The organism is Rhodococcus sp. NPDC079359, from assembly GCF_040702585.1.
In the GTDB taxonomy this organism is placed as follows: Bacteria; Actinomycetota; Actinomycetes; order Mycobacteriales; family Mycobacteriaceae; genus Rhodococcoides.
This window is the reverse complement of the sequence record NZ_JBFBLH010000008.1, coordinates 56229-112234: the sequence shown is the minus strand read 5'-3', so window position 1 is coordinate 112234 and position 56006 is coordinate 56229. Positions and strand designations below refer to the sequence as shown.

The following is a 56006-nucleotide window of genomic DNA, read 5'->3' as shown; positions in this document are numbered from 1 at the left end:
CGTCGATTCGGTGCCTTAATCGATCGTGTTGCGCTGTCGTCAGCAACGGGTTATCCCGCTTGAGGACGTCTGACGCGTCTGCAATCAACCCGGCGTCGATCAGCGCGGTAATCTTGTCAACGCGAGCTTGCTGGCGGTCAACCATGGCTCAGCGCACCGGCCGATTAAGCAACTCATCTGCACAGCCGTAACCGCGCGTAGCGCCTATCGCAACGCAGGACCAACGCGTCTGGTTTCCAAGCGAGGTTGCGATCTGCGGACCGAAGACTGTGGTCGACTCATGGCTGCTGCTGGGTAGAACCTGAAGCAAACCGAACTCCCTTCCAACTTTCTCGGTTCCCAACCTGTGTCCAGACTCGCACACGTAAACATCATTCCGCAGCCGGAAACGCACCGAGGCCGTTGCAGCACCCACTGCTTGCGCGATTGCACCTCCTCGCATGGTCGCAGTAGAAGCCTGCGCGGAATGTATTCTGCCCGTCGAGAATCGACTGGATCAACGCTCTGTTCGAGGTGCGCAGTTCTCCAAGGTTCGCGCGGTCTCCTCGCCCTCGGCCAGCACCGCGTCGAATATCTCCACTGACGCCTAAGCACCACATTGCTCACCCACTGCCCTTCCGTGCCGTCGAATCGTCGCGGTGAACCGATAACGACGATTGCACACGACACCGATGCCCGCAGCAGTTCGATTGGTAGTTCCCGTGCAGGTACCCGAGGACACGAACATCCGTCGAACTATGCGCACTGCCTGCGGGCGACAGGTCGCAGCTGGTAGAACCGAGGCATGGCCTCTGCTCAGGAATTACCTAACTCAATGTCCGAGGAGGCCCCTTGATCATCCCCCCGGATCCGATGCAGCTCTTCGACGGGCAGCGTGCGTTCATTGCATTCGGCGCTCCGTGGAAGGACGCCGTCATCGCCCTCATGGATCCGAGGTGCGGTTACGACCCGTGGAATTACGACGACGGGATGTCTCCGGGTGATGTGCTGATCACCGTGATAGACACACAGCCGCGGGTGTTCGGCTGCATCGAGCTCATCGGATGGGATTCTGCGACAGACCGGTTCACCGTCGCCGACACATGGAACCTCGTCACCCTGCCAGCGGTACCCGCGTGGCTGTCCCTGCCGACGCATCCGGGGCCCCTCGATCACGACACCGGCAGCTATCTCTTGGAGATTCTGGGGACTCAGCGATGGGGCGGACGGCTGTACGAAGCCGGAATCGAATCAGCCAACACATCCGAGGCCGCACGCATCATGATGAACAGCGGCGGACAATGCACGCACTGCGACGAAAACATCGGGCTGGCACGCAGCGACGCACGCGAACGCATTCACACCTACGTCTGTGAAGCCAATTCACATGTGGGCGATCACTATTCGGACTGGTCAGCGGCGCTGTGCACGAACTGCTACGTAAAGATGAGCGCCGGCGGATTCACAAACTATCTGGACTTCCGGTTCTCCGCGAACCCGCCGTGCCCACGGTGTTCGTTTCGCCGGTCGGTCGGCTACGTCTCGCGACCCTATGCCGATGATCTGCCGGCAACGGAATCACCATGGGAGTTCTACAGCGAACCTCATCGGCAGTGGGACAATCGTGGGTATTGGTTGTGCCACCACTGCCACTTCGTTTTCGGTGAATCGCCCGAGATCGGTGACAGATTCTTCTGACCGGCGTTCGCGTCGTAGCCCTCCGATACGGTGCATGTGTGACAAGAACGAGGATAGCTGCGTGACGGACATCAGCGGCGCGCAGTACTTCTACTACGCCTCGTACGACGGCGACCACACCGTGACGGTCGCTCGTGTGAGCGACGCCGACTTCGACACGTACCAACGCTACGACGTCGAGCGCTCGGCTTGGATCATCGACGACGAGATCAACATCGAAAACGAAGACGAAGACGAAGACTGGAATTCCGTGACGGTCGACGAAGCAGACTCGTTGACCGAACGGCGAGCGTTCGGGCTCGACGGCACTCCCCCTGGCGATCCTGGCTATACGGCGGCCGTCGACCTCGATCTGCCTGTCGCCGAGTTCGACGAATCCGCGCTCCAGTCAATACGCGCGAGCGCCCCCAATCTTGTTGACGCACGGGTGCGTTCAGGCAGCACCGGGCAAGCCCAGATCGTTGTAGACATCCCACACACCGGGTGGTTCGCCGCCGGGTCGGCCGGCGTCGCTGTCGCTCGCCACATCGAAGTGCACTGGCCGATCCTGGCGGTACAGATCTGCCGGACCGACCTGTGGAACGACGGCGAGCAAGTGGTCCATTGGTTGGCACCGGACTTTGCGGAGGTACTCGACAGCCGTGCCGACGACTGCGTCCTCACGCTCGAGGTCGTGCCCAACCCCTGGGCCGGTCGGGATTTGGATCGCTACTCGTTGCCCGGGGAGACCTCGTACCTGACGTCGACGGGAAGCGGCAGTGCTCAGCTGAACATTCCCAGGGTGAGCAGAAACTGCGTCGATGAGGCGGAGATGTCCTCCAAGACCGCGCACCTCCTGAGTAACGGGTTCTCCATTGCCCGCATCCGAGTGAGTCGCGCACGATTCTACCGCCACGAATATCCTGTAAGCGGATCGTTTCCGGCTACCGCACCTCCATCGGAAACAGTTTCCCCTGGTTGGCATTTCGGTTCATTCATGTCGTCCGAGCGATTCGTCGTCATCACTGACCTCGAACACGATTTCACCGGTTGGGCGATAGAGGTCACGCAGGACGACGACGTGAACATGGCACCGATCTCGGCAAAGATTCTGTATCGCAACGACAGCGAGGATCTCAACCTCCACCCCCAGGGAGAGATGCTCCACGGCTTTGCCGCATCCGTCGAGCCCGGCGCTCAACTGATTGCGTTCGTCACCGCGTCCGGAGCGCGCATCGAGGTCGATACATGGAACTACATGACCGAGTGGCTGACCGAGTCCCTCGCGGATCAACCGTGCGCACTGATCATCGACCTCGGGCCGAGTGACTACATCCCTAGCGAAGACGACGAGAACGACGTGGTGTGCGTCCAGTTGATCGTCATGGCCGACGACGTGTTCATGGTCCGGCGCTCGCGAGTGGAACTCGGACACCTGATGTTCGCCGACTACTCCACGGACTACGTCGAGCTCGATCGGTGGTACCTCGCCCCTCATTTCGACGACTGCACCGACGGATACCTGTTCACCAAAGATCGACGTCTGGCGGCGGAAACCTGCGTCACCTGGTTCCGAGACAACCAGGGAGCTATTGAGCCCAGCGCCATCGGCTGCGAGTACCGCTACCCCGACGAACTGCTTCCCAGTGATGATTCGACTGAGTCCTGAACCACAGACTTCGCGCGCTTGTCATCTCGCAGTCAACGAGAACCGTCAGTTCGCACCCGTCAGCTGACGAAAAACAGAATCAACCCCCCAGCATGAACAAGGCCTTGTCGACATCACGCGCGAGCCACGTAATGTTCTGCGCTGCAAGCTGAGTTCTGATGTCTTCCACGATCTGCATGTAGCGTCGATACTGCCCGCGACTCGCTGTTGTTCTCACGCCAAGACCCTTCAGCGCCGCAACGGCCCGCCTGTCGAAAACAGCCATGCGCTCCGGTGCCGCAGCGAGGATCAGAGCCGACGCCAACGCGTCGCCGGAGGAGAAGCCGGGCAAGTCACTCAGAGCGCTGCGAGCCTCACCCGCTGCAACCACGGTATCGTCCGCGTCGTTGTTTGCTGCGACGTACATTGCCCCAGTTGCTCGTCTAACCACGGTGTCCGGCGTTCTGTTCAATGCCATGACCCACGGGGTATCGGCCCGCAAACGCTTCCAGAACAGCAAAGCTCCGATGTCTGCTTTGCCCAGGCTCTTTGCGTCCTCAACCCGGGCCACCACGTCGAACAGGACCTCGTCGTAGGCTTCGGACGCCGCCGCGTCGTAGGCAACATGCGCGTCGACAAGGCGTCGAAGCCCGTTGGCTTCGAGAATCATTGCTGATGCACCGGTGCCAACTCCTGAACGAATCGACCTGAGTCTTCGTACATGCACCCGACCCCATGCTCCGTGAGCAGAGCGAGCAAATCATCGACCGGCTTGTCAGGAAGCAACATTGAGACCGCCGGTTTCGAATCGATGTGCCTTCGATAGTCGAGTAGCTGCCCCAACGCCATTCGGACAGCCTCTCGTGAGCTAGATGCCTTGGCCTCGTAAAGAACATTGTCCGTGTGGTCAAAAATGTCTGCAAGAAGCGAGCGCGCGCCATCATCGACCTTCATCTGATAGCTACTCACGTCCGAGTTCCGCTTGACCAGCGTGGCCGCGAATCTATGCATCATTTCGCTCTCGGCACGCCGCGCACGGTAAGAAGAGAAGCTCTCGACGTAATACTCCTTGATCCGGTTTTCCTCCAACGGAATACGTCTTGATGAGGGCTGGCCGGGAGCACTTCTGCGTCCGCCGAGCCAAGGGTTGTCGGTGGCGCGGCCCAAGTCTTCGATGTGCCTCGCCCACAGCTCGGCCAGTACGGACGCCGACGGCTCTTTGATCAGCCGACCTGAGTTCAATACTGGGAACTTGAAGTCGGTCAGAGCAGATTGCACTTCTTCGACTGGTAGGCGGTCTTCGTCGGCAAGCATCACGTCCCAGCTGACGTCGACGTACTTTGCTTCGCGGCCGCTGTCGCCCCAGTGCTCGCCAGGGAAAATGCCGTCCGAGATGAGCTCACCGGCCGCTACAACGCCACGATTTGCGCCTGTGCGCAGCATGAAAAGACGATCCCCTACCAGGGGATCGCCATAGCCTTGGCCGAAGCTCCAGAAATCCGGATAAGTGAGACCCGCAGCGGTTTCTTCGATCATCTCCTCGCGAACAGAAGGATCGAGGCCTTCGTCACTTCCGTTCCACAGTACGAAAAAGCTCTTGTTCATTTCCATACCATCTCCTTTGGTCGCATTCATTCACCGTTCAAGAGCACAGCAACCACTTCGCACAGGTGCCGCACTTCCGCCACCGTGGGTGCCAATTCGTACGCATGGTGGTGGCAGGCATTGCTCAGCCTGTTCCACGCCACCGACGCGGCGTCCGCGCGTTCCGTGGTGTCCAACGACCTCAAAATCACCAGCCGCGATCGCATGCTCGGTCGCTCGATGTCCACGCCCAACGCCACGCAACGCTCGATTACCAACTCCTCCAACGCCTGGCGGGCGAGGAACGCGGCTAGACGCGCGGATCCGCCTGCAGCACCATGATTTCCGTCGAGCAGCAGTTCGGCATTTCTCAACACAACCGCCGGCGACGTTGCAGCAGTCATTCGGCGAGAATCCCGTCGACCATCTTCTTCAGGTCGTTGACCACTTCCCAGGTGATCGGGCGATCCGAACCGTTGTGAGTGCCGGCATTCGCGATGTGGAGCGTTGGGAAGCGTTCGGTGCGGAACCCGAGCCACTGCGATAGGTCACGTTCGGAATCCTGGTGCACGGCCAGAGCAATCTTGTTGCGCGTCTTGTGCACTGCCGACCACCGCTTCTCGGTCACCATCCGAGACTCCCCCGCCCGGTGTTGCTTTGCGTAGAACACCTGCTGCGCGGCCGATTCCAGAGCCAATCGGAACAAGCCGGGTGCAACTCGCCGCTTGACGTCCTCGGGCACATTCTCGTCCAACACCAATGCCCGCACATCGTTGAAATAGCGGGTCGCTTGATTCTGAGTCTCGGAAACGCTGATGTTGGAACCTGGTTCGCGCATGACCTCGACGAGCCGAGCGTCGACCGCGAGTTGCCTGATCGCAGTGGCCAATCGGTCGTCGTGCGAGAACACGATGACCTGCCTGGTCTTCGCGAGCGTCGACAGCACCTTGATGAAGCCATCGATCTTCGCCGGATCCATCGCCTGGATCGGGTCGTCCAGCACGATGAATCGAAACGGACTGTTCGGCGTAGTCGCTCTCGGTATGAACAGCGCCAATGCCAACGCATGCAGCTCGCCCTGACTCATCACCGACAGTGCCTCGGACTCCACGCCGTCGACCGAGCCGGTCATCACCACTCGCCTGCTGGTGTTGTGGCCCACCAAGTTGATCGCACCGATGTCGACATTGCTTTCCTGGCGCAACTCCGCCCAGATATCGCGCGCCTGCTCGGCAATCGGAGCAAGCCGCTGATCCCTCAATTGCTTGGCATGCGAGGCAATCCACTTCTTGGCCGTGTCGACGTTCTTGACGGCCTCATCCGCCTCTCGCGCCGCGGATTCGAGAGTGGCCCACGCGGCCAGACGTCCAGCAATCGGTGCCCATGTGTCCTCACGCTGAGCCGCCGCTTCCGTGGCCTCGGTGCGCAGTGCCTCAGCAGACTCGATAACCGCGGGGATCGTCGTAGCCAAGTGATCCGCCACACCGGAAGAACTCGACGGTTGCTCTCGCACGACGGCGACGGACTTTCGATACTCGGACAAGGAAGGCAAGTCGACGCCCTCCACTGCGGTGGCGTCGGCGATTCCGTTCCCCAGTTCGACTGCGGCACGTTGTGCTTGGTCGAGTCGGCGGCGGCTGTGCTTGTAGGCGGCCAGTTTCTGGCTCTGCTCGGCAAGCTGCGCCCGCGAGTGCTCGGCCCACGCATCGTCGAGCGTCCCCGTCGCGCAGACCGGGCACTCGATAGTGCCCGTCTCACTGTGCAGTCGCAGGGCCGCATCGAGCAGATCGTTGCGCTGCTCCACCGCCGACAGTGCCTCATCAGCCGAATCCGCGGTATCGGCCGCAGCTGCCCGGAGCTCGGCCACCACCTCGTCGACACGCTGCTGCGTCGGGGCGCTCAGCGCTGTGAGCCGCTTCAAACCGATAAGCGCGGGCGATGCCGATGCGTTGGCTCCGGTGGCGAGCGCCAGCACCGCGTCGAGATCCGCAACCCGCTTCTTGACAAGGTCTGCAGCAGTTTTCGCACGATCGTCCGACGCATCCGACAACGAGGTCTTGAGCTGGCGCAGGCTTTCCGCTGCTCGTTGCCGGGGCCCCTTGATCTCCTTGAGTACCGCTACCAGTCGCTTCTCGGCATCGGTGATCTCGTCGAGTCCGAGGAGTTTGGCCAGGGCGTCGTGCAGGGTGGACGGCGTCGCGTCGAACAGTCCGCCGATTTCGTCGTAGGACAGGATCGGGCGATGTAATTCGACGGCAGACTTCCAGCCGAGTGCGTCGGTACCGTTGCTGCGCTTCTGCTTTCCCACCTGAGTCCAGGTGGAGCATCCCTTCAGCGCGGCATCTGAAGTCCAGTCGACACCGACGACCGTCGGTTCGGATCCTTCGATCGTGAGCCCAACCCGTACTTCACACGGGTCTCCCTGGTGCAGATTGCGCCATGTATCAGCCCACAGCTTGGCCTTGTTCTCCCAGCGGTAACTCGAACCGGTGATCGCGAATTCGAGGGCCTCGGCAAAGCTCGACTTGCCCGATCCGTTGCGGCCACTGACGATCGTGATGCCCGGCGCGGGGTGTAGCTCCAGCGCCGCTTTGGGCCCGATACCGCGGAATCCCGCGACAGTGATCGAGGTCAAAAACGCACCGACCGGCTCTTCGACGAGCTGGCTACCCGACGGCTCCGGAACGTGCGGGGTCGAGATGCCGTCGAGTAGCTCTTGCAGTGCTGTCGGCCCTTCCAGGGCTGCAAGAACGAAGTACTTTGCCTCGTCGGACAAGTCATTGTCCGCGTCGATGGCGTCGATCACCAAGTCGACGAGTGGCCTGTCGACAGCATTGTCGGCAACGGTCACCGGCACTCCCCTGTTCGTTCTGATGGCTAACCAGACCCCACAGTTCCATATGGGACCGACAGTTCGCAGGGACTTCGGAAACGCCACGGAGTGTGTCGGTACCCGATGCTTCGATGGCGGTATGTCACGACTCGACGAGGGGTTCCCGCCTCCCACGGCCTGTGTGCAGTGGTGTCAGCACCGCAGCTACGACCTGCATGTCCTCGACGACGGTGTGGAGGTGGACCTGGATTGGTGGAACGGCCACCTCGACCGGGCAGGTCATGACCTCCGGCTACGCGGCCGCAACCTCGACGGAGAAATCGTCGAGTACGGTGGCGCAACTGTGCAGCGCAACGATCTTCGGATCGGAACCGATCTGGCTGTAGGCGAACATGATTCGCTGGGACTGCTGTTTCTCTGCGCGGCCTGGCAGGGCAGTCACCGGCATCGCAGAGCGATGCGGCGATTCCCCGACGTCATGAATCCGCACCTCAGCCGTCCCGACGAGAACCCCGTCGCCAAGACTCTGGCTGTGCTCGACAGCTGCGTCCGCAACCGCGTAGTGCCCGAACATCCGAACTCGACCTGGTCCGGCTGGCCCGACGCACCGGGCGTCGGAATGTCCTTGATGGCCACGTTCCTGTGGGCGGTGAAGGCGTCGGTCTACGGCGGCCCGGCGCAGCTGATCGACCAATACGGAGTCTCGACACTTATCCACGAAGGGTGGCTCGAAGATCCGTCCGTCACCGGATTCACTCGTCGCCGCTACGACCGCTACGTCGAACTCATCACCCACTGGGCCACCGACATCGGCACCAGCCCCGAGCTCGTCGAAATGTGGCTCGTGCAGCGCTGGAGCGCCCGACTGAACGAAGCACGGAACGGTCGCTACACCGCGCCCACCTTGTTCTGAACGGTCGAGTACCCACGCACCCCAGACCGACTTCCGCCCGCTCGTGACGACGCCCCGGCCGGCAAGCGGCCATGATGTAGCGATGAGCATGCAGCTGCACGGGCGACTCGGTCAGGTGCATCCCAGATGGTTCACCACGGCATTCTGGGTGATCCTCGTGGTGTCCACGTATTGGTTGGTCTTCCACTCGGATTGGCAATGGTGGCTTCTGCTCGCCGCATTCGGCGGAGCGGCCAACTACTGCTGGTGGCGGATGCGACGGCCGCAAAAGCTGCGCACACTGTGGGCACTGGCCTGTGGCCTGATCGCTACTGCCGCCCTGCTTTCCGCCGGGTGGGCACTGCTGACTCCTTTCTCGGTGTCCACTGAAAGCGTAGGAAACAACCGAGTCGTGTGCGGCTCGATCGTCAACAGGGTCCAAGACGACGACCTCCGCGAAACCGACGGCACGTCGGGAGAACTCATCGTGCGGGATCGACCGATCCCACAGAGCGAGTTCGTACGCGTATGTGCCAACAATGCGGACTAACGCACGAGCGACGTAGTGGGGGCTACCGTCATCGGGCTGTTGTTCGCCGTTCGCGCGACCGGCCACCTCGTTCGGCGAGCGGACAGCACGACAGACGAGGCGACACAGTCGTTCAGGTCGTGAATCGTTCACGGCGTCCTCGGCAGCCTCACTTTCCTCACCCGACTGGCATCGACAATCGGTACGACATCTCGCGCGAAAGCATTACTTACGGAGAGTATTTCGACAACACGACACCGGCAGACGTGGCTGCGGGTGCTACCGCGCCATCCCCACCGATGCACTGTCGGAACTGACAGGCATTGGATGGACATCAGAAGCGGGGTTGTCAGGACACTCGACCACCTTCTACAGTTATCCGTAATTACGGAATAACAGATAGGAGAGCTCGATGCGACGCTCGATCTGGATCTCGACGACCTGCGCGGCCGTGCTGTTGGTAGGCGGATGCGCCACCGCCGCCGACTCGAGTGCCGCCACTCCAACGCCGGAGAACTGCGCTCCCGTCACCTCGACGGACCTCGCCACCGAGGACGGGTGGATCGGGCTCATCGATCAAGCACCCGACACCGTCAGCCTTGTCATCGACGACGGTCGCGGCCGAACCGTCGAACATCGGGCCGACGAGGAACAGGTGCTCGCATCGGCGATCAAAGTGGTGCATCTCGCCGCCTACGCCCAGGCAGTCGCGGACGGCACCATCGACCCGAACGAGCAAGTGCCGCTCATCGATTGGGAACGCTGGTACGTACCCGGTACCGACGCCGGCGCACATCCGGCCGCCTTGGACAGGTTGGGCATAGCGAACGACGGTATTGCAGCCACAGATACCGCGGCCACGGTACGCATCGACGACATGGTCACGGCCATGATCCAGGAGAGCGACAATTCGGTTCCCGACTATCTCCGGTATCGACTCGGCGACCAAGCGATCATGGATGCCGCCGCCACCGGAGGGTGGGAGAACTTCCAGGTACCGAGTCTGGTGACCGACATTCTGTCGCTGTACGACCCGGCCCTCGCCGACGGTGACCGATGGGAGACCGCGCAGAGGTGGGCGTTCGACCCACAGTTCCGGTCCCAGGTCAGCGCAGCCATCCAACCCTCGACCTACGAGGAACAAGCCGACCGAGTGCAGAGCACCTTTCGCGGCGCCTCGGCAGAACAACTCAACGGCATGTATCGCGCCTTCACCGACGGCACCTTCGGCGATGCGTCCGACACCGTTGTGCGCCAATTGGAATGGCAGCCCGCAGGCGACGGTGTTCTCGGGGTCGGCTTCAAGGGCGGCAGCCTCGCCGGCGTTCTGACCCAGGGATTCGAGCTGCGCCGCAACGACGGAACGGTCGCCACCGCAGTGTGGCTGATCGATGGCCTCCCCGCCGACAGATTCGAACAGGCCATGACCCAATTCGGCGTACAGCAGCAACTCATCGTCGAGGCGATGTTCTCGCCCGAGGTACTCGACCGGATAGCCTGCGTGGTGTGAGCGCAGAGTTCGAGTCGAGACTGGCAGAGTTGGAGGCGCGCGTCGCCGAGCTGGAACGACGCGACGCTCCCGAACAGCTCGATGCCGCCCCGTCGACGGGCGGCCTGATCGCCTACCAAGGCGACGTCCATCTGCACGGCACGGTCCGCTGGGACATCGGCTACTCTCCCGACGCCATCGTGGAGTTACCCGTTCCGTCGGCATCAGAAGTGCTTGCTGCTCTGGGACATCCGGTGCGGTTGCAGATCGTACGGACACTGCTGCGCGGCTCGGCGAACGCGGCGGATCTGCACGCGGCGGTGGGAGTGGGCTCGTCCGGTCAGATCTATCACCATCTCAAGACGCTCAGTTCGGCGAACATCGTGGAGCAGCACGGCCGAGGAGACTATCGAATCGCCGCCAAACGAGTTGTGCCACTACTTGTCTCGATGCTCGCTGCCGCGGATATCGCTGGCGATCTGGGTACCTGACCCCGTCGCGCAACCGTCGGATCACGGCACGAACAACACACCCAACCCGGGAATCAGAGCGTTCGATGCCGGCGGGGCTTGCCACTGCTCCCGATTGTGAGTGACCGTCACGACCACCGGGCCCGCCCCGGTCTGCGCGGTCACTTCGAGAGGCAGATTGACCGGATATCTCGGCTCCGCGTTGATCGGTAGCGATGGGTTCTCGAGGGCTTCCCAGTGCCGCAGATCGACCGCTCCGACGGCTCCGGTGTCGAGATTGCGCCAGTTCACCGTCAGGAAGCGGTAATTGAACTGGTAGTAGTACGGCCTGATCGCCGCGGCCGCGAAGCGCACCTCACCCGGCTTCTCACCTACTGTCGCCTCGATCGGAATCGTCTGAACGAGTCCGCCTGGGACACCGGCCGGACCGAACTCCGGCCCCGTGACGACAGGAACCAGAAGCTCGGACGTCAAGGGTGCCGCCGTTGCCGTCCCAGCGCCGACACCCAGAACCACTGGCACGGCGAGCGCCAGCGCAACTACTCCGCGTCGTAAAGATGTTCGCATTGTGTGCCTTTCGATACGCGTTCGGATCAGGGGACGTAGATCAGACCCTTGCCCGGGATCAGGGTGTCGGCGTAGGGCTCGCCGTAGTGGTAGTCGCGGTAGTGCGTCACGGTGATCTCGACCCAGCCACTTCCGGTGGGCAGAGCTACTTCGCGCGGGTACTGCTCACTGTGTAGCGGCGGCAGGTCGTTGGGCGGGCCCGGGTTGGGGTTGTCCTGCCAATGCCGCAGTCCCGCGCTTCCACGGAAGCCGATGTCCCAGTTTCGCCAGTTCACACCGAGACTTCGGTACGGATACTGGTCTGCATACGGCGCGATATTCGCCGCGGACAACAGCAGAACACCCGGCTCGGTACCGACCGTGGCCTTCATCGGAATGGTCTGGAACAGCCCACCGGGCACTGCGCCCGGTGCGATCTGAAAACCGGTGACCACCGGAATCTGGAGCAGCGTGGTCTGCGGCGCTGCCACGGCCGTTCCCGCGCCGAGACCCAGAATCAGGGGAATCGTCAGTGCGATCGATACGACCCCTCGCCGCAATGACTTTCGCATACAGCACGCCTTTCGATCATGTCGCACAATCGGATACCGGATCGTTCATGACATCGAACCAAGAACTCCAGGTTGAACCTGAAACATCAAGTGGTTCTTGAGTCTTACCCGACCCACCCTCGCAGCCAGAGCGACAAAAAGACCGCTCGTATACCGATTCGTGACGGGGTCGTGACACGAACGACGTTAACAGACCACTTGGCCCGTTCGATTCACTGATCAGAGGTGATGCACTCCGCAGCCACCGGTGAGGACCATCGAATGAGGCACGTCCGCACGATCGTGGCCACCTCCGCAGTGATTGCAGCGACTACATTCGCAGTCACCGCCTGCGGCTCCGAGGAGCAGGCGAGCGCCGAAGCAGCGACCGTCACCAGCGCGGCGGCTCCGTCGGCCAACGCGTACTCCGACTCCGACGGTGGCAGCGGCTCAGGCGGATTCGGGCAGGCTCCCGACGTGATCACCCCGGCACCGCAAATACCCACCGCCGAGGGCCCACCAGCCGTAGCGCCCGCGCCCAACCGTGACGAGGCCAACGTCGATGCACGTGACTTCGAGCAGGCCAGCAGCCAATACTTCTTCCAGTCCCCCAGCGGGAACGTGTTCTGCGGATTCAACTCCTCCAATGCGCCCGGGACCATCGTGGGCTGCCAGGTCCGCTACTCGGTGCCGGGCAACACCGGCCGCGAGTGCCTCAACACCGAGAACAACACTTACGGGGTGAAGATCAACCAAGACGGCACCGTCGAACAGATCTGCACCAATCAGGGCATCTTCGTCGGCGGACCTGAACGCCCTCGAGTCCTGGAATACGGCCAGGTCATCGGAGTGACCGGCACATTCTGCCGCTCCGACGAGGCAGGCATCACCTGCTACGACGGCGACCGAGGCTTCATGATCTCCCGCGACGTCAATATCGCGTTCTGATGAGGGGGTTCTGGAAACTCACGCTGACCGCAGTGCTCACCACAGCTGCACTGACGGCGTGCGGCAGTCAGGAAACACCTGCTGCTGATCCGGCCCCGTCCACCGACGTGGGCGTGCAGATGCCGGCACCTCCGCAGGTGACCGTTGCTGCGCCGACCGATTCCACCGGTGGCGACGCGGAAGGTGTGGCAGAAGCACCACAGGCGACCGAATCGAACCCGACCGCCTCCGACCCCGCGAACAACACCGCACCTATCACCCCCGTCGACCCGGCTCGATACAGCGCGTACGGCAATCAGGTGGGCTGGAAGTCGCCGTCGGGCAACATCTATTGCAAGATCGGCGACATTGAATTCTCGTCCGGTTGCCAGGCAGCAGATGCTCCGATACCCGACGGCGCGAACTGCGTCACCCCGTCGTTCACCATCGACCAACTTGGCAAGGGCTTTTACATGACTCCGGGGAAGGTGACGCCGACATGCTTCAACCAAGGCGAATTCGGTGTCGAGAACGCACAACCGTTGGAATACAACACATCCATCACGTTCAACGGATTCACCTGCTTCTCCCGCGTCGAAGCGATGATCTGCGACGCGGGCGGCGGACACGGATTCGTGTTGTCGATGCAGCAGGCGACATCCAACTGATCAGCGAGCCTCGTCCAGGCGGGCCTCCATGACGAGGTCGCGGCCAGCCTCGTCATGTCCCAGTAGTCGATCTACCCGACCGCGGTGCCCTCGAGTTCGACCAGCAAACTGGGGATCGCGAGTCGGGTGACCCCGAGCAGAGTGCTGGTCGGCTTGACGCCCGCCGCGCCCAGCCGCGCCGCCAAGTCGCCGTAGTGCGGCAGCAACGCGTCGACATCGGTGGTGTAGACGTTGAGCCGGACGAGGTTCGCCAAGGACATATTTGCTTCGGCAAGAACGGCTTCCATGTTGTCGAGACACAGGAACAACTGCGCGCCCATGTCATCGGGGTGCTGAGGTGAGCCGTCATCGCCCGTCGCTGTTTGGCCGGAGAGATAGAGCGTCCGGGCCTGCCCCGAGACGATCTCCCCCTGGTTGAATCCCATGTCCACCGACCATCGCACCGGGTTGACTGCCGTTCGTTCCATCGACGCGCGCTCCATTCGATTGTTCGGGTGTGCACCTCGAGCCTTGCATGGAATCCGGACATCGTCGGCGGTATGGGTCCAAACGGTCTCGGCTACCAACGGCTTTCAGGGGACATCCCGCTGATCAGCGAGCCTCGTCGAGTCGAGCCTCCATCACGAAGTCGTTCAGATCGGCCCGTCGCGTCATCTCCCAGTAGTCGACGATGCGCCACGGAAGCGTCGAGACCACGCGTCCGGCGTCGTTGCGGTACCAGTTGTCCATGCCGCCGTGAGACCAAATCATCTTGGCGTGCGCCTTGTCGTGCTTGCGGACGTACTCCGCTTCCACGTCGGCCTTGCACTCGATGGCTCCGATTCGCTTGTCCACCATGTCGATCAGCACATCGACGATGTAGCGCACCTGGCATTCGGCAATGGTGATGTAGCTGCCGCCGTGGCCCAGTACTGTTCCTGGACCGCAGGTGATGAAGAAGTTCGGGAAGTCGGGAACGGTGATGCCGAGGTACGCGTGCGCATCTTCCGGGCCCCAGATATCGCGGATGGACTCCCCCGATCGTCCGCGCACGTCGATCGGCGTCAGCAGCTTGTGCGTCTCGAAGCCCGTCGCGAGGATCACCACATCGACCTCGGTCTCCGAACCATTCTGCGCAACAACCGAGTTGGTAGTGATCGAGGAGACGGCGTCGGCGATGAGGGTGACGTTGTCGCGCTTGAGCGCGGCATACCAACCGTTGTCGAGCAGCATCCGCTTACCGAAGGGCGGGTAATCGGGAAGAGACTTCTCGATCAGATCCGGCCTGCCGTCGAGCTCGGCTTCGATGTAGCGGGTGAACACCCGTCGATGGGCGTCGTTCATCGGATTGATCGAGCGCTGCGGATGCTCCCACTCGGGATCGACCTGCAGCGAGCTGTGCACCCGATCGTTGAAGTTCCAGGCCAGCCTGGTCCGATACCAGAGCCGGTACAGCGGAACGACATCCATGAGGTAGTTGGCGTCGTCGCCCATCTCGGTGAAGTACACATCGCTCGACGACACCCACTGCGGCGAGCGCTGAAAGACCGTCGCATGCCCCACCGTCGACGCGATGGCCGGCAGTACCTGCATGGCACTGGCCCCGGTTCCGACGATGGCGACGCGCTTGCCGGTCAGATCCAGATCGGCCGGCCAGTTCGCCGTGTGGAAGATCGGCCCCTCGAACGCGTCGAGCCCAGGAATATGGGGCACCTTCGGCCGATTGAGCTGACCGGTCGCGGTGATCACCACGTCGGCGGTCAACGTCTCGCCGTCGACCGTCGTGACGGTCCAGCCCTGCCTCTGCGCGTCGTACTCCGCGGTCGCCACCTCGGTGTCGAAGCGAATGCGTTGCCGCAGATCGTGATCGGAGGCGACATCGCTGAGGTACTGCCACACCTCGTCGCGCTTGCCGAAGTGCGTGCTCCAGGCCCGCGGCGCGAAGGAGTAGGAGTACAGGTGACTGGGGGTGTCGACGCCGGCACCGGGGTAGGTGTTCTCGAACCAGCCGCCGCCCACGTCGGAGTTCTTCTCGAGCACCGTGTGGCTGATGCCCGCCTCATGCAGCTTGATGGAAGCGAGCATGCCGGACACGCCGGCACCGATCACGATGACCGAGAGATCGTTCGGCGCGGCCACGGGAGTGTCCGAGGCGGTGAAACCCATGTCCTCGGCGACCATGACACCGAACTCGGGAGGAACCTGCTCACCGACGGCCACGCTGATCATCTCGACGAGGTGCTCCGAATCGGGCGAGGGTACCGCCATCGGCGCGCCGTCGTGGAACGCGCAGATCGCATCGAGGGCCGCGGAACGGATGCGGTCGGCAACGGCGTCGTCGAATCCGCCGGTGTCGTTGTTGTCCATGCCCCGACTGCGCGTCGGGCGATACGGATCGGCGAGCCACTTGGGATTGCCGGTCAACTGATAGAGCACCGCGACCAGCGTCGGCAGGTTGGCTGCGGTGAGAGCGCGCGAGAGCCGATCTCGATCGATCCGACCCACGGTTTCCGCTGCCGTTGCTGCGTCTGTGGACACCGGTACCTCCTGTTGCGAGCTGCTCCATCCGACTCCGACAGCCCAACTAACCACGGTTAGGCAATATGACGCAAGGGTTTCGCGATCTCGATATTCACAGCTTTTTGACCCTTGACAATGTGGTCCACGCCACACAATGCTTCAGGGCACTACTTAACAGCGGACAGGCGAAGGGACACACCCATGGAACTCACCGAGGCGATGCGCACCACCGGCACCTGCAGGCGGTACCTCAGCGATCCTGTTCCCGACGAGGTGTTCAAGGCCGCGTTCGACGTCGCCCGCTTCGGCCCGCAGGGCGGCAATCGTCAGCCCGTGCGGTGGATCGTCGTGCGGGACGCCGCCCGCAAGCAGGCCCTCGCCGATCTCTACCTGCCGATGTGGGACGCCTACTTCGCCGGCATCACCGGCGGAACTGTCGCTGTCGGTGCCCTGCCCAAGACCGTGCAGGACGCCGACTACTTCGCCCGCCACCTCGCCGAGGTGCCCGCCATCGTCGTGGTCTGTGCCGCTCTGGACGGACTGCACCCCACCGACCACGAACTCGGCCGACTCTCCGTCGTCGGCGGCGCATCCATCTACCCCACGGTGCAGAACCTGTGCCTGAGCCTGCGCGATCAGGGCGTCGCGACCGCGGTGACGACGTTGCTGTGCCACGAGGAACCGGCTATTCGGGAACTGCTCGGCATCCCGGACGACTACATCACCGCCGCGCACATCGCCGTCGGATATCCGGAGAAGTCGTTCCCCCGCAAGCTCACTCGTGATCCGGTGGAACAGATCGTTGCGGCAGAGACGTTTTCGCAGCCGATGTTCGACTCCGCTGCACTCTCCCCCGCCCTCTGACCCAGTTCTGACCTCAGGAGTCCGCCGTGCCCGGTACTGCCATCCACCATCGCTCACCGATCGGCCGCGCCACCATCGGCGATCAACTGCGTCGCCATGCGCGGACGCAGCCGAACAAGGTCGCGTTCATCAGCTACGCGGCGGACGGCACCCGCGCGGTCACCACCTACGGCGAACTCGATTCTCGGGCAAACCAGTTCGCCAACCTGCTCGTCGATCTCGGGGTGACGGCGGGTGACCGCGTCGCATCGATGGCTCGTAACAGCGTCGATGTAGTGGTGGCGTACTACGGCACGCTCAAGGCCGGGGCGGCGTTCACCGGCATCAACGTGATGTATCGGGCACCCGAGGTGAAGCACCAACTCGAACACGCGGAACCGACTGTGGTGGTGGCAGATCCGGCCTACGCCGAGATCATCTCCTCGGTGAAGCCGGAGACCACCACCCTGGTGACGTTCGGCTCCGAATACGCCGCACTGACGGCGAACACCCCGTCCACCGAACCGGACGTCGAGATGGACGAGAACGACGTCGCGATGGTCATCTACACCTCCGGTACCGAAGCGGCCCCCAAAGGCGTGATGATCCCGCACCGCAACTTCCTCATCTCCACCGCGCCCGCGTGGAGCTGGGGCCTGCGCACCGGACCGGAAGACACCTGGCTGTTCGTCATGCCCTTCCACACCATCGCCGGACTCGGCTCGATGACCACCCTCACGCTGATGGGTGCCACCCTCGTACTGCCCGCGACGGTCGACCCGGCGCAATCGCTGCGCATCATCGCCGCCGAGAAGATCTCCGTCATCGCGCAGACCCCCACGTTCTATTTGGCGCTGGCTCGTGACGAGCAGTTCGGCCCCGAGTCCGTGAGCCAGGTTCGACGCTGCCTCACCTACGGTGGCCAGGTGTCACCGCACACGATAAGCGCCTGGGCCGCCGCGGCACCCGAGGCCATCTGGGGCACGTACTGGGGGCAGTCGGAACTCTCGCAGCTCGGCTCGGTCGGCTGGTTCTCGACACTCGACGACATTCCCGACGGCGACGCGTCGTGGATCGGGAAGCCCGTCACCCACCTCGAGATCAAGGTGGTCGACCCCGCGGGCAACGAGAGCGAGATCGGCGAATTGCTCTGCCGCACTCCATCGGTGATGCTCGGCTACTTCAAGGACCCGGAGCGCACGGCCGAGGTATTCAGGGACGGCTGGGTACACACCGGCGACATGGTGCGTATCGACGCCGACGGCAACCTGTTCTTCTACGATCGGATGAAGGACATGATCAAGTCGGGAGGGATGAACGTGTCGTCGCAGGAAGTGGAACGCACCATCCACACGCACCCGGACGTGCTGCGTGCCGCCGTCGTCGGAGTTCCCGACCCGTACTGGTCCGAGGCCGTGACAGCCTTCGTCATCGCCCGCGACGGAGTGACAGCCGACCCGGCCGCGATCATCGAGTACTGCCGCACCGAGTTGGCGTCGTACAAGGCCCCGAAATCGGTACACATCGTGGCCGAACTGCCCGTCGACCCGCAGGGGAAGATCCTCAAGCGTGAACTGCGACTGCTGGCGGCGGTCGAGGAAACCGTATGACGCAGCCGTCCGAGGTCACAGCTTTACCCCGTCAGGTCCGCACGCGGCAACGACGGGACGACATCGTCGCCAACGCCGCAAATATCTTTGCGCGTGAGGGCTATTCGAACGTGGGCATGCGCGATATCGCCGACGCGGTCGGCATCAAGGGTGCCAGCCTCTACCACCACTTCCCTTCGAAGGAAGACATCCTGTTCGCGATCTGCCTGACGGTCACACAGGAACCGGCCGAGGAGAATCTGCCACTGCTCGACGCGGCCGGAACCCCAACCGAGCGCCTCTCGTCTCTGGTGCGGGCGCACCTGGTGCATCTGAACCGTCGACGGGTGGAATACATCGTCGGACTGCACGAGCTCGCCTCGCTCACCCCGGAGCACCGCACCGTCATCGAGGACTACCGCCGCCGATATCAACGACGCGTGCGCGACGTGATCACCGCCGGAATGCGCAGCGGCGAATTCACCGTCCCGGATGCGCGGCTGGCGTCGTTCGCTCTGACCGACATGCTCAACGGCATCAGCAACTGGTTCCACGACGGCGGCGAGCTGAGCATCGAGGACGTCGCCGACGGCTACGTGGAACTCGCCGTCCACCGTGTTCTGGGTGCATCACATGGCAATTGACGGTCACTGCGATCCCGAGTTCGCTGCGGTGCGCGACACGCTCGCCGCCAACCTCGACAGTGGGGCAGAACTCGGCGCGTCCATCGTGGTCGACATCGACGGCCATACCGCCGTCGACCTCTGGGGCGGCTATCGCGACACCGAGCGCCGCCTGCCGTGGGAGTCGGACACGATCACCAACGTGTGGTCGACGACGAAGATGGTCACGTGCCTGGCCGCGCTGATGCTGATCGACCGTGGGGTGCTCGATCCTGATTCGCCGGTCGCGACCTACTGGCCCGAGTTCGCAGCCGCCGGCAAGCAGGACATCGCGGTTCGGCACCTGTTGTCGCACACCTCCGGCGTCTCCGGCTGGGATCGACCGTTCAGCGAAGAGGACCTCTACGACTGGGAGCTGTCGACCTCGCGTCTGGCTGCACAGGCTCCGTGGTGGGACTCACGCACCACGTCGGGGTATCACGCGGCCAGCCAAGGCCACCTGATCGGAGAAGTCGTCCGTCGTGTCACCGGAAAGTCGCTGCGGCAGTTCGTCGCCGACGAGGTTGCCGGTCCGCTCGGAGCCGACTTCCAGATCGGTGCCGCCGAGTCCGACCGGTCCCGGATCGCCGACGTCGTTCCACCGCCCCCGCCGACCGATGATGCCGCGCCCGATCCGACGATGGTGCGTCGCAAGACGTTCCTCGGCCCATTGGTGCAGGCCTCCTCCGCGAATACGCCGGCATGGCGTGCCGCGGACATGGGCGCGTTGAACGGGCACGGCAATGCACGATCGGTCGCGAGAATCCTGTCGGTCATTTCCCGAGGCGGCACCGTCGACGGCGTACACCTGCTGAGCCCCGGCGCGATCGATTCGATCTTCGAGGAGCAGTCCAACGGAGTCGATCTCGCCCTGGGCATCCCGTTGCGCTTCGGCCTGGGTTTCGCTTTGCCACAACAGGAATCGGTGCCCTACATCCCTGACGGGAAGATCTGCTTCTGGGGCGGATGGGGTGGATCCCTGACCGTAATGCACCCGGAGTCGAAGCTGACCATCTCCTACGTCATGAACCGAATGGGGCCGGGAATCATCGGTTCCGACCGGGCGGAGCAGTACGTGCGCGCGGTGTACGAGGCGATCGGCTGACTGCACTCAGCGGGTCCAGGGCGTGCCTGCTGAAGGTGAGACGGCATCGCGTCCACCAACGCTCTCCTCAATCGATGTCGAGGATGATCTTCCCGTAGGCGGTACGCGCAGCCAGCTCCTCGTGCGCTTCCCCGGCGCGATCCAGGGCATAACGCGAGTTGATACGCGGGCGCAACACCCCCTTGCCGACGAGATCGAGCACAGTACGCATCTCGTCGCGCGTCTGGGTATGCGAAGAGATGTAGGAGATCTGGCGGCGGAAGAACTCGATGATGTCGAACTCGACGACTTCTCCCGCGTGAGCACCGATCGACACCAGACGGCCGTACGGGCGCAGCATGAACATCGACTCGGTGAAGGCTGTCCCTCCTACGCCGTCGAAGACCAGCTCGACCCCTCGGCCCCCGGTGATCTCGTCGACGGCGTTGCGCACATTGGTTGTCGTGTAATTGATGACGTGATCGGCACCGTCAGCGGTCGCCTGAGACAACTTGTCGTCTCGGCTGGCCGTACCGATCACGGTCGCGCCGGCAGCCTTGCAGATCTGAAGTGCAGCCGATGCGACGCCACCCCCGATCGAATGGATCAGCACGGTCTCTCCCAACTTCACCTCGGCGCGGATCATGAGCGCGTGCCAGGCGGTGCCGAACGCACTGAGCGAGGCCGCCGCCTCACCGAAGTCGACGGTATCGGGAAGTGTCAGGCAATGGTCGGCGGGTGTCAGGATCTTCTGCGCGTACGTGCCCGGTATGTGCTCGCCGAGCAGTTTGCGGTTGACGCAGATGTTCTCCATGCCCCGTTGACACCACTCGCAGTGGCCGCAGGTGCGGATGTACGAGACCGCTACGCGCTCGCCGATCCGAGCGGGATCCACACCGTCGCCGACCAAGGAGATAACGCCGGCACCCTCCAGGCCCAAGGTGTGAGGCATCGCGAAGTCGAAGCGCGAGACGCCCTCGCGCACATCGATGTCGACGTGGTTGAGCGCGGTCGCCTTCAGATCGACCACCACTTCACCGAATCCCGGATTCGGATCCGGAAGCTCCTCGATCTTGAGGACTTCGGGGCCGCCGTACTCGCGGAATACCAGTGCTTTCATGCCATCTCGTCTCTCGTAGTGCGCATGTTCAGAGTACGGGACGGCCACCGCCGTAATCGGGGCAGCGGTGGTCGTCGGTCTCCGAAGTCGCACTGTCGATCCAGCAGGCGATGTCGAAACCGGCGACGGCGCGCGAATCTATCTGGCGGGAACGGTGATTCCTCGCGCGTCGAGGATGGGTCGAACACCTTCAGCGAAGTGATACGCCTCCTCCAGATGCGGGTAGCCCGAGAGAATGAACTCGTCAAACCCGGCATCGTGGTATTCCCCGATGAGGTTCGCGACCTCCTCGTGCGAACCGACCAACGCCGTCCCGGCACCGCCGCGAACCAGGCCGACACCGGCCCACAGATTCGGGTAGATCTCGAGCGAGTCCTTGCTGCCGCCGTGCAGTGCGGCCATTCGGCGCTGTCCCTCGGACTGCGACGACGAGTGCAGCGCGTGCGCCGCAGACACCTGTTCCTCGGGAAGCTCGTCGAGGAGCTTCTGCGCGACGGCCCAGGCCTCCTCGGACGTGTCGCGACTGATTGTGTGCAGGCGGATGCCGTAAGTCAGCTTGCGGCCCTCGGCATCTGCCAACGCCTGTACTTTTTCGATCTTCGCGCGGGCGTCGGCCGGCGGCTCACCCCATGTCAGGTACGTCTGTACATGCTTCGCGGCGACGGCCAGCGCGGGATCGGAGGAGCCACCGAACCAGAACTCGGGTAACGGATCCGGTGCCTCCGAGACTCTCGCGTCGGCGACCTTGAAGAACTCGCCTTCGTGATCGACCGAGGTCTCGGTCCAGATTCGGCGGACGAGTCCGAGAAACTCGTCCGTGCGCGCGTAGCGCCGATCGTGGTCGGCCCAGTCCCCGAAACGGCGCTGCTCGACGTCGTCGCCCCCGGTGACGATGTTGAACAGCACTCGCCCTTCAGAGAACCGCTGCAACGTCGCCGCCTGCTGCGCCGCCAACGTGGGCGGCGTGAGACCGGGCCGGAAGGCGACGAGGAACTTCAGCCGTCGGGTGCTCTGCAGGAGCGCCGCCGTGGTCAGCCACGCGTCCTCGCACCACGTTCCCGTCGGAGTCAGCACGCCCTCGAAATCGAGTCGGTCCGCGGCCTGGGCGACCTCGGTGAGATAGCGAAGCGACGGGCGACGAAAGCCGGCGGGTTCGCGGAGATTGCCGGATGCGTGGGACGCGCCGACGATGGAGCGGCCGTCGCCTGCGGTGGGAAGAAACCAGAAGATGCGTGCGGTCACGAGTGGAACTCCTAGAACGTGGTGGGTGATCAGTTGGTGGCGGCGGATGCGTCTGCGATGGCGTCGTTGTAACGCGTGTCGACGAAGTCCGCGAACGTGTTGCCGCCGGGGATGCTCCCGCTCTCGACGAATGCATCGAAGAGCGCCTGCTCGGACTCGATCACAGTGTCGTCCAGAGCAATTGCGGGTCGTTGGCTTCGTCCCTGCGCCAATTCACCTGCAGCCGGGTCGATGCCGACGGCGGCGGAGTATGCCGCCGCCCACTCGGCCGGATTTTTCTCGGCCCAGGCCGAGGCTTTGGCCAGACGAACCACGAAGTCCTGCAACGCCGTGTTCTTCGCCGGATCGTCCAGGGCCTGCTGCGAGGCGATACCGAAGCCGTAACCGTTGGCCACGCCCTCGGCGGTGGTCAGTGTCTTCGAGCCGTTCTGCACCTGCGCAATCGCGGTGAAGGGATCCCAGATCGCCCAGGCATCGACCTCACCCGAGGTGAATGCCGTCAGCGCATCCGCCGGCTGGAGGAAGATGATCTGGACGTCGTCCTCGGTCAACCCGGCCTTCTGCAACTGCAGCAGTACGTGGCCGTGCGCGGAACTTCCCTTGCCCACCGCGATCTTCCTGCCGCGCAGATCGGAGAACGAGGTGAGCGTCGAATCGGACGGCACGAGGATCTGATCGCCGCTGGCGTCGTTGCTGTAGGCGGAGACGACCTTGATGCGCGCGTTGGCTGCGACCCCGAACACCGGAGGTGTGTTGCCGGTGACCGCGAAGTCGATCTGGCCGGCTGTTGCGGCCTCCACCTGAGGCGGGCCGGAAGTGAAGGTGGAGAACGCAACATCGTATGGGGCCGAGTCGAGCTCGCCCGACGCACGAAGCAGCGCCTCGGTGCCGCCCTTCTGGTCGCCGACGTCGAGGGTGACCGTGGTGAGCTGGTCGTCGGAGACGAGTTCGGGTGCTTCGGTGGTAGTGGTGTCGCTGCCACGGGAGACGCAGCCGGTGAGTCCGACGACCGTCAGAGACAGCGCAGCGAGCACACCGATGGCGCGCAGGGATCTGGAACGAGCGTGTGACGACATGCGTGAAAGATCCTTCTGATGAGAGGAATTGATCGGTCAGTGGACGCCGAGGGCGGAGAGCAAATGGGTACGAATGCGAGAGAATCCCGCTGTTCCCCGGTCGCGGGGACGAGGCAGATCGACGGTGACGGTCTCGGCCACAGCACCCCCGTCGAGCACCACCACCCTGTCCCCCAACGCGATTGCCTCGTCGACGTCGTGGGTGACCAGAAGGATGCCGAAACCGTGCCGTCCCCACAGGTCGAGCAGGAGTGACTGCATGGTCAGTCGAGTGAGTGCATCGAGCGCCCCGAACGGTTCGTCCAGGAGCAGCAGTTCCGGCTCCCCCACCAACGCCCGCGCCAGGGCTGCGCGCTGAGCTTGGCCACCGGACAACGTGAGAGGCCACGCGTCTCGCTTCTCGGCCAGCCCGACTTCGGCGAGCGTTGCATCCGCGGCAGTCAGCGCGTCGTTGCCGGTGACGCCTGCTGTGTTCAGACCGTAGGACACGTTCTGGCGGACCGATCGCCACGGAAACAGCCGTGGTTCCTGGAACGCCACCGCGGGATTCCCGGCGACGTGCCGCTCACCCGTATGGTCGGTCGACAGCCCGGCCAGAACGCGCAGGATCGTCGACTTGCCGGACCCGGATCGTCCGACGAGCGAGACGATCTCGCCGCGTTCGATGGACAGATCGACCCCCTTCAGCACGTGACTGGATCCGTAGAACTTGTCGATCCCGTGCAGGGCGGCAACGGACGTTGTCGTCGCAGTCATGAGTCAGACATCCAATCGGTAACGAAGAGCGCGTTTTTCGAGGATGCGCACGATGCCGTCGGTGGCGATTCCCATCAGCGCGTAGACAACGAGCCCAAAGATGATGGTGTCCACGCGCAGGAAATCCCGCGCATTGTTGATGATGTAGCCGAGCCCGGATTCGGCATTGATCTGCTCGGCCACGATCAGCGACAACCACGCAATGGCCAGCGATTGCCTCAATCCCACCAGTAGTTGTGGGGCGATGCTGGGCAGGATGATGGTGGTGAACCGCTGACGCCACGAGAAGCCGAGTACGACGGCCGTGTCGAGGAAGTCGCGATCGATCTGGCGGATCGCCGAGAACGTGTTGAGGTACAGCGGAAATGCGACTCCGAGAGCCACGAGCAGAATCTTGGGAGTCTCGCCGATCCCGAACCACAGGATGAAGAGCGGGATCAGCCCGAGGTGCGGAAGTGCCCGCAGCATCTGCAGCGGCGGATCGACGGTTGCCTCGGCGAGCTTTGACAGTCCGACGAGCGCACCGAGCGCCACCCCGATCACACCTCCGAGCACGAGTCCCTGCACCACACGGGTTCCGGAGACGGTGAGGGCATCGGCCAACTCTCCGTTGCGTAGCAACTCTAGGCCCGCGTCGAAGATCAGCGATGGTGCCGGCAGTACTCGTTCGGAGAGAACTCCGGCAGCACTGGCAATCTGCCACAGGACGAGGAGCGCGACGGGTGAGAGAACGCGAACGACGGTCCATCGGTACCGCTGCCACACCGACTGTTTCGTCGAAACATGCGCGGGGCCGCCGTTGGGAACGTCGCTGACATGCGTGTCCACGGGTGCCGCGGGAACGGCGTACGACGTCACGACCATGGGTACAGGCCTTCCGGTTGAGTGCGAGCAGGTTCGACTACTCACCTTCGGTCAGACCGGGGCCTACGACCAGGGTTCGAATCAGCGTGAATTTAGGTCGGGCAGAATTGCTCTCATGAACGTCGAGCCCATCCATACCGAGCGCCTGACGCTGCGCCTGTACGAGCCCACCGACGTGGACGGGATTCTCGCGTACTACAGCGATCCCGAAGTCTGCCGCTACCTACTGCACGAAGCGTGGTCGCACGCCGATGCCGTTGCTGCGGTGGGCAAGCGGATGAAGCGAACCGGATTGAACACTCAGGCACTCGCGATGGTCGCCGAACACGAGGGGACGGTGGTGGGCAACGTCGAGGCATGGTTGATCGACGGATCCCCGGCGCTCGTCGAACTCGGGTGGACGTTCTCCCCTGCCGTGTCCGGCCGCGGATACGCCACCGAGGCGGTGAATGCGCTGATCGAGCACGTGTTCTCGCTACCCCAGATACACCGTGTCAGCGCGCAGCTGGACGGACGCAACGACGCCTCTGCCTGCCTGGCCGCGCGGGTCGGGATGCGGCAGGAAGCGCAATTCCGCCAGAACTGGTGGTGCAAGGGTGAATGGACCGACACCCTTGTCTACGCGATGTTGCGCGAGGATCGCTGACGTCCATCATGCGACGTTCACCTCTGCGTTGGTTCTGCGACATCGAACGGTGACCGGAGTGGGGCAGTCTCCTGGGAACTTCTCTCGAACTCATAGGAGCTTCACGGATGGCCCTGCGTCGTAGCGCTGCCCTACTGGGCACACTCGCACTGATCTCTATCGCATCCACGTCGCTGGGCGCTGTCGCCACTGCCGCGCCGGCACGGACAGCGTCGCCGCTGTGCCAGGTCGCTGACCTGCTCCCCACCGGATCGTCGTCAGGCCTCGGTTACCAATGTGCCGAAGCGGGTGAGCTTCTCGATCTGCCGATCGGTGAGGTGCGCGCGACACAACCGTCACTCGGGTACGACGAGGTGTACTACAAGCTCGGTCGGTACACGCTCGGCAAGGACGAGATCAACAAGAAGTTCGACGACTGGTGCGAGGCCAACGGCCAGGAAGAGGCCGCGTCGGCGATGCCCGATGCGCGACTGGACAATCCGTCGTCGTTCACCTGCACTGTGCCCGTCGGCCAGGAAACGCCCGACACCATCGCGCCCATGAAGACCGTCGTCATCGGCCCGGGCGGCGTCCCGTACCTGACCGACGGACACCACACGCTCACCTCGTTCTACGAAACGGCTGACGGTGGACCGAATCTGCATCTCCGACTGCGGGTGGTCGCGAACCTCAGTGATCTGAGCACCACCGATTTCTGGGCGCGGATGAAAGCCGAGAAGTGGGTGTGGAACTACGACGTCGACGGCAACGAGGTTCCGGTGGAACAGCTGCCCTCGGGAGTAGGCCTCGCCAAGTTCCAGGACGACAAGTACCGCAGCCTGACGTACTTCGCCCGCGACATCGGCTTCACCCCCGGAACCATCCCGTTCCAGGAATTCTATTGGGGTGCATGGGTTCGCGACTCCGGCGCAGTCGATATCAGTGGATGGGACAGCAACAACCTCACGAGCTACCTGAGCACTGTCGAATCGGTCTCGCGCGCCCAGGTCGCCGCACCGAAAGACGCGGTGATCGACAGTGGCCGCACCGCAGCGGAACTCGGTGCACTTGACGCATGGAACGACGGCAAGGCGGTCACGAAGGGTGAATTCGGAAAGCTCTCGGCCCCGTACTCGGACGACAAGCCAGGCAAGCTGGCCTACGCCTTGCAGTACAAAATGGGGCTGCCCAGGTAGTGCTTTTTCGACCCGAACATGAATCGGACGGGCTGCGCGCGAATCACCAGCGGTCGACGTGCAGCACCGTCTCGATCGGATCCCGAGGAGCGACCTTGAAGGTCTCCCCCGTGTAGTACGCCGTGGGAATCAGCGCACCCTGATGGAAGTCGTCGGGGATGCCGAGCAGTTCCGAGATCTCGGCTTCCTTCGCGAGATGAATTGTGGTCCATGCTGTTCCGAGACCACGCGCCCGTGCGGCCAGGGCGTAGTTCCACACCGCGGGTAGCAACGAGCCCCACAGACCGGCTTGATTGCCGGCCGGGAGCGTCTTGCCGGCCTGGATGCACGGAATCAGCAGAACCGGAACCTCACCCATGTGCTCGCCGAGCCAGCTCGCACTGTCTCCGACACGCTTCTGGACCGAGGCACGTTCTGGGTCGTCTGTGAACAGGGCCGACGCAGAATGCTTGGACGCCTGATACGCGGTGAACAGTTCGCCGTAGATCGCACCGATGCGAGCGCGAAGATCAGGATCGGTGACGACGATCCACTGCCACCCCTGCTTGTTCGAACCGGACGGGGCCTGCAGAGCGATCTCCAGGCATTCCTTGATCAGTTCCATCGGAACCGGTCGCGTCAGGTCGAGACGCTTGCGGACGGTGCGCGTGGTGTTCAGCAGCTCGTCGGGAGTGAGGTCGATGATCGGGAATGAAGTCACTCCTCGATCATGCACCACCCGCAGTCACTCCGGCAGCATTGTTCTGATGATCGCCCACGCAGAGGCGTCGACCCACGAGGGGTTGGACTGCTGCGGCGATCGGAACACCTCGAGCGTCGACAGTTCCGCGATGCACTGAATGTCCGACGCAAGAATCGGCTCGTCGAACAGCGTGATGTCCGTCGAGATTTTCCACTGGGGACCCGGTACTGAGGTGCCCGTCAAGGTGCCGGCGCCCCAGATTCCGCGTCGCGGATGGCTACTGACCCAGAACAGAACTGGCTGCCCGGGTGCCATCAGACGAGTCCGATAGTTGTCGGCGACGCACCACTGCTCGTGCGCACGTCCGGCGTCGACCATCGGCGCGAGATCGGTCTTGTGCGGATTGCACTTGATCACCCACGCACCGAATGTCTCATCGGTGATTGCCCGTGCCGTCACCGCAGCCAGCCTACCGAGCGTCAGACCTCCATTCCGAGGCATTCTTCGTGTGGGACACACGACGGCCTCGATGTGCCCGGTAGCTTGGGTCGCATGGATGGAGTCGACGTCATCGTGTCGCACTGGGCTGTCGCGCGCCCCGAACTCGACGTATCCGGACTGAAGGTCTTCGGCCGGTTGCACCGAAGCTTTCTGGTCTACAAGACGACTATTGCCGCGACATTCGAGAAGTACGGCATCACCGATTCTGGCTTCGACGTGTTGGCCTGCCTTCGGCGGTCACTGCCGGATCACCGCCTGACTGCCGGCGAACTCGCCGAGCAGACGCTCGTCACCACGGGCGGGCTCTCACTACGGGTGAAGCGATTGGAGGACGCCGGTCTCGTCACCCGCACCCGGGACGCCGTCGACGCGCGGGTCGTCTACGTCGAGATCACCCCCGCCGGTAGTGCTCTCGTCGATGCCGTTGCCGATGAGCACTTCCACAAGCTGAACACCATGCTCGGCGATTTGAACGAAGACGATGTTGCCACTCTCGCATCCTTGCTCGGCCGCCTGGAGCATTCGGCCCGGGCTGTCGAACTCGCGAATGCGCCTTCCGATACACGCGCGGAACCCACCCCGTAGAAAATTCTTTCGGCAGTTAGTGATGCGGGGCACACCACTTGTGACCTGCATCTCTTCCATTTCCGGCGCGTAAATCCTGCGTAACGCCAGTTCGGAATGATGATCCCTGCATTGACGTCTTAGCGCTAAGGCATTAGAACTGTCTTAGCGCAAAGATAATTGCCGTGCCAACGCCTCAGCCGAACGGACTCCTTCGATGACACTCGCTGCACCACACGTCTCAGCAAGCCTCACCGCCGACCTCACCGACGAGATCTACGTCGGCGGCAGCTGGATCCGCGGCGCAGGAGATCCGATCGAGTCGATCGATCCATCGAGCGGCGAAGTGTTCGCCACCCTCCACGCCGCGACGGCCGAAGACGTCGACACCGCAGTCCGCAGTGGTTCCGCCGCGGCGCGGGTCAGCGGTTGGTCCACGATGCTGCTTCACGAGCGTGCCGCGGTTCTGCATCGAATCGGGAACGCGGTGGAAGACAACGCCGGCCGCATCGCGGCAGTGCAGACCCTCGATACCGGTAAGACGCTGACCGAGACCCGAGCGCTGGCCATGAGCGCCGCCAACACGTTTCGCTACATGGCCGCTGCGGTGGAGACCATGGACGGCGCCCTGACCACACCCCGCGGCCCATGGATGACGATGTCCACTCACGAGCCGATGGGCGTGATCGGTGCCATCACACCGTGGAACTCCCCCATCGCGTCCGACGCCCAGAAGATCGCTCCGGCACTGGCCGCGGGCAACGCCGTCGTCGCGAAGCCGCCGGTGTGGGCACCGTGGGTGACGCTGTTGCTGGCCCGGCTGTGCGACGAAGCCGGACTCCCCGCAGGCCTCCTGTCCGTCCTCCCCGGCCCAGGCCGCACCGTCGGCGAAACTCTGGTCCGCCACCCCGGCGTCGCAAAAGTGACATTCACCGGCGGAACCAGCACCGGTCGTCATCTTGCGCATCTCGCAGCCGACAAGTTGATGCCCATCACCTTGGAGCTCGGTGGCAAGTCGCCCACCATCGTCTACGACGACGCCGACATCGAACGCGCACTGCAGGGTGTCCTCTACGGCATCTTCTCTTCGAGCGGACAGAGCTGCATCGCAGGTTCACGTATCTTCCTGCATCGCAACATCTTCGAGAGCTTCACCACCCAACTCGTCGAGCGCGCGCAGCGATTGCGACTTGGACCTGGAACGGACCCGAGTACCGACGTCGCACCGATGATCGCTCTGCGACATCGAGATTCTGTTGCCGACATGGTCGACGCAGCCGTAGCGAACGGTGCGACGGTGTTGTGCGGCGGTGCGATTCCGACCGAGGGCGCACTCGCTGGGGGTGCCTACTACCCGCCGACCGTGTTGACGGACGTGCGGAACTCCGACGCCATCTGCCAGGAGGAGATCTTCGGTCCGGTCGCGGTGGTGCTCCCCTTCGACGACGACCTCGACCTCGTCGAGCAAGCGAACGACAGTGTCTACGGTCTCGCCTGCGGCATCTGGACCGAAGACTACCGACGGGCACTCCGCACAGCGAAGTCCATCGACGCCGGCACCGTGTGGATCAACACGTACAAGCAATTCTCGATCTCCACGCCGTTCACCGGGCTGCGCGACAGCGGGCTCGGCACCGAGAAGGGCCGCGACGCGGTACGGCAGTACTCGAACCAGAAGAGCATCTACCTCGATCTCTCCGATACCCCCTCGACATGGGGCCGGAACCGATAAGCACGAAAGGATCAGCATGACAAGCACATTCACCAGTACATCGGCCCATCCTTACAGTCCCGCCTACAGAGTGGCCGGCTTCGGATTCGTCTCCGGCGCACTGTCCGTCGACACCGAGGGCACCGCGGTCGACGGCATCGAACCGGCCCTCGACGCAGCCGTCGCCAGGATGACCGAACGCCTCGCCACGATCGACATGACGCTCGCCGACGTCGTCAAGACGACCTACTTCGTCACCGACGTCACGACCCGCGATGCGGCGAACAGCCACTACAAGACCGTGTTCGCCGAGCCGCGACCCGCACGCTCTTTCGTCGAGGTCGCCGCCCTCCCCTACGGCGCAACCGTGGAAATCGAAGCCATCGCATACCGACCCTGAAACCCTCCACCATCACTCGAAAGGACCACATCATGACCGCTCCGGAGAAGACCACATCCGACCTCGAGAACCTGATCGATTCGTGCATCGCCAGCAAGGAAACCCGTTTCGAGGACTGGGACACCCTCGGGTTCCAAGCCGCCAAAGGCGGAGATCGCTTCAAGCGCGCGCAGATTCGCTACATCGGTTCGGGCGCAACGGGTAACCACGAGGGCGACTCCCGTTCGCTTCCGTCCGAGCACTTCACGTTCTCCAACATGCGCCTTCCCGCAGGCGCAGTCGGGCCCGAGCACACCCACCACGACGTCGAGGAGGTCTTCTACGTCCTCGAAGGTGAACTCGAGGTCGCTGTCCACGACGTCGAGGACGGCACCAAGAAGGCAGTCCGCCGCCTCGGCTACCGCGATCTGATCCGCGTTCCCGCGGGCGTACCGCGCAGCCTCGCCAACGTCGGCGACACCGACGCGCTGTTCTGCGTCGTCATCGGCGCACCCAAGCCGCAGCTGCCCACCTACCCGCCGAGCTCCGAAATGTTCGGCGTCACTCGCTGACCGAACGAATCTGTACGGAAGGAACTTTCGATGTTCGAGCACACAGCGAGAACTTTGCGCGTGAAGTGCAAGAGCTACGAAGCCGACGGCGTCACCAGTGTCACGCTGGTCGATCCCGACGGCGGCGCGCTGCCGACGTGGGAACCGGGAGCTCACGTGGCTCTGCACCTGCCCGGTGGTCTGACGCGCGAGTACTCGCTGTGCTCGGACCCGAGCGACACCAGCCGTTGGACCGTCGCGGTTCTGCGCGTCGAGAAGTCGCGGGGCGGGAGCCTGCACGTCCACGACAAGCTGTCGGTGGGTGCGCTGATCGAGGTCGACGGCCCCCGTAGCGCATTCGCACTCGACGAGAGCGCGCAGCGGCACGTACTCGTCGCAGGCGGCGTCGGTGTCACACCGATCGTTGCGATGATGCGCCGGCTCGAGCAGACCGGCTGCGAGTGGACGATGCTCTATGCAGGACGCTCTCGCAGGACCATGGCATTCGCCGACGAGATCGCCGCATTCCCCGCCGCCACCATCCATGCCGACGACGAACAGGGCGGGCTACCCGACTTGCCTGCGCTTCTGGGCGGACTTTCGGCCGGAGCAGTTGTCTACTGCTGCGGCCCGGCTCCCCTACTCGATGCCGTCGCCGCCGCCATACCACCGGAGGCAACCCTACGGACGGAACGCTTCGCTGCCCCTGAGGTCGTCGCCCCAGCGGGCGGTGACACCGCATTCGACGTGGTACTGAACCGCACCGGCGAGCGCGTACCAGTCTCCCCTGATCAGTCGGTGCTCGACGCCCTGCTCGACGCCGGGCTCGACCTACCGAGCTCGTGCACCGAAGGCATTTGCGGTACCTGCGAGGTCGGCGTGGTCAAGGGCGATGTCGACCACCGCGACTTCCTTCTCGGCGAGGCCGAGCACGCCGCGAACAAGACCATGTTCCCGTGCGTATCACGTTGCCGTTCATCCGAACTCGTCCTAGACCTCTGAGGAGCCTCATGAACGTGCCCACTCACCGCCAGCCCGTCCTGACCGACACACCCGTCTGCAACCTCCGCAGTCTGCGATCGGTTGCCCTGACCGTGCCGAACCCCGTTGCATCACGCGATTTCTATCACGAGGTGTGGGGGCTGAGCACCGTCGAGGAAGACGGCGACCGCTTCTGGCTGCGCGCCACCGGAACCGATCATCACGTACTCGACCTACAGCGCGGCGATTCGAATGCATTGGGGCGCATCAGCTTTGCCGTCGGTTCGCCTAGGGAAGTGGACGACGCAGCTCGCGCCCTGCACCGGATCGGCGTTCCCGTCCTGCGTGAACCCGGCATGCTCGATCACGCCGGCGGTGGCTACGGGCTCCGGTTGGTCGACCCCGAGGGTCGCATCGTCGAACTGTCCGCCGACACATACGCGGTGCCCGCGCAGGATCCGAACGGCCGCCGGGCAATCCCTCGCAAGATTGCCCACGTCGTCCTCAACACGGTCGATATCGAACGGACTGCAGCGTTCTACACCCAGGTCCTCGGCATGCGGATCTCCGACTGGTCCGAGCGGCAGATGACGTTTCTTCGGTGCAACACCGACCACCATGTCATTGCGCTCAACCAGGCACCCTGGACAGCGCTGAACCATATCGCCTACGAGATGCCGTCCATCGACCATTTCATGCGCGGGATCGGAAGCCTGCGCTCTCACGGCATCTCACCGCAGTGGGGTCCCGGCCGCCACGGCCCCGGCGACAACACCTTCTCCTATTTCACCGACCCCGCCGGCCTGGTCTGCGAGTACACCTCGGAGGTCGAACAGATCGACGAAGATGCATGGCTCTGCCGGACCTGGCGTCGCACGCCCGAACTGTCGGATCAATGGGGCACGGCCGGACCTCCGACCGCCACCGTTCGAGCCGCGATGGCGGGCATCCCGGACCTCGGTGCACGAACACTGTTCGAGCCGAACCACTCCGACTACTTTATCCCGATACCCGAGCTGGTGGATATCTCATGACCATCGGCTCGATGACCGGTTCTACGTTCGTGGGCGGTCTACACGTGGTCCAACACCAGCCGCCCCAGCGAGTCTTCGACCCGGTTGTACTGATTCTGCACGGTATCGGCGGGTCGGCTCGATCGTCTGCGCACGTGGCGTCCGAATTAGCCGACCGCGGCGTTCACGCATGGTGCCTCGACGCCGCCGGTTACGGTGAGTCCGCCGATCCCGGAACAGAGCATGATGCCGTCGCCGACGTCCTCCGCGTTGCCGACGCCATTTCACCGGACCGCCCTCTCGTATTGCTGGGCACCTCGTGGGGCGGGGTGGTCGCCCTTGCAACAGCGCTCGCCCGACCCGAGCGGATCGCCGGCCTCGTCCTCGCCGACAGCACCCGCGGCAGTGGTGCAACCCCCGAAAAAGCCGAATCCATGAGAGCCCGCTCTCGCGATCTGGCAGAGCGAGGAAGCGCAGTGATCGCTGCCGAACGCGCGCCTCGACTTCTCGCCCCCGGGGCCGACCCCAAGATGGTCGAGACGGTGCGAGCCTCGATGTCCGCGTTGCGCCACAGTGGGTTCGCCGCGGCGGCAGAGTTCATGGCATCCACCGACCACGGCCCGCGGCTCGGAGAAGTCACCTGTCCGACACTGGTTCTCGTCGGCAAGCATGACGTGGTGACCGGCGTGAACGAGTCCCACCTACTCGCAGAGTCGATACCCGGAGCGCAGTTCCGTTCGATACCCGATGCAGGACATGTCGCAATCCAAGAACAGCCTGCCGCGGCCGCCGCACTCGTCACCAACTTCCTGGAGCACCTGACATGACCGGAACCATTGTCGTCACCGGTGGCGGCCGCGGACTCGGCCGATCCATCGCCGAACGACTCTGCCGCGACGGCAACCGAGTGATCATCGCCGAACGAAACCCCGACACGGCCCACGAGTGCGCAGAAGCCCTGCGCAGCAACGGATACGATGCCGAGGCCGTGGTCACCGACATCGGTGACAGTGACTCCGTCCGCGCCCTCGCAGAGCGCGTGAGTGCTGAGCACGTGACCGGCCTGGTCAACAACGCCGCGATCGCAGACGGTGTTGGCGGCAGGACATTCTTCGAACTCGACGAGTCCGAGTTCGAGCGTGTCACGTCCGTCAACATTCGCGGTACCTGGGCGGTGTCGAAGTACCTGTGGCCCGCCATCGAGAAGTCGACAGGCGCGATCGTCAACATCGCATCCGATGTCGCGATGTACGGTTCGCCGCGCTTGGTGCACTACGTCTCGTCCAAGGCTGCGGTGATCGGCATGACCAGATCGATGGCACGGGATGCCGGCGACTTCGGTGTACGGGTGAATGCTGTTGCGCCCGGACTCATCCGGGTGGAGGCGACCGAGAGCGTTCCCGACATCCGCTACCGCACGTACACCGAAGGCCGAGCCTTGAACCGCGAACAGACTCCCGAGGACGTCGCCGGCGTCGTCCGTTTCCTCCTGTCCGACGACGCAGCGTTCGTCACCGGACAAACCATCGTCGTCGACGGCGGCTTCATCTTCCGCTGAGGAGCACACCCATGGACCTGCAGTTGAAAGACCGACGAATACTGATCACCGGTGCCAGCTCGGGCATCGGTCTCGCGACGGCAACGATGCTCGCGGGTGAGGGAGCACGGCTTGCCCTGTGCGCCCGCGACGAGGATCGGCTGCGCGAGACGACTTCGGAGCTGGCGGCCAGTACCGACGTGTTCACTTTCTCGTGCGACGTGACGGACAGACAGTCGGTCGAGAACTTCGTCTCTCACGCTGTCGACAGCCTCGGCGGCCTCGACGGCGTGGTCTGCAACGCAGGCCGATCGCTGATGAGCGCGATCGACCAGACAACCGACGACCAGATCCGAGAAGAGTTCGATCTCAAGATCTTCGGAGCGCTCAACGTAGTCCGGGCGGCGAAGAAGGCACTGGCGTCGTCGGATTCGGGGGCGATCGTCGTCGTCAACGCGATCCTCTCCCGCCAGCCGGAATCGCGGCTGGCGATCACCGCCGCCGCGCGTGCCGGTCTGCTCAACCTCTCCCGCTCTCTCGCACAGGATCTGGCTGCGGACAATATCCGCGTCAATTCCGTCCTGCTCGGACTTGTCGACACCGGACAGTGGCAGCGCCGTTACACCGACAGCGACTCCGCGCTCGATTTCGACGAGTGGAGCGCCGAGATCGCTGCGGATCGAGGAATAGGCCTCGGCCGCTTCGGCACCGCGGACGAGCTCGCTTTCCCCATCACCACGCTCCTGTCGCCGCGCAGTAGCTACATCACCGGCGCATCCCTCGACGTCGGCGGCGGCGTCCACCGCTACGTCTAGCGACCCGAACATTCTCAGGAGAGAGACATGACAGAAAAATCAGGCGTCCGACGCACGGGCGGTGACGTGCTCGTCGACGTGATGCGACGCCACGGCGTCACCACCGCGTTCGGCGTCATCAGCATCCACAATCTCCCTCTCGTCGAAGCCGTCGACCGTGATCTCGAGTTCGTCGAGATGCGCCACGAAGCAGCTGCGGTCAACGCCGCCGACGCGTACGCCCGGGCCACGGGCGGCATCGGCGTCGCGCTGACGAGCACCGGAACGGGCGCGGGCAACGCAGCAGGGTCGATGATCGAGGCGCTGACCGCCGGGAGCCGGGTTCTGCACATCACCGGTCAGATCGAGACCGAATTCCTGGCACCGAATCGGCCGGCACCGAGCCGTGGAGTCATCCACGAATTCCCGAAGCAGCCGCAACTGCTCGATGCAGTGTCGGTGCATAGTGCGACAATCAACGACGTCAAAGACGTTGCGGTAGAGCTCGAGACCGCGATTCGCCGTATTCGATCGGCACCGACGGGCCCTGCCAGCATCGAGTGGCCCAGCGATCTGCAGTATCTGGCGACCCCCGAGAAACAACGCCCGTTCGAGATGACCGACGTTCCTGTGCCGGTTGCCGACGCGGACACGATCGCGCGTGGAGTCGAGCTGATCGACGCGGCGAAGGCTCCCCTGTTCTGGCTCGGAGGCGGAGCAGCAGGCGCAGGCCCGGAACTCACCGAGCTCGCACATCGAGTCGGAGCCGGCATCCTCACCAGCAACTCCGGCCGCGGCATCGTGCCCGAGACCGACCCACTCGTCATCGGCAACTTCGCTACGACACCACAGGGGCGCGCGCTGCTTGCCGACTCCGACCTTCTCATTGCCGTCGGCACCCATTTTCGGTCCAACGAGACCGCGTCGTACAGCTTGTCATTGCCTGACAACATCATTCAGATCGATGTCGAGGCGTCCACTATCGGCCGGGTCTACCCTGCCACCGTCGGAATCGTTGGAGATGCCCGGTCCGTTCTGACATCTCTCGCTGACCGCGTTGCCGCACAGCCAGGTTGGACGGCGCGCGTCGCCGAGGTCCGTGAGGCCGTACGCAGTGATCTGACCGAGTACATCGGCGGTTACGCCGACATCTGCGCGGCGATGCGCACAATCCTGCCCGACCGCTCGCCGATCGCCCGCGATGTCACCATCCCGTCCAGCCAGTGGGGTAACCGTCTGCTGCCGATACACGAGCGCGAGACCAACATCTTCCCGCTGGGCGGCGGCATCGGCCAAGGCCTGGCGATGGGCATCGGCGCAGCTCACGGCAGACGTGATGTGCCCACGTTGGTCATGGTCGGCGACGGCGGACTCGCGGTGCACCTGGGTGAGCTGGCCTCACTCGCGGGTTCGAGCGCGCACGTCATCGTGGTCGTGTTCAACGACGGTGGCTACGGCGTTCTTCGGAACATGCAGGAGGCAAACGGGTTTCGGCGATCCGGTGTCGACCTGCACACTCCGCGCTTCGACCTGCTCGCGGCGTCGCTGGACATCCCGCACCGGCTGATCCAACGCGTCGAGACGTTCGCCGACGCGTTGACCGATGCGATAGGACGCACCGGGCCGAGCATCATCGAGGTGGACGTCGCCTCGGTAGAACCCACACCAGGGCCCTTCGTCCCGCCCGTTCACGTGCCGAGCGAGGCCCAACGATGAGCGCCGTTGCAGCTGTGAGGTGGTGGGACGACGATGCCCAGATGGCCGTCGCTGCAGCCGTTCCGACACATGTGTTCGCAGCGGGCACCGACGCTCACGCCGCCATCGAGCTTGCCGTCGCGCACCCGGAGACCGTGCTGAGCCTGATTCTCGCCGACCCGACATTCGACATCGAGCAGCATGCGTACCTGCTTGCGTCGGTGACGGTTCCGACGCTCGTCATCGCGTCGGCGCCGGAGCCCACTACCGATCTGACCATCCCACAACGGCTCGCCGGAGACATCGAGAACGCAGTGTTCGTCGTCATCGACGATTCGGCCAACCCCGTCCACACCTGTAAACGAGAGTCGTTCCACGAGTGGACGTCCTCCTTCGTCACCATCGCCGAAGGTCTGGCGCTCCGTTCCGGAACAGCACTCACCCCGCCCACTCCCCTCGCCGAAGGAGCGTTCCGATGATCACTCGCACAGCCCGCGAGCCGTATCTGGAAACACACCAGACCCACCCGCAGCCGATCACGCCGTACGAGCGCAAGCTCGCCGGCTCGCTGAGCGAGATCTACTCCGGCGGAGTCGACACCCTGGACGGCGTCGTCTCCGGCCTGAACGACCTCGGCCTGCACGGGCCGGACGGCGGTCCGTGGACCGCCGACAACTTCCGCGCCGAGATGCGCAGATTGGGGAAATGAGATGACCACCACCGAAGCTCGTCCGACCGGTCGCCGCTCCGGCCCGACCTACGCCGTCGGAACCCGACGGCACCTGGACGCCCAGGACATCGCGGCCACCGGTATCCGCGACCGCTGGTACCCGATCCTGCCGTCGCACATGGTCGAAGCGGGTGCGATGGTGCCCGTTCGCCGCCTCGACGTCGACTGGGTGCTGTTCCGGGACGCGCAGGGAACCGTCCGCATGCTCGAAGACCGCTGCCCACACCGCAGCGCTCCACTGTCGGTCGGTCAGCACCTCGGCGACCGCATCGCATGCATGTATCACGGCGTGCAAGTGGATGGAACCGGAACCGTCGTGTCCGTTCCCGGCATGCCCGGTTGCGCGTTGGAGGGCCGACGAGCCACCGTCAGTCTCGAGGTCGTTGAGGCCGCCGACACCATCTTCGCGTTCGTACCGTTGACCAACGACTCGGTCCCGACGCCGTTCGTACTCCCCGATCGCTTGGCCGACCCCGAGGTGTCGTGGTTCCCCAACTACGCCGAATGGGCCGGGCCGTGGCGGTTCTACATGGACAACGTCCTGGATCCTATGCACGGCGCGTTCCTGCACCGAGACTCGCATTCGATGTTCGGCGGCGACGTTTCTGCGCGATTCCGTATCCGCGAGACCGATCGCGGCTTCTTCTTCGAGAAGACCGACCAACGAGGAGTGAACTTCGACTGGGTCGAATTCGTCCGTGGGTCGATGGATTTCGTCGACCTCGAGATCCCTTACGGACCCGGTGCCGGGCCCGGCGGCGTCTTCGGCATTGTCGGCATGAGTACACCGATCGACCGCGAGAACTCGGCGATATTCCACTGGCGCACCCGGCGGGTCAGTGACTGGGAGCGCGAATCCTGGCGGTTCCTGTACCGCACGGTTCTCGAGGAGAAGCACTGGCAAGTGCTCGAGCAGGACCGCGCGGTGTTGGAAGTGCTTGCGTCGGACGCCGACAGCGAAGAGCACCTTTATCAGCACGATCTGGGTGTCGCGCGCATCAGGCGGCTGTATCGCGCCGACGCGCTCGCCCAGGCAGAAAAGCTCTCGAGCGTCAACGCATGAACGAGAACGACTTGATGTTGACGGTCCTGCTGCGGCACGACCAGACGCAGAATTTGGAGCAGCTGCAGGGACGACTGGACGGCAACGACTGGTGGCACGAGTTTCCACCCGAGGGCTGCGAGGTCGTGTCGTGGTTAGTCGCGATGGGAATCGGACAGATCGTCACCCTACGGTTGCCGGCCCATCGACTCTCCAGCGTCAACGTCGAACTCGAACGCCGGGCGTGGGGCACATTCACCACGGAGTTCTATCCGACCTACGACTTCGTGCCCGTCCGCGAACGCCTCACCCGTGAATCCGACGAACGCCGCAAGGCTTTCTCGGCATGACACGGGTAACCCACCCGGACGTGGCCGAACCACCTCGACCCGGGATGTTCAGCAACGCCCGCGTCGTGGGTGATCAGTTCTTCATTTCCGGCATGCACGCCGGCACATCGTCGGGTCCGGTCGGAGGACCGGACCCCTACCTTCAGGCCGTCGAGGCGTTCCGACGCATCGGAGCCCTCGCCGGGGCCTGCGGCGCACGCATCGACGACATAGTGACCCTGCGGATCTACCTCACCGACATGGCCGACAAAGCCGCCGTCGGCCGGGCACGCGGCGACGTGTTCAGCGGTGACCTTCCCTGTTCGACCCTCGTCGAGGTGTCGGCACTTGTCGAGCCAGAACTCAGCGTCGAGATCGAGGCTCACGGTTTCATCCCCGGCGTCCGCACCGCGGACGCTCGAATCAGCTGATTCGGCGTATCCAGCGTCGACCTACACATCGAGGACGCATAATGAGCGGACCGACCATGACACGAACTCACGCCCCGGACATAACCCGACCCAACTGGTCGGTGTTGACGCTGGCCTTCATCGCCGTCGTGCTCGACGGCTACGACACCATCGCACTGGGATTGTCCGTACCTGCCCTCTCTGCAGAGTGGGGCGTGGCACCGTCGCACTTCACCCCCGCGCTGGCATTGACCAGTCTCGGTGTGGCTTTCGGCTACATCGCAGTGGGACGACTCACCGCACGCTTCGGTTGCCGCAACGTCATCTTGGTGGCGGTTGCGGTTTTCACAGTGGGTTCACTGCTCACAGCGTGGGCCGGGTCGATCGTCGAACTCACTGCTCTGCGATTCGTCACCGGCCTCGGACTCGGTGCAGTCATGCCCGCTGCAGTAGCCCAGACGACGGCACTCAACCCGGCACGTTTCCGGCAGTCGATCGCAGTATTCGTGACCATGGGCATCTCGCTCGGTGCGTTGATTGCGGGTGTCGCCGGTAGCCAGCTCGTACGTAACTTCGGCTGGCCCTCGGTCTTCATCGCCGGTGCCATCGCATCGGCAATCTTGTTCCCGTTCCTGTGGTTCAAGCTTCCCGACGAGCGCACGGTCATCGGAGACGTCCCCGTCGCCGATGCCAAGCACAGCGCATCCGTCGCTCGTCTCTTCGACCCCGAGGTCCGCACACGGACGCTGTTGCTGTGGGTCTTCTCGTTCCTCGTGTTCTCGGTTTTCTACATCTTCTCCTCGTGGTTGCCGACTTTGCTCACCAGCTACGGCTTCAGCACCGGACTCGCACCATTGGGCTCGGCGGCGCTCGGCGTCGGTAGCATCATCGGCGCAGGAATTCTGATCGTCTGTGCCACGAAGTTCAGGATGACCTCCGTCCTCGCCGGCACCACCGCTGCGGCCATTGTCTTCCTGGTCATCTCGGCATTCCTCGGACCGGACAAAGCCCTCCTGCTGATCGTGTTCGGTGGCGTCGGCCTCGGTCTTCAGGCGGGAATGATCGGCCAGGCGGCCGTCGCTGTCTCGATCTACCCCCAACGCACCGCCGCGACGGGTGTCGGATGGACGTCGTCGATGGGACGGCTGGGATCGGTCGTCGGACCCATCGTCGGCGGTGCACTCATCGGTCTCGGCACGTCGACGAGCACTATCGTGTTGCTCGCGTGCATCCCGGTACTCGGCGCGCTTCTCGTTGTCGTGGCCCTCGGCAGAGTTCGTGTGGCACACCGAGCAGACGAGCAAGTCGGGGCGTGAGCCCGGATCGGAAGCCATGAAAGACCGATCGCCATCGAGCCCGGGGACCGAGAGGCCCCGGGCTCGATGGCGCGAAGCCTGTATGTTGTTGTCCGGCTGAGCGTCTCGAGCAATTGGCGTCAGGCCACCGCGTCGTTGCCCTGAGCTGCCGAGACCACCAGGTTGTTTGCGGTCAGCTCGTTTCCGTTCTTGACTGCGTCGATCCACTGATCTGTCGACGCGACCGCCGCGAAGTTCGACTGCAGCAGCACCATCAACGCCTTGTGCAGTTGCTCCGCCGAGACGGTGCCTGCCTCGTTCGAGAGATTGATCGCGCCGGTGGCGTCGGACAGAATTTCGACGGTCAGATCCAGAACCTCGGCGTCGGCGCTGGATGCGAGGTCGCAGTTGTTCGTCATGTATCCGACGATCGTGACGGTATCGATATTTTTGCCCTGCAACCACTTCGCGACACCGGTTCCGGCGAACACGCTGCTGTACTTCTTCTCGACTCGCTCGAACGAGGGTTGTACGAGCGCCTGAATATCGGGGTGCAACTCGTACGTCGAGGTGCCCTTCACGAACGCCGGAGCACCGTCGGGCATCTCGTGCTGCACGATCGCCACGGGAAGATCCTGCGCCACAGCGGCTTCGATCGCCCGGACGATGTTGGCCAACGACTGGTCACGAGGCGGGTACTGAATCTTCAGCACGCCCTCGAAGTACTCCTGCTGGACGTCGATGACGATCAATGCTCTGCGTGGTGCGGTCATGGTGTTCTCCTTCGACTGGCGATCTCGGTCGCTTCTCATCCTGCGGTGGCGGCCTTGCTTCCACGAGTGGCACGGATGCATACTTTCGATTGATTCGGGCCAACGGTCGAGATCGGAGACAGCCATGCGGATCGCGCTCTATGCGTTCGACGGCATCACGATGTTCCACCTCGCCGCGCCGTTGATGGTGTTCGGCGAGGTGACTCGACTCGGACTCGCACCGGACTGGGAGACGCGGGTGTGGTCCGACCGAGCCGGGTCGATCCGCACCGAGGAGGGCTTCCCGGTCGGCGAGATCGCCGGCCCCGATACCGTCGACTGGGCCGACATCGTCATCGTCACGTCGTGGCCGGAGTCGTTGCCGCACATCGGCAAAGACCTGTCGGCGGCGCTCAGCGACGCCCATTCGCGTGGAGCGGAAATCGCAGGATTGTGCCTCGGTTCGTTCGCCGTCGCAGATACCGGATTGCTAGCCGGCCGCCCGGCCGTCACACATTGGACCAAGATGACCGAACTGCGGGAGCGAAATTCACACGCCGGCGTCGACGAGTCGGTGCTCTACATCGATCACGGCGACGTGATGACGTCTGCGGGCACCGCGTCGTCGATCGATTCCTGCCTGCACATCGTGCGCAAACATCTCGGTTCGGCGGCGGCGACCCGGGTGGCGCGCAGTCTGGTGGTCGCACCCCATCGCGACGGTGGCCAGGCCCAATACATCGAGCGTCCGGTCACGGAGGCATCCGGAGGTACCGCGATTGCCGACGTGCTGAGCTGGGCACTCGAAAGACTGGACGAGCCCTTGCCCATAGAGCGACTGGCCGAACATGCGCGCATGAGCCGACGCAGCTTCATCCGCCAGTTTCACCTCGAGACGGGGTCCACCCCCGCCCGTTGGGTACTGGACAAGCGACTGAACGAGGCCAAGAGCCTGCTCGAGACCACCGATCGCAGCGTCGAGAACATCGCAGCGCTGTGCGGATTCGGCAGCGCCGTCACTTTGCGTCAGAACTTCCGCTCGGCCTTCGCGGTGACACCGACGGCCTACCGACGGCAGTTCGCCGTCGGTTCAACAACCACGAGCATCGTCGACAGGCAAAGATGAGCGACGTGATCCTGTGGATAGTTGCCGGAGTAGAGCTCGCCGCCATCATCGCGCTGGGTGTGGTCTTGATCGTCTCGCGTCGAAAGCTGAAGCACACGCGTCGTGCACTGGACCGCGCTCTCGAATCGCAGCAACGCCGTAAGCGACGCGGCCTGGTGCCCTTCGCGATCAGAACCGCCTTCCACACCACGGACTTACTCATCAACAAGGGCTTCGGCGCAACGGTCCGCAACTCCGTCGAGGACCTCGCCGGCTGGGCGAAAGTCGAACGCCCCGATCTGGCGCGCATGACCGCCGACGGGGACATCGTGGTGATGTTCTCCGACATCGAGGGATCCACCGCCCGCAACGAAGAACTCGGCGACCGCGGCTGGGTGAAGCTGCTCGAGAAGCACAACAAGCTGATCCGCAAACACGTCGACGATCACGGCGGTCACGTGGTGAAAAGCCAGGGCGACGGCTACATGATCGCCTTCTCCGACCCGGCCCAGGCGGTGCGCTGCGGGGTGAAGGTGCAGGAAGCACTGCTGAAGAACCCCGATCGCTGGGACCGCATTCGCGTCCGTATGGGCGTGCACGTCGGCAGCTCGGTGCGTCGAGGTGACGACCTGTTCGGACTCAACGTCGCGATGGCGGCACGAGTGGCGAACCAAGCCGACGGCGGCGAAATACTGGTCAGCGAACCGGTACGCAATGCCATCGGCGCGGCGCATGATCTGGCTCTCGGTACGCCCCGAGACGTCGAACTCAAGGGAATGAGCGGAACATTTCAGTTGTACCCGGTGACATTGCCGGTGCTGCCGGATGCTGAAGTCAAGCAACTCGACTAGATCTGCTCGGGCACAGTCATACTCAGCAGGTGGTAGCTCAGGCATTTGCCGTGTCCGTCGAGCACCGGGCTACCCGTCACTCCCCCACCGAGTACGCCGGGTAGCTCGAACACCAGCCCGGAGACCAGGGGCATGTCGGTTCGGCGTACCTCTCCCGTCACCAGCGGCGCAAAATGCGCAGCGACGGCCTCGACAGTCATTGTGCGAGCCAGCACTTCGTAGCTTTCGTCGGTCCGCGGGAAGACAGCAAGAATGAGAGTGTCGCCCTTGTCCCCGGTTCGCACGTCGGCGAGATCGTCGACAGTCCTCATACCGTCACCTCCGTGATGTGCACGGCGGTCGTCACCTGTGCACGTGGAATCAGACAGGATCTGATAGCCAAGACCTCCGTGTTGCTGCTGCGCGCACCGCCACCGCCGGCGGGCCCGTTGGTGTAAAGACTCTCGACTTCCCAGCCGACAAGAGCCGCAGTTTCGGCGTCGGACACCTTCGCCGTCACGCGCAGTCTCACTTCAGGGACATCGGTGGGGGCGACGAGTCCTCGGAATGCAGCGCCCGCACCGATGTACTCGATGCCCACGTTCTCGGCGGATATACCGTGCACCTCCCACAGTCGTTGCTGCACAATCGCTCCGGCGAGTTCGGCGCGTTGCAGCGCGCGCGGCCCGGCGTAGCTGATCTGCCCCTCACCGAGCCAACCGCCGCGAAATCCGAGGGTCACTTTCAGCTCCTCTGGCCGCGTGCTGCCCGCCGCCCCGGACACCGTCACGCGGTCGGGTCCGACGGTCTCGAACGAGACTCCGGTGAAATCGGCGGTCACGTCCGGCGTCAGATATCTGGCGGGATCGCCGACCTCGTACAGCAATTGCTCGGCGCACGTTCGACGCGTCAACTCCCCGCCGGTACCGTCGACCTTGCTGAATTCGGCTGTGCCGTCGGCACGTACGTCGCCGAACGGAAAGCCCAGATTCGCCAGACCCTGCACCGGCTTGGTGACCGGATCGGCGAAGTAGCCACCGGTCAGTTGGCCCGCACATTCGAGAAGATGTCCGACGGCAGTTCCTGCACCAAGTGTCTCCCAATCCTGCCCGGCCCAACCGAACTCGTGCATCAGAGGTGCGAGATACAGCGCCGGATCGGCGAGACGGCCGGTGACGACCACGTCGGCACCGACGTCGAGGGCAGGCAGCACCGCATCGGCGCCGATGTAGGCGTTGGCCGATACGAGTTCCTCGGAATGCTCCGACAGCGGTCGACCGGTCTCCCACACCACCGGGTCGATCCGGCGCACCGCGTCCAGTACGTCGTCGCCGGTGACGGCAGCGATACGTACCGAACGCGAACACACCTGCTCTGCCACCTTCGCGACGACGTCCGCCGCAGCAACAGGATTCGCTGCCCCGGAGTTGGTGACGACGGTGATGCCCTGCTCGGTCGTCGCCCTGAGAACTGCGCGCATCCGCGCTGCCAACAGTGGGTCGTAGCCCGCCGTGGGATCGAGCAATTTCCGGGCCTGCCCTGTCGCCACCGTCCGCTCTCCGAGGCACTCGAAGATCAGATAGTCGAGCTCGCCCCGCTCGGCCAAGATCTGCGCCGGGTCGATGCGATCGCCGGCAAAACCTGCGCCGGCACCCAACCGGACGGTTCCGCGGGCGCTCATGACGACCACAGCGGGATCGCGCCGGTGGCCATTGCAACGCCGAGCATGCCGAGACTGATCAGCCACGCCCACCCCAACGTGTGCCGAATGTGCTTGCCGATGTCGACTTTCGCGAGACCCACCAGAAGGTAGAACGCGCCGGTCATCGGGCTGATCGGGAATCCGACCGTTTCCTCACCGATGATCGAGGCCTGCGCCAGATCGATTGCGCTGACGCCGAATTGGTCACCTACCTCGATGAGGACCGGCAGCACGCCGAAGTAGTAGGCGTCCGGCCCGAAGATCAGGCTCATCGGGACGGCGAACACGCCGACGATAAGTGGCAAGGCGGGGGCCATAGCGTCCGGAATGGCATTCGCTGCGCTGACCGCCATGGACTCGATCATGCCGCTGCCGTCGAGCACACCGAGAAGTACCCCTGCAGCCAACAACGTGCCGACCATCAGCATCGCGCCGACAGCGTGGGCCTCGATGCGGGCGGACTGGGCCTTCATTCCGCGATAGTTGACGAGAAGCGCCACGATAGTGGCGATGATGAAGCACGTCTCCGGAGGGGCGATGGCGGCGATCAACGCAGCCAACGTCGCGATTACCAAGAAGGCGTTGACCCAGAACAACTTCGGCCGCAGCAGTGCTCGGTCACTCGACGCGGTTGCCGGACCGTCCGCATCGTCGCCACCGGTCGACGGGCTGCCGGGCTCCTCGTTCGCGTCACCGACTGCGGATCCGGTATCCCCGGATCCCACGGACATGCGTTCGGCGACTCGCGCCGTCGACTCCTCCACGACGGCCGACGCATCGCCCGCGGCGACCTTGGCCAGGCGGGTCCGCTCACGCCGACCCAGGTAGTAGGCGACGCCCAGTGCGAACACGACTCCGGCGATCTGAGCAGGAATCAACGGGACCCACAGTTCGTTGGCGTCGACACCCAGAGTTGCTGCAGCGCGAGCCGTCGGACCACCCCAGGGGACCATGTTCATCACTCCGGCACCGAGTCCGACGCAGGTGGCCAGGACGAGCCGGCTCATACCGAGGCGTTCGTAGATCGGGAGCATGGCGGGGACGGCGATGAGGAACGTGGTTGCGCCGGCACCGTCGAGGTGAGCCACCACGGCGAGGGCAGTGGTCGCGACTGCCACGGTCGGCGGGGCACTACCTGCCCAGCGCACGATGCGGGCGATGATGGGATCGAACAGTCCAGCGTCGCGCATGATCCCGAAGAACACGATCGCGAAGAGGAACATCGCCGCGACGCCCACCACGCCGCCGAGTCCGTCCTTGACGAACCCGGCCACCTCGGATGGCGAGTTGCCGGCCAGGAACGCCGCAGCGAGCGGGACACCTGCGAGCGCGACGATCGCCGCAACACGTTGGGTGAACAACAGCAGCAGAATGATGGCAATCGTCCCGAAGCCGAGTAGTGACAGCATGTGATCTCCTTCATCGAATACGACGAGTGTTGTGCAGATCACTTACTCCGTCCAACATCAGTTGGGTATAGATTCATGCACCGTGGGCATAAACCTGGGCATCGCGCATCTACGCGCCGTCGTCGCACTCGCCGATCATGCGAGCTTCACTGCAGGCGCGAACTGGCTTCAGGTCTCCCAACCCAATCTGAGCCGTACCGTCGCCGAGGCCGAACGACGCCTGGGCGTCCGACTGTTCGTGCGCACCACCCGCAGCGTCGACCTCACCGGAGACGGACACGAAGTCACGGCCTATGCCCGTCGGGTGTTGCTCGAGTTCGACGACGGCCTGGAGCAGATCGGGCGCTTCGTCTCCGGCGACCGCGGAACCGTCACCATCGCGTGCCTGCCCTCGATCGCGGCGACGTTTCTCCCGCCGTACATCGTGGACTTCCGCAGCAGTCACCCCGACGTCTCGGTGCACATCAGAGACGGGCTGCGCGACGACGTGGTGGCCTCGGTTCGCGACGGTTCCGTGGACTTCGCAGTCGTCGCCGCGTCGGGGCGAGCGAACGATCTGATGCGCACGACGGTCAGCACCGACGCATTCGTCTGCGCGCTACCGCCGAATCATGCGCTTGCACAACGGACAAGCCTGCTGTGGACCGACCTCGCCGACCAGCCGTTCGTCGCGTTCGGTCCCGAATCGAGCATCGCCTCGCACGTGCAACTGGGGCTCGAAAGCGCGGGAGTCGACGTCGGACCATCGGTTCAGGCGCATAACGTGGCCGCCGTGGCGGGCATGACCGCTGCCGGACTCGGCATCACCGTGATCCCGGAACTGGTGGTGCCGATGATGTCGTTCGCGAACCTGGTCTACCTGCCTATCGAGCCGACCATCCATCGCACCATCTCTGTTGTCCAGTTGCCAGGGCGACGCCAAAGTGCGAGCTGTACGGCATTTCTGGATATTTTGGTGCCCGCCTTGAACGAATGAATGGTCCATTCACGACGTCTGAGCGCGTGAAAGTCACATTGATCCGAATGGGGTGGGCGGTAAACCCCAATGCTGGTGCACCCCAATACGAATGAATGGTCCATTCAACACGTCTGAGCGCGTGAATGGACCATTCATTCGTATTGGGGGTGAAGCAGAGAAAACTACTTCTTCGCCGACTCCAGAGCCTCGTTGAAGGTCTTCGAGGGACGCATCACTGCAGCGGTGGCTTCGGGGTCCGGGTAGTAGTAGCCGCCGATGTCGACTGCGGTGCCCTGAACCTCGTTGAGCTCGGAGACGATTTTCTCCTCGTTCTCCGCCAGCGTCTTCGCCAGTGCGGCGAAGTGCTTAGCCAGTTCGGCGTCCTCGGTCTGCTCGGCGAGTTCCTGTGCCCAGTACAGAGCGAGGTAGAACTGGCTGCCACGGTTGTCGAGTTCACCGGTCGAGCGCGACGGGCCCTTGCTGTTCTCGAGCAGCTTGCCGGTGGCGGAGTCGAGTGCCTTGGCGAGGATGGTCGCCTTGACGTCGCCGGTCTTGGTGCCCAGATCTTCGAGGCTCACGGCCAGAGCCAGGAACTCGCCGAGCGAATCCCAACGCAGGTGGTTCTCCTCGATGAGCTGCTTGACGTGCTTGGGAGCCGAGCCGCCTGCACCCGTCTCGTACAGCCCGCCGCCTGCCATCAGCGGAACGATGGAGAGCATCTTGGCGCTGGTGCCGAGTTCGAGGATCGGGAACAGGTCGGTGAGGTAGTCGCGCAGGATGTTGCCCGTCGCGGAGATGGTGTCGAGTCCGCGGACCAGACGCTCCATCGTGTATCGGATCGCGCGAACCTGGGACATGATCTGGATGTCGAGGCCCTCGGTGTCGTGATCCTTCAGGTACTTGCGCACCTTGCCGATGAGCTCGTTCTCATGCGGGCGGTACGGGTCGAGCCAGAAGACGACCGGCATTCCGGATTCACGCGCACGCGTGACGGCGAGCTTGACCCAGTCCTGGATCGGGGCATCCTTGACGATGCACAGACGCCAGATGTCGCCCTCTTCGACGGTCTGCGTCAGCAGCACCTCGCCGGTGGCCTTGTCGGTGATGTTCGCGACGCCTGCCTTCGGCACCTCGAAGGTCTTGTCGTGCGAGCCGTACTCCTCGGCCTTCTGAGCCATCAGTCCGACGTTGGGAACGGTGCCCATCGTCGTCGGGTCGAACTGGCCGTTGGTCTTGCAGAAGTTCACCATCTCCTGGTAGATCCGGGAGAACGTCGACTCGGGGTTGACGGCCTTGGTGTCCTTGGGACGACCGTCCGCTCCCCACATCTTGCCGCCGGCGCGAATCATCGCGGGCATGGATGCGTCGACGATGACGTCGCTGGGCGAGTGGAAGTTCGAGATGCCGCGGGCGGAGTCGACCATCGCGAGCTCCGGACGGGTCTCGTGACACTTGTGCAGGTCTTCGATGATCTCGTCGCGCTTGGACGCCGGGAGCGTCTCGATCTTGGTGTACAGGTCCGAGAGGCCGTTGTTGACGTTGACGCCCAGCTCTTCGAAGAGCTCGTTGTGCTTGGCGAACGCGTCCTTGTAGAACACACGCACAGCGTGGCCGAACACGATGGGGTGCGAGACCCGCATCATGGTCGCCTTGACGTGCAGGGAGAACATGACGCCGGTGTCGTAGGCGTCCTGCATCTCGTGCTCGTAGAAATCGAGGAGTGCCTTCTTGCTCATGAACATCGAGTCGATGACGTCACCGTCGGTGAGCGAGACCGTCTCCTTGAGCACGATCGGCTCGCCGTCGGCGGGCAGCAGCTCCATCTTGATCTCACGGTCACCGTCGACGACCGTCGACTTCTCGCCGTGGTAGAAATCGCCCTCGCGCATGTGCGCGACGTGGGTGCGCGACGCCATCGACCACTCGGTCATGCTGTGCGGGTGCTTGCGGGCGAATTCCTTGACGGCCTTCGGCGCGCGGCGATCCGAGTTGCCTTCACGCAGAACAGGATTGACCGCGCTACCGAGGCACTTGGTGTAACGCTCGCGGATCTCGCGCTCTTCGTCCGTCTTCGGATTGCCGGGGAAGTCGGGGATCGCGTAGCCCTTGTCCTGCAGTTCCTTGATGGCAGCGAGCAGCTGCGGAACCGACGCGCTGATGTTGGGCAGCTTGATGATGTTGGTCTCGGGCAGCTGCGTCAGCTTGCCCAGCTCGGCGAGGTTGTCGGTCACTCGCTGGTCTTCGTTGAGGTAGTCGGGGAACTCGGCGAGGATGCGATTGGCAACGGAGATGTCACTCGACTCGACGTTGATCTCGGCCGCGCTGGCGAAAGAACGTATGACCGGCAGAAACGCGTGAGTCGCCAGCATGGGCGCCTCGTCGGTCAGGGTATAGATGATGGTCGGCTTCTTCGCAGTCATGTTTCGCCTTTGCCTCAGTTTCAACGTCGTCTTTTGGATGCGTCCACCGTCGACTTTAATCTTTGAACCCGCCGCTGTGCGTGCCAGTGGGGTATCACTCCATCGGCGGTTCCAAGTTACCGACCGGTAGGCCGCTCAAAGGTTTTCGCCGCCTACCCCTGCCCCGCCTCTGACCACCGTCGGAGCATCCGATTTGCCCGGATCGGAACAACGGACCCCTCCCCGACCGTTGAACCGAATATGACGACCTACAAAACTGTCAATCCTGCCGACGGCACAACTGTCAAGGAATTCGAAACTCTCGACGCGGCCGGCGTCGAGCGCGCACTGGCCGACGCACACGCCGGATTCCAGACGTGGCGCAAGACCTCACCGAAGCACCGCGCCGAAATTCTGCACAAGGTCGCCGATCTCTACACCGAACGTTCGGACGAACTGGCGCGGGCCATCTCGCTCGAAATGGGCAAGCCGCTCACCGAATCCCAGGGTGAGGTGGAGCTGTCGTCGAACATCTACCACTACTATGCCGACAACGGTCCTGTGCTGCTCGAGGACGAGAAGCTCGACGTCCCCGGCGCGGAAGACACTGTGCTGCAGCGCAAGCCGGTGGGCGCGCTCGTCGGCGTCATGCCGTGGAACTTCCCGTACTACCAGGTGGCCCGATTCGCCGGCCCGAACCTGATGGTGGGCAACACGATTCTGCTCAAGCACGCACCGAACTGCCCGCAGTCGGCTCTGCTGATGGAGGAGATCTTCCAACAGGCCGGACTCCCCCAGGACGCGTACATCAACATCTTCGCGACCAACGATCAGATCGCCGAGATGATCGCCGACCCACGCGTGCAGGGTGTCTCGCTCACCGGTAGCGAGCGGGCCGGAACCTCGGTCGCCGAAACCGCCGGACGCAACCTCAAGAAGGTCGTGCTCGAACTCGGCGGCTCGGACGTGTTCATCATGCTCGACTCCGACGACATGGATGCCACCGTCGAGTCCGCGACCCGGGCGCGATTGTCCAACGCAGGCCAGGCGTGCAACGCCGCCAAGCGCATCCTCGTCGCCGAGGAGTTCTACGACGACTTCGTCACCAAGCTCACCGCATCGTTCGAGGCAGTGCAGACGGGCGATCCGTTGGACGCGAACACCACTCTCGGCCCGCTGTCGTCGCAGACCGCAGCCGACACGTTGATCGAACAGATCGACGACGCCGTCGCCAAAGGCGCAACCCTGCTGACCGGCGGCAAGAAGATCGACGGACCGGGTGCATTCGTGCAGCCGACGCTGCTCACCGACGTCACCCCGGACATGCGTGCGTACAGCGAAGAGCTGTTCGGACCGGCAGCGGTGATCTACAAGGTCGAAAGCCCGCAGCAGGCAATCGAATTGGCGAATTCCTCGGCATACGGCCTGAGCGGCTCGGTGTGGAGCGCCGACCTGGACAAGGCCCGTGACGTAGCCGAGCAGCTCGAAGTAGGCATGGCCTTCGTCAACGAACACGGCACCACGCTGCCCGGCCTGCCGTTCGGCGGAGTCAAGCGCTCCGGCGTCGGCCGTGAGCTGGGACCGTGGGGCATGGACGAGTTCGTGAACAAGAAGCTCGTGCGCGTCTCCGCGAAGTAGATCCTGTCGGCAAGGCTCCCCGGGCAGTTGCCCGGGGAGCTTTGTCATGCCGCGGTCATACTGTCCCGATGATCGTCGAACATGCTCTGCTGCACGTCGTCCCCCATCGAACCGACGAATTCGAGGCCGCGTTCGCCGACGCGAAGTCGATCATCTCCTCGATGCCGGGGTTCGAGAATCTGACATTGTCGCGGGGCATCGAGCAGCCGAATACGTATCTACTGCTGGTCGAATGGGAACGCCTCGAAGACCACATCGAGGGCTTCAGGAAGTCCGACGAGTACCAGAAGTGGAAGACGCTGCTGCATCATTTCTACGAACCCTTCCCCGTCGTCGAGCATTTCGCTCCGAGGCTCAGGGCGTAGGAGATAAGTTCGATTCTCGTCCCCATCGCCGTTTCTAGGAGTCACCCGTGGCCAATGCTTCGTCGTTCGTATCCAAGCAGGACGACACCGAGATCAGTACCTACATCTGGGCGACGTCCGCCGACCCGGCTCGCGGCGTCGTACAGATCGCGCACGGACTCGCCGAGCACGGCAGCCGCTACGCCCGCTTCGCCGCAGCGTTGAACGACGCCGGCTTCCACGTCGTCGCGTCCGATCATCGCGGACACGGAGAGTCGATCGTCGACACCCCCGGCGATTTCGGTGCTGCAGCGTTCGCGGGTCTGTGGGCCGACATCGAGCAGTTGGGCGAGTCGCTGCTTAACGAATATCCCGACCTACCACTGTTCCTGTTCGCGCATTCCATGGGATCGTTTGCCGCGCAGCATGTTCTGATCGAACGATCCGATCTGTACGAGGGTGTGGTGCTGTCGGGCTCGACCACGCTGAACATCCTCGCCGCCGGAATGGCCGACGCCCCAGCCGGTGACCTGAGCGTGTTCAACGCCGCCTTCGAGCACCGCACCGGATACGAGTGGCTCTCCCGCGACGAGGCCGAAGTGGACGCCTACGTCGCCGACCCGCTGTGCGGCTTCGACCTCCCGGAGTCGACGGTCCCCGCGTTGTTCGGTGAGGCCGACAAGCTCGCCGACCCGCACAACCTCGAGCAGATCCGTTCCGATCTCCCGCTGCTCATCACCTCGGGCACCGACGACCCGCTCGCCGGGGGCGGACAGTTGATCGAGACCCTCGCTGCCCGATACCGCGAGGCCGGAATGAGCGACGTCACCGTCACCCTCTACCCCGGTGCTCGCCACGAGATCCTCAACGAGACCAACCGCGACGAGGTCACCGCGAACATCATCGGCTGGCTCACCGACCGCGCCGGATAGACCTACCGCTTTCGCAGCTGCACGGGCTGCCCGTCCTCCGGGAAGGGCAGCGACGTGAAGTTCAGCGGCGCAACGTAATCGGGGTCGACCGACCAGTCGAACCGCAGCAGCAGGTGATGCATGATCGTCTTGATCTCCGCTCCGGCGAAGAACATGCCGATGCACTTGTGCACGCCTCCGCCGAACGGCTCCCACGCGTAGCGGTGCACCTTGTCCTCCCGGCGGTCGTCGGCGAACCGGCCGGGATCGAATTTCTCCGGGTTCGGCCAGTACTCGGCCATGTGGTGCGTGAAGTGTGGGGCGACCGACGCATACGTCCCCGCGGGGACGAACTTGCCCTGCACCTCGGTGTCCTTGACCGCGCGGCGGGCAACCACAGGCGTGGGCGAGACCAAACGCAAGCATTCCTTCATCACCAGATCGACGCTGTGCAGTTCGTCGAGTTGCGCGAGCGTCGGCGCATCGGTACCGAGCGCCTCGGACTCGGCACGGCACTTGTCCTGCCACTGCGGATGCTGACCGAGGTACTGCATCATCGTCGACAGCGTGATCGTCGACGTGTCGTGCGCGGCCATCAGCAGGAAGATCATGTGGTCGATCACTTCGTCGTCGGAGAAACGCTCGCCGTCGTTCCCCTCGATGTGACACAGAACCGAGAACAGGTCGTCGGTCTCGGTGGCACGCCGGGACGGAAGGTACCGCCGGAAGAACTCCTCGAGCATGGCGCGGCCGTCGAGACCGCGCTTCCACCGAGTTCCGGGAACCCGAAAGCGCACAATGGATGTCGCCGCCTGAACGCACGCCACGAAACTGGAGTTCAGCTCGGCGATCTCGGCATCGGTGCTGCCCTCTGCGCCGCCCATGAAGATGCTCGTTGCCACCTCCAGGGTCAACGCCTTGAGCGCCGGGTAGACCTGAACGTCGCGCCCGCCTTGCCACGCGTCCAAACCGGTTGCGGTGACAGGATTCAACGCCTCGACGGATTTGGTGAGCCGGTCCCTGGTGAAGGCCTGCTGCATGATCCGTCGGTGCTTCAGATGCTCCTCGGAGTCGAGCAACATCAATCCGCCGTGAAAGAACGGGCCGATCAGCAGGGACCAGCCGTCACCGTTCGCGAACGCCTTGTCGGCGTTCTGCAACACCTCTTGGCATGCGTCCGGACCCAGAACGGTGACCCACTTCTGACCGGCCATCGTCAGCCACGACACCTCGCCGTACTTCTCCCACCGACTCCCGAGCAGTTTGAGGGGATCTCGGATGTACTCGAGCGTGTGCCCGACGACGGGCATACCGCCGTCGCCGTAGACCGGTTGGAGCGTTGAATCAGCAGGTGGAGCAGCGAGAGCACGTGCCATTGTCGACCTCCGTCAATCTGACAGAGCGTCCTGTCAGATGGGATGTAGTCTGCGTCACACCTGCTCCCTCTGTCAAGATCTACTCATGGCTTCCACGCGCCGCTACAACGGCATGAGCGCAGACGATCGCACCGCCGACCGTCGCGCACGGTTGCTCGAAGCCGGACTCGAAGTGTTCTCGACGGCCGGTGCCCAGAACACGACCATGACCGCGATCTGCGCGGAGGCGAAGCTGACCGAGCGCTACTTCTACCAAAACTTCTCCAGCAAAGAGGATGTGCTCGAGAAAGTAGTGGAGTCGGTATCCGACGAGATCCGGGCCGCTGCCCTGGACGCTCTGCACTCCCCCGCCCCCACCGTCGAGGACCAGGTACACAACGCCATCGCCGCGTTCGTCGGCGTTCTCACCGACGACCGACGCAAGGGCCGCGTCGCGATGATCGAGTCGCTGGCCGTCGACTCACTGCGCGACTATCGACGACAGTCCATGCGCGCGTTCGCCCATCTGGTCGCCGAGCAGTCACGCGAGCTGTTCGGCGAACAGGCCTGGCCGCAGCCACAATCCGAGATCAACGGCCTGCTGTTCATCGGCGGACTCGCGGAACTGGTCATCGCGTGGTTGAACGACGAGATAGCCGTCACCCCAGCGGATATCGTCGACGCCGCCACCCGCCACTTCATCGCGACGGCACAGCGCTGAGGTGCCTTCGGCAGTGGCGTGATCAAGTGCCCCCTGAGGCACTTACCCGCGCCACTGCGCCGGAGGCGCACTCCTACCGGTCGAAGTGCGCCTTGGAGATCTGACCGTGCACGCCGACCGTCTTGTCGACGACCTGCGACACGGTGAAGTTCGCGGCCGCGGAGAGGTACGCGTAGGCCGTCGCCCGGTCCATACCGAGGTCGGTCTCGAGGAAGTCGAGCGCGTTGACCACGGCGCGACGCATGGCGGCGTTCAGGTCCGAACTCTGGCCGCCGACGGCACCGTCCGGGTCGGACAGACCGATCGGAATCCACGAGTC

At 63.8% G+C, this 56006-nt stretch carries 60 protein-coding genes (2 of these 60 cut by a window edge); 37 read left to right on the top strand and 23 right to left on the bottom strand.

Annotated features, from left to right (window positions below; genetic code table 11):
• Positions 1 to 145 carry the 5' end (the start) of a sigma factor-like helix-turn-helix DNA-binding protein gene (locus AB0362_RS19240; protein WP_317533661.1) on the bottom strand. 962 nt of this gene lie to the left of the window's left edge, so only the first 145 of its 1107 coding nucleotides appear in the window; the start codon lies at positions 143 to 145; its stop codon lies beyond the left edge, outside the window.
• Between the two features lie 686 nt (positions 146 to 831).
• Between AB0362_RS19240 and AB0362_RS19235 the strand changes: the two genes are divergently transcribed.
• Positions 832 to 1677: a hypothetical protein gene (locus AB0362_RS19235; protein WP_317533662.1), complete on the top strand. Its 846-nt coding sequence runs from the start codon at positions 832 to 834 to the stop codon at positions 1675 to 1677.
• A 61-nt stretch (positions 1678 to 1738) separates the two neighbouring features.
• Positions 1739 to 3325 carry a hypothetical protein gene (locus AB0362_RS19230; RefSeq protein ID WP_317533663.1) on the top strand — a complete coding sequence of 529 codons (1587 nt, stop codon included), beginning with the start codon at positions 1739 to 1741 and terminating at the stop codon, positions 3323 to 3325.
• A 79-nt stretch (positions 3326 to 3404) separates the two neighbouring features.
• Here AB0362_RS19230 and AB0362_RS19225 read toward each other — a convergent pair whose 3' ends face one another.
• From AB0362_RS19225 to AB0362_RS19210, 4 genes are read right to left on the bottom strand one after another with little or no spacing between them, the layout of a single operon-like run.
• Complete coding sequence (locus AB0362_RS19225) at positions 3405 to 3974, bottom strand: hypothetical protein (protein WP_317533664.1); 570 nt, start codon at positions 3972 to 3974, stop codon at positions 3405 to 3407.
• Positions 3971 to 4915, bottom strand: a complete 945-nt coding sequence (locus AB0362_RS19220; RefSeq protein WP_317533665.1) for a hypothetical protein — start codon at positions 4913 to 4915, stop codon at positions 3971 to 3973. Before AB0362_RS19220 ends, AB0362_RS19225 begins: the two co-directional genes overlap by 4 nt.
• Before the next feature lie 20 nt (positions 4916 to 4935).
• Entirely contained in the window at positions 4936 to 5292 is a 357-nt protein-coding gene (locus AB0362_RS19215; protein WP_317533666.1) for a hypothetical protein, read from the bottom strand.
• Positions 5289 to 7739, bottom strand: a complete 2451-nt coding sequence (locus AB0362_RS19210) for an AAA family ATPase (RefSeq protein WP_317533667.1) — start codon at positions 7737 to 7739, stop codon at positions 5289 to 5291. Before AB0362_RS19210 ends, AB0362_RS19215 begins: the two co-directional genes overlap by 4 nt.
• Positions 7740 to 7860: 121 nt before the next feature.
• Here AB0362_RS19210 and AB0362_RS19205 point away from each other — a divergent pair, with 121 nt between their 5' ends.
• The 4 genes from AB0362_RS19205 (at position 7861) to AB0362_RS19190 (ending at position 11122) form a co-directional block, all read left to right on the top strand.
• Positions 7861 to 8634, top strand: coding sequence for a hypothetical protein (locus AB0362_RS19205; RefSeq protein ID WP_317533668.1), 774 nt, complete (start codon positions 7861 to 7863; stop codon positions 8632 to 8634).
• An 82-nt stretch (positions 8635 to 8716) separates the two neighbouring features.
• Positions 8717 to 9163 (top strand): hypothetical protein, encoded by a 447-nt coding sequence (locus AB0362_RS19200; protein ID WP_317533669.1) that lies wholly within the window; start codon positions 8717 to 8719, stop codon positions 9161 to 9163.
• A gap of 391 nt (positions 9164 to 9554) precedes the next feature.
• Complete coding sequence (locus AB0362_RS19195; protein WP_317533670.1) at positions 9555 to 10652, top strand: serine hydrolase; 1098 nt, start codon at positions 9555 to 9557, stop codon at positions 10650 to 10652.
• Positions 10649 to 11122, top strand: coding sequence for a helix-turn-helix domain-containing protein (locus AB0362_RS19190; RefSeq protein ID WP_317533671.1), 474 nt, complete (start codon positions 10649 to 10651; stop codon positions 11120 to 11122). Before AB0362_RS19195 ends, AB0362_RS19190 begins: the two co-directional genes overlap by 4 nt.
• A 21-nt stretch (positions 11123 to 11143) precedes the next feature.
• On the opposite strand, the gene AB0362_RS19185 is transcribed toward AB0362_RS19190, so the two are convergent.
• Positions 11144 to 11668: a hypothetical protein gene (locus AB0362_RS19185; RefSeq protein WP_317533672.1), complete on the bottom strand. Its 525-nt coding sequence runs from the start codon at positions 11666 to 11668 to the stop codon at positions 11144 to 11146.
• 26 nt (positions 11669 to 11694) lie between these two features.
• Positions 11695 to 12219 carry a hypothetical protein gene (locus tag AB0362_RS19180; protein ID WP_317533673.1) on the bottom strand — a complete coding sequence of 175 codons (525 nt, stop codon included), beginning with the start codon at positions 12217 to 12219 and terminating at the stop codon, positions 11695 to 11697.
• A gap of 261 nt (positions 12220 to 12480) precedes the next feature.
• Here AB0362_RS19180 and AB0362_RS19175 point away from each other — a divergent pair, with 261 nt between their 5' ends.
• Positions 12481 to 13146 carry a hypothetical protein gene (locus tag AB0362_RS19175; RefSeq protein ID WP_317533674.1) on the top strand — a complete coding sequence of 222 codons (666 nt, stop codon included), beginning with the start codon at positions 12481 to 12483 and terminating at the stop codon, positions 13144 to 13146.
• Positions 13146 to 13793, top strand: a complete 648-nt coding sequence (locus AB0362_RS19170) for a hypothetical protein (protein WP_317533675.1) — start codon at positions 13146 to 13148, stop codon at positions 13791 to 13793. Before AB0362_RS19175 ends, AB0362_RS19170 begins: the two co-directional genes overlap by 1 nt.
• Before the next feature lie 71 nt (positions 13794 to 13864).
• Here the strand turns inward: AB0362_RS19170 and AB0362_RS19165 are convergent, their stop codons facing one another.
• Positions 13865 to 14260, bottom strand: a complete 396-nt coding sequence (locus AB0362_RS19165) for a RidA family protein (RefSeq protein ID WP_317533676.1) — start codon at positions 14258 to 14260, stop codon at positions 13865 to 13867.
• A gap of 124 nt (positions 14261 to 14384) precedes the next feature.
• Positions 14385 to 16310 carry an NAD(P)/FAD-dependent oxidoreductase gene (locus AB0362_RS19160; protein WP_317533677.1) on the bottom strand — a complete coding sequence of 642 codons (1926 nt, stop codon included), beginning with the start codon at positions 16308 to 16310 and terminating at the stop codon, positions 14385 to 14387.
• 183 nt (positions 16311 to 16493) lie between these two features.
• Here AB0362_RS19160 and AB0362_RS19155 point away from each other — a divergent pair, with 183 nt between their 5' ends.
• The 4 genes from AB0362_RS19155 to AB0362_RS19140 are packed head-to-tail and all read left to right on the top strand — an operon-like array spanning position 16494 to position 20491.
• A complete protein-coding gene (locus AB0362_RS19155) occupies positions 16494 to 17156 on the top strand; it encodes a nitroreductase family protein (RefSeq protein WP_032383742.1) in 663 nt (220 codons plus the stop codon).
• Between the two features lie 26 nt (positions 17157 to 17182).
• Positions 17183 to 18745 carry a class I adenylate-forming enzyme family protein gene (locus AB0362_RS19150; RefSeq protein WP_317533678.1) on the top strand — a complete coding sequence of 521 codons (1563 nt, stop codon included), beginning with the start codon at positions 17183 to 17185 and terminating at the stop codon, positions 18743 to 18745.
• A complete protein-coding gene (locus AB0362_RS19145) occupies positions 18742 to 19368 on the top strand; it encodes a TetR/AcrR family transcriptional regulator (protein ID WP_317533679.1) in 627 nt (208 codons plus the stop codon). The genes AB0362_RS19150 and AB0362_RS19145 overlap by 4 nt, the downstream gene beginning before the upstream one ends.
• Positions 19358 to 20491 carry a serine hydrolase domain-containing protein gene (locus AB0362_RS19140; RefSeq protein ID WP_317533680.1) on the top strand — a complete coding sequence of 378 codons (1134 nt, stop codon included), beginning with the start codon at positions 19358 to 19360 and terminating at the stop codon, positions 20489 to 20491. Before AB0362_RS19145 ends, AB0362_RS19140 begins: the two co-directional genes overlap by 11 nt.
• Positions 20492 to 20558: 67 nt before the next feature.
• Here AB0362_RS19140 and AB0362_RS19135 read toward each other — a convergent pair whose 3' ends face one another.
• The 5 genes from AB0362_RS19135 to AB0362_RS19115 form a co-directional block, all read right to left on the bottom strand.
• Entirely contained in the window at positions 20559 to 21590 is a 1032-nt protein-coding gene (locus AB0362_RS19135; protein WP_300515012.1) for a zinc-binding dehydrogenase, read from the bottom strand.
• 138 nt (positions 21591 to 21728) lie between these two features.
• On the bottom strand, positions 21729 to 22832 hold the full coding sequence (locus AB0362_RS19130; protein WP_300515014.1) for an LLM class flavin-dependent oxidoreductase: 1104 nt from the start codon (positions 22830 to 22832) through the stop codon (positions 21729 to 21731).
• A gap of 29 nt (positions 22833 to 22861) precedes the next feature.
• Positions 22862 to 23908: an ABC transporter substrate-binding protein gene (locus AB0362_RS19125; protein ID WP_317533681.1), complete on the bottom strand. Its 1047-nt coding sequence runs from the start codon at positions 23906 to 23908 to the stop codon at positions 22862 to 22864.
• A 36-nt stretch (positions 23909 to 23944) separates the two neighbouring features.
• Positions 23945 to 24664: an ABC transporter ATP-binding protein gene (locus AB0362_RS19120; RefSeq protein ID WP_317533682.1), complete on the bottom strand. Its 720-nt coding sequence runs from the start codon at positions 24662 to 24664 to the stop codon at positions 23945 to 23947.
• A gap of 3 nt (positions 24665 to 24667) precedes the next feature.
• Entirely contained in the window at positions 24668 to 25528 is an 861-nt protein-coding gene (locus AB0362_RS19115; RefSeq protein ID WP_149407850.1) for an ABC transporter permease, read from the bottom strand.
• Between the two features lie 115 nt (positions 25529 to 25643).
• Between AB0362_RS19115 and AB0362_RS19110 the strand changes: the two genes are divergently transcribed.
• Positions 25644 to 26174 (top strand): GNAT family N-acetyltransferase, encoded by a 531-nt coding sequence (locus AB0362_RS19110; protein WP_317533683.1) that lies wholly within the window; start codon positions 25644 to 25646, stop codon positions 26172 to 26174.
• Positions 26175 to 26281: 107 nt separating this feature from the next.
• The gene (locus AB0362_RS19105) at positions 26282 to 27349 is read left to right on the top strand and encodes a ParB/Srx family N-terminal domain-containing protein (RefSeq protein ID WP_317533684.1); all 1068 of its coding nucleotides are present in this window, start codon (positions 26282 to 26284) and stop codon (positions 27347 to 27349) included.
• A gap of 43 nt (positions 27350 to 27392) precedes the next feature.
• On the opposite strand, the gene AB0362_RS19100 is transcribed toward AB0362_RS19105, so the two are convergent.
• A complete protein-coding gene (locus AB0362_RS19100; protein ID WP_317533685.1) occupies positions 27393 to 28049 on the bottom strand; it encodes a nitroreductase family protein in 657 nt (218 codons plus the stop codon).
• A 24-nt stretch (positions 28050 to 28073) separates the two neighbouring features.
• Positions 28074 to 28490 (bottom strand): hypothetical protein, encoded by a 417-nt coding sequence (locus tag AB0362_RS19095; RefSeq protein WP_317533686.1) that lies wholly within the window; start codon positions 28488 to 28490, stop codon positions 28074 to 28076.
• A 93-nt stretch (positions 28491 to 28583) separates the two neighbouring features.
• Here AB0362_RS19095 and AB0362_RS19090 point away from each other — a divergent pair, with 93 nt between their 5' ends.
• The 16 genes from AB0362_RS19090 (at position 28584) to AB0362_RS19015 (ending at position 41584) form a co-directional block, all read left to right on the top strand.
• Positions 28584 to 29117, top strand: a complete 534-nt coding sequence (locus AB0362_RS19090; RefSeq protein ID WP_317533687.1) for a MarR family transcriptional regulator — start codon at positions 28584 to 28586, stop codon at positions 29115 to 29117.
• 196 nt (positions 29118 to 29313) lie between these two features.
• Complete coding sequence (locus tag AB0362_RS19085) at positions 29314 to 30828, top strand: aldehyde dehydrogenase (protein ID WP_317533688.1); 1515 nt, start codon at positions 29314 to 29316, stop codon at positions 30826 to 30828.
• A 16-nt stretch (positions 30829 to 30844) separates the two neighbouring features.
• Positions 30845 to 31207 carry a RidA family protein gene (locus AB0362_RS19080; protein ID WP_317533689.1) on the top strand — a complete coding sequence of 121 codons (363 nt, stop codon included), beginning with the start codon at positions 30845 to 30847 and terminating at the stop codon, positions 31205 to 31207.
• 32 nt (positions 31208 to 31239) lie between these two features.
• Entirely contained in the window at positions 31240 to 31758 is a 519-nt protein-coding gene (locus AB0362_RS19075; protein ID WP_094741477.1) for a cupin domain-containing protein, read from the top strand.
• Between the two features lie 30 nt (positions 31759 to 31788).
• The gene (locus tag AB0362_RS19070) at positions 31789 to 32739 is read left to right on the top strand and encodes a PDR/VanB family oxidoreductase (RefSeq protein WP_317533690.1); all 951 of its coding nucleotides are present in this window, start codon (positions 31789 to 31791) and stop codon (positions 32737 to 32739) included.
• A gap of 8 nt (positions 32740 to 32747) precedes the next feature.
• Positions 32748 to 33752 carry a VOC family protein gene (locus AB0362_RS19065; protein WP_317533691.1) on the top strand — a complete coding sequence of 335 codons (1005 nt, stop codon included), beginning with the start codon at positions 32748 to 32750 and terminating at the stop codon, positions 33750 to 33752.
• A complete protein-coding gene (locus AB0362_RS19060; RefSeq protein WP_317533692.1) occupies positions 33749 to 34558 on the top strand; it encodes an alpha/beta hydrolase in 810 nt (269 codons plus the stop codon). The genes AB0362_RS19065 and AB0362_RS19060 overlap by 4 nt, the downstream gene beginning before the upstream one ends.
• Positions 34555 to 35289 carry an SDR family oxidoreductase gene (locus AB0362_RS19055; protein WP_317533693.1) on the top strand — a complete coding sequence of 245 codons (735 nt, stop codon included), beginning with the start codon at positions 34555 to 34557 and terminating at the stop codon, positions 35287 to 35289. The genes AB0362_RS19060 and AB0362_RS19055 overlap by 4 nt, the downstream gene beginning before the upstream one ends.
• A gap of 11 nt (positions 35290 to 35300) precedes the next feature.
• Complete coding sequence (locus AB0362_RS19050) at positions 35301 to 36083, top strand: SDR family oxidoreductase (RefSeq protein ID WP_317533694.1); 783 nt, start codon at positions 35301 to 35303, stop codon at positions 36081 to 36083.
• A 27-nt stretch (positions 36084 to 36110) separates the two neighbouring features.
• Positions 36111 to 37778 carry a thiamine pyrophosphate-binding protein gene (locus tag AB0362_RS19045; RefSeq protein WP_317533695.1) on the top strand — a complete coding sequence of 556 codons (1668 nt, stop codon included), beginning with the start codon at positions 36111 to 36113 and terminating at the stop codon, positions 37776 to 37778.
• Positions 37775 to 38236, top strand: a complete 462-nt coding sequence (locus tag AB0362_RS19040) for a hydrolase (protein ID WP_317533696.1) — start codon at positions 37775 to 37777, stop codon at positions 38234 to 38236. The genes AB0362_RS19045 and AB0362_RS19040 overlap by 4 nt, the downstream gene beginning before the upstream one ends.
• Positions 38233 to 38466 (top strand): recombinase-like helix-turn-helix domain-containing protein, encoded by a 234-nt coding sequence (locus tag AB0362_RS19035; RefSeq protein WP_317533697.1) that lies wholly within the window; start codon positions 38233 to 38235, stop codon positions 38464 to 38466. Before AB0362_RS19040 ends, AB0362_RS19035 begins: the two co-directional genes overlap by 4 nt.
• 1 nt (position 38467) lies before the next feature.
• Positions 38468 to 39550, top strand: a complete 1083-nt coding sequence (locus tag AB0362_RS19030) for a Rieske 2Fe-2S domain-containing protein (protein WP_317533698.1) — start codon at positions 38468 to 38470, stop codon at positions 39548 to 39550.
• Positions 39547 to 39879 (top strand): hypothetical protein, encoded by a 333-nt coding sequence (locus tag AB0362_RS19025; protein WP_317533699.1) that lies wholly within the window; start codon positions 39547 to 39549, stop codon positions 39877 to 39879. Before AB0362_RS19030 ends, AB0362_RS19025 begins: the two co-directional genes overlap by 4 nt.
• On the top strand, positions 39876 to 40289 hold the full coding sequence (locus AB0362_RS19020; protein ID WP_317533700.1) for a RidA family protein: 414 nt from the start codon (positions 39876 to 39878) through the stop codon (positions 40287 to 40289). The genes AB0362_RS19025 and AB0362_RS19020 overlap by 4 nt, the downstream gene beginning before the upstream one ends.
• Positions 40290 to 40330: 41 nt before the next feature.
• Positions 40331 to 41584 carry an MFS transporter gene (locus AB0362_RS19015; protein ID WP_317533701.1) on the top strand — a complete coding sequence of 418 codons (1254 nt, stop codon included), beginning with the start codon at positions 40331 to 40333 and terminating at the stop codon, positions 41582 to 41584.
• 119 nt (positions 41585 to 41703) lie between these two features.
• Here the strand turns inward: AB0362_RS19015 and AB0362_RS19010 are convergent, their stop codons facing one another.
• On the bottom strand, positions 41704 to 42336 hold the full coding sequence (locus AB0362_RS19010; RefSeq protein ID WP_317533702.1) for an isochorismatase family protein: 633 nt from the start codon (positions 42334 to 42336) through the stop codon (positions 41704 to 41706).
• 124 nt (positions 42337 to 42460) lie between these two features.
• Here AB0362_RS19010 and AB0362_RS19005 point away from each other — a divergent pair, with 124 nt between their 5' ends.
• The gene (locus AB0362_RS19005) at positions 42461 to 43441 is read left to right on the top strand and encodes a helix-turn-helix domain-containing protein (RefSeq protein ID WP_317533703.1); all 981 of its coding nucleotides are present in this window, start codon (positions 42461 to 42463) and stop codon (positions 43439 to 43441) included.
• A complete protein-coding gene (locus tag AB0362_RS19000; RefSeq protein WP_317533704.1) occupies positions 43438 to 44271 on the top strand; it encodes an adenylate/guanylate cyclase domain-containing protein in 834 nt (277 codons plus the stop codon). The genes AB0362_RS19005 and AB0362_RS19000 overlap by 4 nt, the downstream gene beginning before the upstream one ends.
• On the opposite strand, the gene AB0362_RS18995 is transcribed toward AB0362_RS19000, so the two are convergent.
• From AB0362_RS18995 to AB0362_RS18985, 3 genes are read right to left on the bottom strand one after another with little or no spacing between them, the layout of a single operon-like run.
• Positions 44268 to 44582, bottom strand: a complete 315-nt coding sequence (locus AB0362_RS18995; protein ID WP_149407855.1) for a hypothetical protein — start codon at positions 44580 to 44582, stop codon at positions 44268 to 44270. The two genes, AB0362_RS19000 and AB0362_RS18995, sit on opposite strands and share 4 nt — an antisense overlap.
• Positions 44579 to 45931: an acyclic terpene utilization AtuA family protein gene (locus tag AB0362_RS18990; protein WP_317533705.1), complete on the bottom strand. Its 1353-nt coding sequence runs from the start codon at positions 45929 to 45931 to the stop codon at positions 44579 to 44581. Before AB0362_RS18990 ends, AB0362_RS18995 begins: the two co-directional genes overlap by 4 nt.
• Positions 45928 to 47361, bottom strand: coding sequence for an SLC13 family permease (locus AB0362_RS18985; RefSeq protein ID WP_317533706.1), 1434 nt, complete (start codon positions 47359 to 47361; stop codon positions 45928 to 45930). The genes AB0362_RS18990 and AB0362_RS18985 overlap by 4 nt, the downstream gene beginning before the upstream one ends.
• Positions 47362 to 47443: 82 nt before the next feature.
• On the opposite strand from AB0362_RS18985, the gene AB0362_RS18980 reads away from it, so the two are divergent.
• Positions 47444 to 48337 (top strand): LysR substrate-binding domain-containing protein, encoded by an 894-nt coding sequence (locus tag AB0362_RS18980; RefSeq protein WP_317533707.1) that lies wholly within the window; start codon positions 47444 to 47446, stop codon positions 48335 to 48337.
• Between the two features lie 164 nt (positions 48338 to 48501).
• On the opposite strand, the gene AB0362_RS18975 is transcribed toward AB0362_RS18980, so the two are convergent.
• Positions 48502 to 50739 carry an NADP-dependent isocitrate dehydrogenase gene (locus AB0362_RS18975; RefSeq protein WP_300515060.1) on the bottom strand — a complete coding sequence of 746 codons (2238 nt, stop codon included), beginning with the start codon at positions 50737 to 50739 and terminating at the stop codon, positions 48502 to 48504.
• 240 nt (positions 50740 to 50979) lie between these two features.
• Between AB0362_RS18975 and AB0362_RS18970 the strand changes: the two genes are divergently transcribed.
• From AB0362_RS18970 to AB0362_RS18960, 3 genes are all read left to right on the top strand, one after another.
• Complete coding sequence (locus tag AB0362_RS18970; RefSeq protein ID WP_300515063.1) at positions 50980 to 52356, top strand: NAD-dependent succinate-semialdehyde dehydrogenase; 1377 nt, start codon at positions 50980 to 50982, stop codon at positions 52354 to 52356.
• A 68-nt stretch (positions 52357 to 52424) separates the two neighbouring features.
• Positions 52425 to 52721 (top strand): antibiotic biosynthesis monooxygenase, encoded by a 297-nt coding sequence (locus tag AB0362_RS18965; RefSeq protein ID WP_149407861.1) that lies wholly within the window; start codon positions 52425 to 52427, stop codon positions 52719 to 52721.
• A gap of 47 nt (positions 52722 to 52768) precedes the next feature.
• The gene (locus tag AB0362_RS18960) at positions 52769 to 53632 is read left to right on the top strand and encodes an alpha/beta hydrolase (RefSeq protein WP_094688191.1); all 864 of its coding nucleotides are present in this window, start codon (positions 52769 to 52771) and stop codon (positions 53630 to 53632) included.
• A 2-nt stretch (positions 53633 to 53634) separates the two neighbouring features.
• Here AB0362_RS18960 and AB0362_RS18955 read toward each other — a convergent pair whose 3' ends face one another.
• Positions 53635 to 54987 (bottom strand): cytochrome P450, encoded by a 1353-nt coding sequence (locus tag AB0362_RS18955; protein ID WP_317810784.1) that lies wholly within the window; start codon positions 54985 to 54987, stop codon positions 53635 to 53637.
• Between the two features lie 85 nt (positions 54988 to 55072).
• Here AB0362_RS18955 and AB0362_RS18950 point away from each other — a divergent pair, with 85 nt between their 5' ends.
• A complete protein-coding gene (locus tag AB0362_RS18950) occupies positions 55073 to 55687 on the top strand; it encodes a TetR/AcrR family transcriptional regulator (protein ID WP_231893685.1) in 615 nt (204 codons plus the stop codon).
• 73 nt (positions 55688 to 55760) lie between these two features.
• Here AB0362_RS18950 and AB0362_RS18945 read toward each other — a convergent pair whose 3' ends face one another.
• Positions 55761 to 56006, bottom strand: the 3' portion of a protein-coding gene (locus tag AB0362_RS18945) for an acetamidase/formamidase family protein (RefSeq protein WP_068047037.1). The gene runs 1116 nt beyond the window's last position; only the last 246 of its 1362 coding nucleotides appear in the window; the start codon falls outside the window, past its right edge; the stop codon is at positions 55761 to 55763.

Excerpts from the sequence above, each read along its gene's own strand:
- AB0362_RS19225 (WP_317533664.1), bottom strand. The coding sequence starts at position 3,974 with ATGATTCTCGAAGCCAACGGGCTTCGACGCCTTGTCGACGCGCATGTT.
- AB0362_RS19220 (WP_317533665.1), bottom strand. The coding sequence starts at position 4,915 with ATGGAAATGAACAAGAGCTTTTTCGTACTGTGGAACGGAAGTGACGAA.
- AB0362_RS19215 (WP_317533666.1), bottom strand. The coding sequence starts at position 5,292 with ATGACTGCTGCAACGTCGCCGGCGGTTGTGTTGAGAAATGCCGAACTG.
- AB0362_RS19205 (WP_317533668.1), top strand. The coding sequence starts at position 7,861 with ATGTCACGACTCGACGAGGGGTTCCCGCCTCCCACGGCCTGTGTGCAG.
- AB0362_RS19200 (WP_317533669.1), top strand. The coding sequence starts at position 8,717 with ATGAGCATGCAGCTGCACGGGCGACTCGGTCAGGTGCATCCCAGATGG.
- AB0362_RS19195 (WP_317533670.1), top strand. The coding sequence starts at position 9,555 with ATGCGACGCTCGATCTGGATCTCGACGACCTGCGCGGCCGTGCTGTTG.
- AB0362_RS19185 (WP_317533672.1), bottom strand. The coding sequence starts at position 11,668 with ATGCGAACATCTTTACGACGCGGAGTAGTTGCGCTGGCGCTCGCCGTG.
- AB0362_RS19180 (WP_317533673.1), bottom strand. The coding sequence starts at position 12,219 with ATGCGAAAGTCATTGCGGCGAGGGGTCGTATCGATCGCACTGACGATT.
- AB0362_RS19175 (WP_317533674.1), top strand. The coding sequence starts at position 12,481 with ATGAGGCACGTCCGCACGATCGTGGCCACCTCCGCAGTGATTGCAGCG.
- AB0362_RS19170 (WP_317533675.1), top strand. The coding sequence starts at position 13,146 with ATGAGGGGGTTCTGGAAACTCACGCTGACCGCAGTGCTCACCACAGCT.
- AB0362_RS19165 (WP_317533676.1), bottom strand. The coding sequence starts at position 14,260 with ATGGAACGAACGGCAGTCAACCCGGTGCGATGGTCGGTGGACATGGGA.
- AB0362_RS19155 (WP_032383742.1), top strand. The coding sequence starts at position 16,494 with ATGGAACTCACCGAGGCGATGCGCACCACCGGCACCTGCAGGCGGTAC.
- AB0362_RS19145 (WP_317533679.1), top strand. The coding sequence starts at position 18,742 with ATGACGCAGCCGTCCGAGGTCACAGCTTTACCCCGTCAGGTCCGCACG.
- AB0362_RS19140 (WP_317533680.1), top strand. The coding sequence starts at position 19,358 with ATGGCAATTGACGGTCACTGCGATCCCGAGTTCGCTGCGGTGCGCGAC.
- AB0362_RS19135 (WP_300515012.1), bottom strand. The coding sequence starts at position 21,590 with ATGAAAGCACTGGTATTCCGCGAGTACGGCGGCCCCGAAGTCCTCAAG.
- AB0362_RS19125 (WP_317533681.1), bottom strand. The coding sequence starts at position 23,908 with ATGTCGTCACACGCTCGTTCCAGATCCCTGCGCGCCATCGGTGTGCTC.
- AB0362_RS19120 (WP_317533682.1), bottom strand. The coding sequence starts at position 24,664 with ATGACTGCGACGACAACGTCCGTTGCCGCCCTGCACGGGATCGACAAG.
- AB0362_RS19115 (WP_149407850.1), bottom strand. The coding sequence starts at position 25,528 with ATGGTCGTGACGTCGTACGCCGTTCCCGCGGCACCCGTGGACACGCAT.
- AB0362_RS19110 (WP_317533683.1), top strand. The coding sequence starts at position 25,644 with ATGAACGTCGAGCCCATCCATACCGAGCGCCTGACGCTGCGCCTGTAC.
- AB0362_RS19105 (WP_317533684.1), top strand. The coding sequence starts at position 26,282 with ATGGCCCTGCGTCGTAGCGCTGCCCTACTGGGCACACTCGCACTGATC.
- AB0362_RS19090 (WP_317533687.1), top strand. The coding sequence starts at position 28,584 with ATGGATGGAGTCGACGTCATCGTGTCGCACTGGGCTGTCGCGCGCCCC.
- AB0362_RS19085 (WP_317533688.1), top strand. The coding sequence starts at position 29,314 with ATGACACTCGCTGCACCACACGTCTCAGCAAGCCTCACCGCCGACCTC.
- AB0362_RS19080 (WP_317533689.1), top strand. The coding sequence starts at position 30,845 with ATGACAAGCACATTCACCAGTACATCGGCCCATCCTTACAGTCCCGCC.
- AB0362_RS19075 (WP_094741477.1), top strand. The coding sequence starts at position 31,240 with ATGACCGCTCCGGAGAAGACCACATCCGACCTCGAGAACCTGATCGAT.
- AB0362_RS19070 (WP_317533690.1), top strand. The coding sequence starts at position 31,789 with ATGTTCGAGCACACAGCGAGAACTTTGCGCGTGAAGTGCAAGAGCTAC.
- AB0362_RS19065 (WP_317533691.1), top strand. The coding sequence starts at position 32,748 with ATGAACGTGCCCACTCACCGCCAGCCCGTCCTGACCGACACACCCGTC.
- AB0362_RS19060 (WP_317533692.1), top strand. The coding sequence starts at position 33,749 with ATGACCATCGGCTCGATGACCGGTTCTACGTTCGTGGGCGGTCTACAC.
- AB0362_RS19055 (WP_317533693.1), top strand. The coding sequence starts at position 34,555 with ATGACCGGAACCATTGTCGTCACCGGTGGCGGCCGCGGACTCGGCCGA.
- AB0362_RS19050 (WP_317533694.1), top strand. The coding sequence starts at position 35,301 with ATGGACCTGCAGTTGAAAGACCGACGAATACTGATCACCGGTGCCAGC.
- AB0362_RS19045 (WP_317533695.1), top strand. The coding sequence starts at position 36,111 with ATGACAGAAAAATCAGGCGTCCGACGCACGGGCGGTGACGTGCTCGTC.
- AB0362_RS19040 (WP_317533696.1), top strand. The coding sequence starts at position 37,775 with ATGAGCGCCGTTGCAGCTGTGAGGTGGTGGGACGACGATGCCCAGATG.
- AB0362_RS19035 (WP_317533697.1), top strand. The coding sequence starts at position 38,233 with ATGATCACTCGCACAGCCCGCGAGCCGTATCTGGAAACACACCAGACC.
- AB0362_RS19030 (WP_317533698.1), top strand. The coding sequence starts at position 38,468 with ATGACCACCACCGAAGCTCGTCCGACCGGTCGCCGCTCCGGCCCGACC.
- AB0362_RS19025 (WP_317533699.1), top strand. The coding sequence starts at position 39,547 with ATGAACGAGAACGACTTGATGTTGACGGTCCTGCTGCGGCACGACCAG.
- AB0362_RS19020 (WP_317533700.1), top strand. The coding sequence starts at position 39,876 with ATGACACGGGTAACCCACCCGGACGTGGCCGAACCACCTCGACCCGGG.
- AB0362_RS19015 (WP_317533701.1), top strand. The coding sequence starts at position 40,331 with ATGAGCGGACCGACCATGACACGAACTCACGCCCCGGACATAACCCGA.
- AB0362_RS19010 (WP_317533702.1), bottom strand. The coding sequence starts at position 42,336 with ATGACCGCACCACGCAGAGCATTGATCGTCATCGACGTCCAGCAGGAG.
- AB0362_RS19005 (WP_317533703.1), top strand. The coding sequence starts at position 42,461 with ATGCGGATCGCGCTCTATGCGTTCGACGGCATCACGATGTTCCACCTC.
- AB0362_RS19000 (WP_317533704.1), top strand. The coding sequence starts at position 43,438 with ATGAGCGACGTGATCCTGTGGATAGTTGCCGGAGTAGAGCTCGCCGCC.
- AB0362_RS18995 (WP_149407855.1), bottom strand. The coding sequence starts at position 44,582 with ATGAGGACTGTCGACGATCTCGCCGACGTGCGAACCGGGGACAAGGGC.
- AB0362_RS18990 (WP_317533705.1), bottom strand. The coding sequence starts at position 45,931 with ATGAGCGCCCGCGGAACCGTCCGGTTGGGTGCCGGCGCAGGTTTTGCC.
- AB0362_RS18985 (WP_317533706.1), bottom strand. The coding sequence starts at position 47,361 with ATGCTGTCACTACTCGGCTTCGGGACGATTGCCATCATTCTGCTGCTG.
- AB0362_RS18975 (WP_300515060.1), bottom strand. The coding sequence starts at position 50,739 with ATGACTGCGAAGAAGCCGACCATCATCTATACCCTGACCGACGAGGCG.
- AB0362_RS18970 (WP_300515063.1), top strand. The coding sequence starts at position 50,980 with ATGACGACCTACAAAACTGTCAATCCTGCCGACGGCACAACTGTCAAG.
- AB0362_RS18965 (WP_149407861.1), top strand. The coding sequence starts at position 52,425 with ATGATCGTCGAACATGCTCTGCTGCACGTCGTCCCCCATCGAACCGAC.
- AB0362_RS18955 (WP_317810784.1), bottom strand. The coding sequence starts at position 54,987 with ATGGCACGTGCTCTCGCTGCTCCACCTGCTGATTCAACGCTCCAACCG.
- AB0362_RS18950 (WP_231893685.1), top strand. The coding sequence starts at position 55,073 with ATGGCTTCCACGCGCCGCTACAACGGCATGAGCGCAGACGATCGCACC.